The 57,671-nt window shown below is 42.1% G+C and carries 36 protein-coding genes (1 of these 36 running past the window's edge); 21 read left to right on the forward strand and 15 right to left on the reverse strand.

Annotated features, from left to right (window positions below):
* The 8 genes from DXA54_RS28585 to DXA54_RS18745 form a co-directional block, all read left to right on the forward strand.
* Positions 1-234 (forward strand): glutaminase domain-containing protein (locus tag DXA54_RS28585; RefSeq protein WP_243647665.1); only part of this gene is annotated, 234 nt, incomplete at its 5' end.
* A gap of 33 nt (positions 235-267) precedes the next feature.
* Positions 268-3,075 (forward strand): SusC/RagA family TonB-linked outer membrane protein, encoded by a 2,808-nt coding sequence (locus tag DXA54_RS18715; RefSeq protein ID WP_120080355.1) that lies wholly within the window; start codon positions 268-270, stop codon positions 3,073-3,075.
* Between the two features lie 4 nt (positions 3,076-3,079).
* On the forward strand, positions 3,080-4,834 hold the full coding sequence (locus DXA54_RS18720) for a RagB/SusD family nutrient uptake outer membrane protein (RefSeq protein WP_032845077.1): 1,755 nt from the start codon (positions 3,080-3,082) through the stop codon (positions 4,832-4,834).
* A gap of 32 nt (positions 4,835-4,866) precedes the next feature.
* Positions 4,867-7,983: a SusC/RagA family TonB-linked outer membrane protein gene (locus DXA54_RS18725; RefSeq protein ID WP_032845076.1), complete on the forward strand. Its 3,117-nt coding sequence runs from the start codon at positions 4,867-4,869 to the stop codon at positions 7,981-7,983.
* 19 nt (positions 7,984-8,002) lie between these two features.
* Positions 8,003-9,712 (forward strand): RagB/SusD family nutrient uptake outer membrane protein, encoded by a 1,710-nt coding sequence (locus DXA54_RS18730; protein WP_032845075.1) that lies wholly within the window; start codon positions 8,003-8,005, stop codon positions 9,710-9,712.
* Positions 9,713-9,746: 34 nt separating this feature from the next.
* On the forward strand, positions 9,747-10,688 hold the full coding sequence (locus DXA54_RS18735; protein ID WP_120080357.1) for a hypothetical protein: 942 nt from the start codon (positions 9,747-9,749) through the stop codon (positions 10,686-10,688).
* A gap of 240 nt (positions 10,689-10,928) precedes the next feature.
* A complete protein-coding gene (locus DXA54_RS18740; protein WP_120080359.1) occupies positions 10,929-12,281 on the forward strand; it encodes a sulfatase-like hydrolase/transferase in 1,353 nt (450 codons plus the stop codon).
* A gap of 37 nt (positions 12,282-12,318) precedes the next feature.
* Positions 12,319-14,004, forward strand: a complete 1,686-nt coding sequence (locus DXA54_RS18745) for an arylsulfatase (RefSeq protein WP_120080361.1) — start codon at positions 12,319-12,321, stop codon at positions 14,002-14,004.
* Between the two features lie 120 nt (positions 14,005-14,124).
* On the opposite strand, the gene DXA54_RS18750 is transcribed toward DXA54_RS18745, so the two are convergent.
* The 12 genes from DXA54_RS18750 to DXA54_RS18805 form a co-directional block, all read right to left on the reverse strand.
* Positions 14,125-18,141, reverse strand: coding sequence for a two-component regulator propeller domain-containing protein (locus DXA54_RS18750; RefSeq protein WP_120080363.1), 4,017 nt, complete (start codon positions 18,139-18,141; stop codon positions 14,125-14,127).
* A gap of 20 nt (positions 18,142-18,161) precedes the next feature.
* Complete coding sequence (locus DXA54_RS18755) at positions 18,162-19,463, reverse strand: murein hydrolase activator EnvC family protein (RefSeq protein WP_004309528.1); 1,302 nt, start codon at positions 19,461-19,463, stop codon at positions 18,162-18,164.
* Positions 19,460-20,038, reverse strand: a complete 579-nt coding sequence (locus DXA54_RS18760) for a DUF4292 domain-containing protein (RefSeq protein ID WP_004298193.1) — start codon at positions 20,036-20,038, stop codon at positions 19,460-19,462. Before DXA54_RS18760 ends, DXA54_RS18755 begins: the two co-directional genes overlap by 4 nt.
* Positions 20,035-21,807 carry a tetratricopeptide repeat protein gene (locus DXA54_RS18765; RefSeq protein ID WP_115485232.1) on the reverse strand — a complete coding sequence of 591 codons (1,773 nt, stop codon included), beginning with the start codon at positions 21,805-21,807 and terminating at the stop codon, positions 20,035-20,037. The genes DXA54_RS18760 and DXA54_RS18765 overlap by 4 nt, the downstream gene beginning before the upstream one ends.
* Before the next feature lie 24 nt (positions 21,808-21,831).
* The gene (gene dut, locus DXA54_RS18770; protein ID WP_004309527.1) at positions 21,832-22,263 is read right to left on the reverse strand and encodes a dUTP diphosphatase; all 432 of its coding nucleotides are present in this window, start codon (positions 22,261-22,263) and stop codon (positions 21,832-21,834) included.
* A gap of 294 nt (positions 22,264-22,557) precedes the next feature.
* Entirely contained in the window at positions 22,558-24,837 is a 2,280-nt protein-coding gene (gene bglX / locus DXA54_RS18775; RefSeq protein ID WP_004309526.1) for a beta-glucosidase BglX, read from the reverse strand.
* Positions 24,838-24,882: 45 nt separating this feature from the next.
* Positions 24,883-26,451: a hypothetical protein gene (locus tag DXA54_RS18780; RefSeq protein WP_032845068.1), complete on the reverse strand. Its 1,569-nt coding sequence runs from the start codon at positions 26,449-26,451 to the stop codon at positions 24,883-24,885.
* A 19-nt stretch (positions 26,452-26,470) separates the two neighbouring features.
* Entirely contained in the window at positions 26,471-28,372 is a 1,902-nt protein-coding gene (locus DXA54_RS18785; protein ID WP_080706918.1) for a sialate O-acetylesterase, read from the reverse strand.
* 42 nt (positions 28,373-28,414) lie between these two features.
* Positions 28,415-29,401, reverse strand: a complete 987-nt coding sequence (locus DXA54_RS18790) for a DUF4973 domain-containing protein (protein WP_070782556.1) — start codon at positions 29,399-29,401, stop codon at positions 28,415-28,417.
* A 20-nt stretch (positions 29,402-29,421) separates the two neighbouring features.
* Entirely contained in the window at positions 29,422-31,518 is a 2,097-nt protein-coding gene (locus DXA54_RS18795) for a RagB/SusD family nutrient uptake outer membrane protein (RefSeq protein WP_120080375.1), read from the reverse strand.
* A 12-nt stretch (positions 31,519-31,530) separates the two neighbouring features.
* A complete protein-coding gene (locus tag DXA54_RS18800) occupies positions 31,531-34,710 on the reverse strand; it encodes a SusC/RagA family TonB-linked outer membrane protein (protein ID WP_120080365.1) in 3,180 nt (1,059 codons plus the stop codon).
* A gap of 8 nt (positions 34,711-34,718) precedes the next feature.
* Positions 34,719-36,110: an IPT/TIG domain-containing protein gene (locus tag DXA54_RS18805; RefSeq protein WP_032845065.1), complete on the reverse strand. Its 1,392-nt coding sequence runs from the start codon at positions 36,108-36,110 to the stop codon at positions 34,719-34,721.
* Positions 36,111-36,298: 188 nt separating this feature from the next.
* Here DXA54_RS18805 and DXA54_RS18810 point away from each other — a divergent pair, with 188 nt between their 5' ends.
* Positions 36,299-37,402: a family 43 glycosylhydrolase gene (locus tag DXA54_RS18810; RefSeq protein ID WP_008776043.1), complete on the forward strand. Its 1,104-nt coding sequence runs from the start codon at positions 36,299-36,301 to the stop codon at positions 37,400-37,402.
* Positions 37,403-37,405: 3 nt separating this feature from the next.
* Here the strand turns inward: DXA54_RS18810 and DXA54_RS18815 are convergent, their stop codons facing one another.
* On the reverse strand, positions 37,406-41,389 hold the full coding sequence (locus DXA54_RS18815; protein WP_120080367.1) for a hybrid sensor histidine kinase/response regulator transcription factor: 3,984 nt from the start codon (positions 41,387-41,389) through the stop codon (positions 37,406-37,408).
* Between the two features lie 258 nt (positions 41,390-41,647).
* On the opposite strand from DXA54_RS18815, the gene DXA54_RS18820 reads away from it, so the two are divergent.
* Positions 41,648-42,994, forward strand: a complete 1,347-nt coding sequence (locus DXA54_RS18820; protein ID WP_032846546.1) for a deoxyguanosinetriphosphate triphosphohydrolase — start codon at positions 41,648-41,650, stop codon at positions 42,992-42,994.
* Here the strand turns inward: DXA54_RS18820 and DXA54_RS18825 are convergent.
* Entirely contained in the window at positions 42,966-43,982 is a 1,017-nt protein-coding gene (locus DXA54_RS18825) for a GNAT family N-acetyltransferase (protein WP_004309515.1), read from the reverse strand. The genes DXA54_RS18820 and DXA54_RS18825 overlap by 29 nt on opposite strands.
* A gap of 26 nt (positions 43,983-44,008) precedes the next feature.
* Entirely contained in the window at positions 44,009-44,827 is an 819-nt protein-coding gene (locus tag DXA54_RS18830; RefSeq protein WP_004324396.1) for a 1-acyl-sn-glycerol-3-phosphate acyltransferase, read from the reverse strand.
* A gap of 253 nt (positions 44,828-45,080) precedes the next feature.
* Here DXA54_RS18830 and DXA54_RS18835 point away from each other — a divergent pair, with 253 nt between their 5' ends.
* The 11 genes from DXA54_RS18835 to murC all read left to right on the forward strand — a co-directional run.
* Entirely contained in the window at positions 45,081-45,584 is a 504-nt protein-coding gene (locus DXA54_RS18835; protein WP_004298201.1) for an RNA polymerase sigma factor, read from the forward strand.
* A 464-nt stretch (positions 45,585-46,048) separates the two neighbouring features.
* The gene (gene mraZ, locus DXA54_RS18840; RefSeq protein WP_004307337.1) at positions 46,049-46,519 is read left to right on the forward strand and encodes a division/cell wall cluster transcriptional repressor MraZ; all 471 of its coding nucleotides are present in this window, start codon (positions 46,049-46,051) and stop codon (positions 46,517-46,519) included.
* Positions 46,506-47,420, forward strand: a complete 915-nt coding sequence (gene rsmH / locus DXA54_RS18845) for a 16S rRNA (cytosine(1402)-N(4))-methyltransferase RsmH (protein ID WP_004309512.1) — start codon at positions 46,506-46,508, stop codon at positions 47,418-47,420. The genes mraZ and rsmH overlap by 14 nt, the downstream gene beginning before the upstream one ends.
* Positions 47,421-47,426: 6 nt before the next feature.
* Positions 47,427-47,783 (forward strand): FtsL-like putative cell division protein, encoded by a 357-nt coding sequence (locus tag DXA54_RS18850; RefSeq protein WP_008649240.1) that lies wholly within the window; start codon positions 47,427-47,429, stop codon positions 47,781-47,783.
* Between the two features lie 76 nt (positions 47,784-47,859).
* The gene (locus DXA54_RS18855) at positions 47,860-49,986 is read left to right on the forward strand and encodes a penicillin-binding protein (RefSeq protein ID WP_004307341.1); all 2,127 of its coding nucleotides are present in this window, start codon (positions 47,860-47,862) and stop codon (positions 49,984-49,986) included.
* A gap of 29 nt (positions 49,987-50,015) precedes the next feature.
* On the forward strand, positions 50,016-51,464 hold the full coding sequence (locus tag DXA54_RS18860) for a UDP-N-acetylmuramoyl-L-alanyl-D-glutamate--2,6-diaminopimelate ligase (protein ID WP_120080369.1): 1,449 nt from the start codon (positions 50,016-50,018) through the stop codon (positions 51,462-51,464).
* A gap of 90 nt (positions 51,465-51,554) precedes the next feature.
* Positions 51,555-52,823 carry a phospho-N-acetylmuramoyl-pentapeptide-transferase gene (locus tag DXA54_RS18865; protein WP_004307345.1) on the forward strand — a complete coding sequence of 423 codons (1,269 nt, stop codon included), beginning with the start codon at positions 51,555-51,557 and terminating at the stop codon, positions 52,821-52,823.
* 141 nt (positions 52,824-52,964) lie between these two features.
* The gene (gene murD, locus DXA54_RS18870) at positions 52,965-54,299 is read left to right on the forward strand and encodes a UDP-N-acetylmuramoyl-L-alanine--D-glutamate ligase (protein ID WP_004307347.1); all 1,335 of its coding nucleotides are present in this window, start codon (positions 52,965-52,967) and stop codon (positions 54,297-54,299) included.
* Positions 54,300-54,331: 32 nt separating this feature from the next.
* Positions 54,332-55,660 carry an FtsW/RodA/SpoVE family cell cycle protein gene (locus DXA54_RS18875; protein ID WP_004298209.1) on the forward strand — a complete coding sequence of 443 codons (1,329 nt, stop codon included), beginning with the start codon at positions 54,332-54,334 and terminating at the stop codon, positions 55,658-55,660.
* 31 nt (positions 55,661-55,691) lie between these two features.
* A complete protein-coding gene (gene murG, locus DXA54_RS18880; RefSeq protein ID WP_120080377.1) occupies positions 55,692-56,813 on the forward strand; it encodes an undecaprenyldiphospho-muramoylpentapeptide beta-N-acetylglucosaminyltransferase in 1,122 nt (373 codons plus the stop codon).
* Positions 56,814-56,901: 88 nt separating this feature from the next.
* Positions 56,902-57,671 carry the 5' portion of a UDP-N-acetylmuramate--L-alanine ligase gene (gene murC / locus DXA54_RS18885; protein ID WP_008649232.1) on the forward strand. The gene runs 607 nt beyond the window's last position, so only the first 770 of its 1,377 coding nucleotides appear in the window; the start codon lies at positions 56,902-56,904; the stop codon falls past the right edge of the window.

Raw genomic sequence — 57,671 nt, forward strand, 5'->3', positions numbered from 1 at the left:
GAATACACAAAATCCGACTGGATCATGTGGACGGCGGCTATGTCATCAGATAAGGAAACTTTCCAGAAATTCTCTGATCCTGTCTATAAATATATCAATGAAACAGTCTCTCGTGTACCTATCAGCGACTGGCACCATACAGACAGCGGTAGATGGGTAGGCTTCAGAGCCCGTTCGGTGATCGGAGGATACTGGATGAAGGTGTTAATGGATAAAGTTCAAAATAATCAATAAAATTACTATGACGTTAACTTAAAAATTGTACATATGAAGTTCTTAAAGAAAATGTTGTTGGTTGGGCTACTTCCTGGCTATTTGATATGCCAGGCACAAAATGTCCAAAACAAAGAAGATGTACCCTTGGATTTAGGATATCGTGTACTCCCTATGGGAGATTATAACGGTTCAGCCTACACAATCTCGGGTAAACAGTTACGCAATCTACCTGTTACAAATCTTTCGGCAGTATTAGCCGGACTGGTACCTGGTTATTTTGCCCGACAAGTGCAAGGTGGTGGATTAGTGAATGAACAGAATTCATTCTGGATAAGAGGACAAAGAAGTAATTCGCCCGATGTATTAGTACTGGTTGATGGACAGGAACGGGATTTTGCTGTTTTGTCATCACACGAAGTAGAATCAATTACCGTATTGAAAGATGCTGCAGCAACAGCCTTATATGGAATGCGTGCAGGCAGTGGAGCTATTCTGGTTACAACTCGTAAGGGAGCAAAGGGAAAACCGCAGGTTGAATTGACAGCTCAAATTATAGCTCAACAACCACTTAAAGAGTTAAAGTCATTAAACGCAGCCGATTATGCAAGACAGCACAACATAGCCCGTCATAATGACAATATGGATCCCCTGTATTCGAACTATGATATAATGAATTATGCAAAGAATGACCCTAATTCCATATTATACCCCAATGTAGATTGGGCTGATAAATATTTGAAGGATATCCGATGGAGTCAACGCTATAATCTTAATATTCAAGGAGGAACAGAAAAAAGTACATATTTCGTGAATGCAATGTATACTCGTAACAATGGCTACTTCAATACAGATAATTCACATGATTATAATACCAATCACTCTGCTGAACGGTTTAATATCCGTTCCAATATCGATTTTGCCGTAACTCGCACTACCCAACTGGATGTAAATCTGTATGGCTGGTATCAAAGTCAGAATGGCCCTGGCAGCGGAGCCGAAAATATCTATAAAAATCTAGTCACATTACCGCAAGGAATCTTCCCAAAATGGTACAATGACCAAGGATATACAGATCAATACGGCAATGTTATCAATGCAGAAGATGGGAAAATTGTAGCAGGAAATGCATTCCGTGAAAATCCATGGGCAATGCTAAATCGCTCCGGCTACTTCCAGGACAAACAATTGTATGGTTCTTTCCGTACAAAACTCTCACAGGATCTTTCCTTCATAACAGAGGGATTAAAAGCTTCTGTTGCTCTATCCATGGATTCACGTACAATTTCTTCTATCAGACGTACAATAACTTTCGCATATTACGAAAAGGATGCGACGAATGAGAATGTTCTCCGCCGGACCCGTGAAGATGACTCAATGATAAACAAGGTAGATAATACCAGTTCTTTCCGCCGGACCGGTATCGTGGCTCAATTAGATTATAACCGTACCTTTGGAAAACATGGAGTTTCGGCTTTAGCTTTCTATGAACAATATGAAAGCAATGATGAAATGGTATTGCCAACCCGATTCCAAAGCGTAAATGGTTGGTTCGGCTATAATTATGATAAAAAATATGGCATCGATGTTATCGGAGCTTATCAGGGATCTCACAAATTTGGTCCGGGACACAAATTCGGTTTCTTCCCTACAATATCTGCCGGATGGACTGTTTCTAACGAATCTTTCTGGAAAGATGCAAAAAAAATAGTGCCCTACCTGAAGCTAAAAGCATCTTATGGACAAGTCGGCAACTCATCCGGCGTAGACGCCTTTTATTACAGGGGACGTATGTGGCCGCAAAACGAAGTCTATATCACAGGGGTAAACATGGGAACAAAGCTTGGAGGATACATTCAGGATATACTTCCAAATCCCGGATTGACTTGGGAGAAAGCTAGAATTCTGAATATCGGAATAGATACCCGACTATTTTCAGACCGGTTATCTGTTACAGCAGAATTTTTTAAAGACAACCGTCATGATATGTATGTAGTAAATAACAAAATCAGTTCTCTTGTCGGCAATGTAAAGGAATTTAAGCAGAATATAGGCAAAATCAATAGCCATGGAGTAGACTTATCTGCCATGTGGAATTCAAATATTGCAGACTGGAGCTATTTCATAGGTGGTACATTCTCTTATTCTACGAATGAACTGATTGCAAACGGTGAAGTAGATCAGCCATACGAATGGTTGAAGAATCAGGGACGGCCTTTAGGAGAAAATCGAGGATACATCGCAAAAGGCTTTTTCAATTCTTGGGAAGAAATAGCAGCCTCTCCTGTACAAACATTCTCTGATGTCCAACCAGGTGATGTACGTTATGAAGATATAAACAAAGACGGACAGATTGATGTAAACGATATGGTACCTATCGGTTACGGAGACATTCCCAGAATCATGTATGGTATTAACTTAGGAGTCGGCTACAAAGGATTTTCGATCACCGCATTATTTCAGGGAGCCGCAAAAGTCTCTCGTCAATATTCGGACATTGTGATGAATCCTTTCACAGATAACGGAACCATATTTGAGCATCAACTTGATTACTGGACACCCGAACACCAGAATGCAACATTCCCACGTTTAACAACACTGGACAATGCCAATCTTAATAACAGGCAGATAAGTACATTAAATGTGAAAGATGCTGATTTCTTAAGATTAAAAACACTGGAAGTTGCCTATGACTTTCCTACAAAAATGATACAGAAAATCCATCTTAAGGGATTGAGACTTTTCCTTAGCGGAACGAATCTGATTACCTGGACAAAATATAAATGGGTTGATCCTGAAGCTCCTTCACTGGCAGCTCCTTTGACGAGAAACATGAGTATAGGTTGTTCCTTAAAATTCTGATAGCATGAAAAAATCGATAATTTATTTGGCAATAAGCGCAACACTAACATTTTCCGGTTGTGATTATCTGGATGACATGCCCTATGACTGGGCCCAGCCTGATGATATTTTTACGAATGAACAGAACTATCTGAAACCGATTAATCAGGTGTATGCATATATTCCCGAAGGCTTCAACCACGTAGGAAATGCCTTTTTAGATGCAGCCACCAATGATGGAATAAGTACAATCATAGATTCGGATATTCATAAGTTGTCTCGTGGGTATGTCACTTCTTCAAATCCGATTGAAGAATGTTGGAATAAGTCATACAAGGGAATTCAACAGGCCATTTTTGCCCGCAAATATTTACGTGAGGCTGACTTGGTGTTACAAAATAAGACAGAAGAAGACATCCAGACATTTAAAGATACCTATTGTGCGGAAACTGAATGTTTACAAGCCTTATTCGAGTTTAACCTGTTAAGACACTACGGAGGCTTTCCTATTGTCGATCGTATTTACGAAGTCGACGATCCTGAACTGCAGACAAAGGCAAGAGACTCTTTCAAAGACTGCGTCAATCACATCGTACAGTTATGTGAGAGTGCTGCCGCTGTGTTGAAAGTTGATCCGGAAGGTGGAAATGGTTCTTATGGCCGTATGACTAAAGGAATGGCACTTGCTATTAAAGCCAAGACATTACTCTATGCCGCAAGCCCACTCTACAACAGAACGGATAATAACGATCCACTACTAGGCTATACTGACGGCTCGGATGTGACGGAACGTTGGAAACTTGCAGCCAAAGCTTGTGCAGATGTAATCAATCTAAATGCAGACGGAACAATATCTCCGAATGGAAATAAAAAATATAATCTGATAGCTCTTACTGCTGCTAAAACGTACGACAAGATCTTTATCAATGCCAATCCTAATCCGGAATATATCCTATTCTATACGGCTGCTAAGGACAATGGTCTGGAAAACAGACATTATCCCCCTACAATCTCAAAAGATCAGGGAGGAGGTACAGTACCTTCACAGCAATTGATCGATGCATTTACCATGAAAGATGGAAGCGATTATACCCATTCTTCTGACGGTGCAAGCATGTATACTAACAGAGACCCGCGTTTGGCAGCAATTATCGGATATGACGGTTCGGTTTATGGAAAGAATACCATTTATACGCGAATTAGTGATAACACAACCATAGACGGACTCAACCAAGTGAAGAACCGTTCGACCAATACGGGATATTATTTAGCTAAATTCCTGGACAAAACACTGAACTTCGGACAGGCCAATGTGGGTACCGTTTTCCACTTATTCCCGATGATTCGCTTATCTGATATCCTACTTTCCTACGCAGAAGCCATGCATCACGCTTACGGCATGAGTGCGGATCCAGAAGGCTATGGTTTGACAGCAATAGAAGCCGTACAAAAAATACGTACCAGAGCAGGATTCGGAACAAATGATAAATTTCTTAATGGGGTGACAGATAACAACTTTATGGAAAAAGTGAAGCAAGAACGCCGTATCGAACTCTGTTTTGAAGAACATCGTTACTTCGATTTGCGACGTTGGATGGATGGCAATCAACTTAGAGAACCTATTATCGGAATGAAAGTAGAAGAAAATGCTTCCGGGCTTCATTATACACGCATTACAGTAGATGAAGCACGCAATTTTAAAGATTACATGTATTATCATCCTATTCCTCTGAAAGTAATCAAGGAAAGCCCTTCCATCCAACAGAATCCAGGTTGGTAACGGGCATCAAAACTATTTAATAGATAGAAAACATGAAAAAGATAATAATATTATTCATATGCTTAACCTCCTCCATCTGGCATGTCTGTGCCCAAACCAAAGTTAGCGGAATTGTTAAAGATGCCCAAGGAATGGAGATGATTGGCGCTACTGTCCTTCAGAAAGGGACTAATAATGGAATAGTGACTGGTTTGGATGGCAAATTTACTCTTACATTGTCCAACAAAGCAGAGCAAACACTTCTTATCTCAATGATCGGCTTTATAGAACAATCTATTGCCATAAAAAAGAATCATCCTTTTATCAATATCACTTTGGAAGAAGACATTGCACAATTAGATGAAGTTGTTGTGGTGGGATATGGAACACAGAAAAAAGTATCTCTGACCGGTTCTATTTCTAATGTCGGGACCGAAGATTTGAAAAGCATGCCTGTATCAAGTGTCACAAACGCTTTAGGTGGCCGCATCCCGGGACTAGTAACCCGACAAGAGAGCGGACGTCCCGGCGGTGATCAGGCTACGATGTTCGTTCGTGGTCGTGCTTCATTGAACGACTCTAGCCCTTTAGTATTGATTGACGGGGTAGAACGACCTATGGCGCAAATCGACCCTGATGACATTGAAACCATTTCTGTATTAAAAGACGCTTCTGCAACTGCCGTATACGGTGTACGAGGAGCAAATGGTGTGATATTGGTAACTACCCGCCGAGGTCGTGAAGGAGAGACTCGAATATCCTTCTCATCTGAATTCGGTGTCACTTCCTTCAATCGTATATCTCAAACCCTAAGTGCAGAATCCGTTTCAAGATTCATGCGTGAAGGTGCTATCAATGATGGCTTTGACCCTTCCGATACCGGTAATACTCGCGGGCTTTTCCTGTCAGAATATGACAACTATCTCTATCGTACCCAGAAAAGCCCGTTTACACACCCGGACAATGACTTTGTAGATATGTTTACGAAAAATGGTCTCCAACAGAAATACAATGTAAACCTATCCGGCGGAAATAAAACAGTACGTTACTTCGTTTCCGTTGGATACTTCACTCAAACCGGTATGTTTGAGACAGACGTAGACAAAATTAAAGAACATGAGACAATACAAGCTCTTTTAGCAGCCTCACCCGATGTAGCAAAAGGCTTATACAAAGAAGGTTATAATTCGGAATATAAGTACAGTAGGCTCACCACTCGTTCGAATATCGATATCAACCTAACTGAAGATTTCAAGGTATCCGTGAATCTTGCTTATCGTTTCGGAAGTCAGAACCGCCCCTATGGCTATGATGCTGACGGACAGGAAGCACTGCGTCTGTTCGGCATGTTCTATCGCAATTCTCCTCAAGCATTCCCAATCTTAAATGCGAATGGAACTTATGCCGCCGCCGATGGTATATGGAGACAGAATCCACTCGTGACATTATGCTATTCAGGATTTTTTCTTAATTTCAATAACAAACTTGAGACAGATTTTGCTTTTAAATATAACCTAAGGAAACTGTTAAAAGGATTAAGTATAGACGGAAAATTCTCTTACGATGCAGGCTGGAGCAATAACCGAAGCATACAGCAGCGTCCCAATATCTATCAATATAATCCTGTAAACGGGACTTATAAACAAGGACTTGAAATGGTGTTGCCAACAAAAGCCACCAATAAAACGGCAGCTACACATCGCAAGTATGCTGAAGCGGCAGTTCGTTATAAGCAATCCTTCTCCGGACATAATATATCTGGATTGGTACTTTATAATATGAGTTACACTTCCACTCCCGGTGGACGCTATTCTTATGTACCTCATATCTATCAGGCTTTAGTAGGACGTGTTAACTATGATTATGAGAATCGCTATCTATTCGAAGTTAACGCAGGCTATAACGGCTCAAACCGTTTCGCGGAAGGACACCGTTATCAGCTCTTTCCTGCAGCATCAGTGGGATGGGTACTGACTAACGAACCTTTCTTTAAAGAAAACCCTATCTTAAGTTTTACTAAACTACGCTTCTCTTATGGTGAAGTTGGTAATGACAAGCTGGGAGGTTTCTCTTACTATTATCGTTCAGGATACGATGAAGGACTAGGCTACACTTTTGGAGAGACACATAATCCTGCGATTAAAGGTCTGATTCAAGGAAAAAGCGCCAATGAAAATATCACATGGGAAGTTGCACGGAAATACAACTTAGGACTTGAGACCAAATGGTTGAAAGACAAAATATCTGCCAGTATCGACTTTTTTAAAGAACGTCGTAGTAATATCCTATGTGAACCGGAAAGATATTCTCAAGCAGCCGGTTCAAACGGATTGGCTCCCATAAACTATGGTGTCGTAACAAATCAGGGATATGATCTGGAAATAGGCTATCAAGATCAAAAAGGAGATTTTGGATATTCCATAAAAGGGATTTATGGATATGCACACAATGAAATTGTAGAGAAAAGTGAATCTGTAAAGCCCTATGCCTATATGTCACAAACGGGAAATCCTATCGGACAGTTTATCGGCTATATTTCCGACGGTTTCTTTAGCTCTTATGAAGATATAGCAAGTTCTCCCGTTCAATTCGGACAAGTAAGCCGACCTGGAGATATTAAATATAAAGACTTGAATCATGATGGAGTGATCGATTCTAACGACCAAGCTCCTATCGGCTATAATCCGGTACCCGAAATGACTTTCTCTCTTGCTGCCGGTTTGAACTGGAAAGGAATTGATTTTAGTATATTGCTTCAGGGAGCAGCCCGTTCATCCATCTATCTGCAACAGGATATTGCATGGGATAATTTCTGGGGTAATTATTACGAAGAGCATATCGGAAGATGGACACCGGAAACAGCAGCAACAGCAACGTACCCACGTTTCACTAAGGCAGCCACTGCCGCGCATCCTAATTATTATAAATCTGACTATTGGTTGAAAGACTCCAAATACTTACGTCTGAAAAACATTCAGTTAGGTTACACTATACCTCGCAAACTATTGAAAAAATTCGGAGTACGTTCACTTAGAGTATATGCGAATGCCTACAATCTCTTTACATGGGATAACGTAAAGAAGGTAGACCCTGAATCATCGAACAATAGTAATGGACAATTCTATCCACAACAAAAAGTAATAAATTTTGGTATCAACCTGAATTTCTAATGTTTGAAATGAATAATTTATGAGAAAACTATTTATATCCTTTGTAACGGCTGTCCTGCTTGCCAGTTGTAGTGCAGATAGCCTGATGAAAGAAACCGAACTGGATCTGACGGATACAGAGAAAGTTTATTCGGACATTACATTGACCCGCAAAGTTGCATACGACTTGTATGCACGTATGCGCATGGGAAGAGACCGCCTTGGCAGTTTTGGTTTTTTGGCAAACATTGGTGGTTCGCCTTGTATGCTTGACAACGCAACAGACGATGGAGCCGGAAATACAACCCGTGCCGGAGGGGCAGTTATTCCCGAACTCGAGAAATTTATCAAAGGGGGAATTGATGCTTCCAAAGGTTTGATTGGCGGTGACCATCCATGGATATTCTACTATAAGGCCATCCGTTCCGCAAACACATTCCTGAACAACGTAGACCGTTCACCATTGGAGGATGCAGAGAAGATTTCCCTGAAAAACCAAGTACGCTTTCTGCGTGCATTGTATCACCACGAACTGTTTCGTTTCTACGGAGCATTAGTAATCGGAGACAAAGAACTCGATCCGTTACTTTATGACGAAATCAAACGTGAATCGTTAGAAACCACAGTCCGTTGGATTGCTAATGAATTCAAAGAACTTGCAGAGCCGGGAGTATTGCCCGACAAATACGATGCAGCAGATTACGGAAGAGCTACCCGGGGAGCAGCCCTAGGCTATCTGGCACGCACATTACTTTATGCAGCAAGTCCCTTACACAATGCGTCCGGAGTAACTTGGAGAGAAGCGGCTGATGCTGCCTACGATATGATTGAATATGCTGACAATGGAGATTTCTATCGTTTATATGAAGATCCGACCACTCCCGAAAAGAGCTACACACGATTATTCAATACCCGTGCCAATGGTGAGGTAATCATGGGATTTCTCCGTGCACCGGCAAATGACCTTTACGGAATGATGCCTGCCTTTGACCCCTGGAATGTAAATAAAGAACTACTGACTTGTCCGAACCAATGGTTGGTAGACTGTTATGATATGCTCGACGGCTCACAACCCATTCTCGGTTACGAATCAAATACGAAAGCCATCATCAACCCAAACTCCGGTTACAATGTAAATTCTCCTTATGCTAACAGGGATCCTCGTTTGGCACAGAGTATTCTATGTGATGGTGCTACCTGGCCTTTAGTCAACGGTAAGCCAGCTGCAATAGACCTGTCAAAATCATATAGATGGGGAAGCGGATACTTCCTGACAAAGTTCCTGGATGACCGTATCGATCATCGAAAAGGTGGTACCACTTACATGGACTTTCCAATGATGAGATATGCAGAAATCCTGCTCGATTATGCAGAAGCCGAGAATGAGGCTGAAGATACGAATACAGCCAGAGAAAAAGCAATAGCCCAGCTTAACAGGATACGTCGTCGTGCCGGTATCACGACAAACTTACTGGCCGCAGATTATAATCAGGCAACCCTTCGGGAACGCATACGCAAAGAACGCCGTGTAGAACTTTGTTTTGAAGATCATCGATTCTTTGACATAAGAAGATGGCTGATAGCAAAAGATGTAATGAGGTTACCGGCTGTCGGAATAAAGAAAATTAACGGTGAATATCAACGGGTAACTTTAGACACACGTAATTATAACGAGCGCATGAACTTGGCTCCAATACCACAGGATGAAGTTAATAACTGCCCGAATATCTACCAGAATCCAGGATACTAATCTAAATAGAATGTTTACTTAAAAAAATAAAGTCATGAAAACAAATAGTATAATTGCATTAATTCTGTCAATCAGTTTATTTGGATTATTCGGTTGTGCAGATAAATATGAAGTTGATTATGAAGCACCTGTCAAAATCGAATTTGCGGGTGTCGATCAGAATAATAGAGTATCATTAACGAAAGGGATTGCTGAATACACAGCAACCGTCAAAGTACAGGGAGAAATCATGAGTTTTGAAATTTATCAGGCAGACTCCAAAACCGGAATGCAGGGAAGTCTGATAGAAGAAACTGCCCAGTCATTTGCAGACGGAACGACTAATTACGAAACAACTTACAAATTTACTTCTTTAAAAGAGAATGCCTGTATTACAGTAGTCGTTCTAGGTACCGACGGCCATACGTACCAACGTAACTTATTGGTAGAGATTACTCCTTCTGTTTTATTCTCCGATCCGGATTATGGAAAAGATGGAGAAATAGTAGAGACAGCTTCAGCTTATTATGGTTGTTATTATGCAACATGGCTTCTCGGACGCACCTATATGGCTGCTGATGCCATGAAATATACAAACGAAGTCGATTTCTCACTCGGAGATATTATCTTGCCTTCAGGAAGCGAAGCTGTACCAGTTCTTGTTTCACCTGCTAAAAGAAGTGATTATGGCTTGATGACAATTAATGGTTTACAACACACATTATTTGCTGAAACCTCTTTATCACAAGCAGAATTTAATGCAATCTCCCAAGTAGATGCAACTCCGATAGAAAATCTGGCAGATCCAACCTCCGAAGTCTTAGCTATTCAGGCAGATAAAGTTTACCTGTTCAAAACTGCCAATGGAAAGAAAGGATTGATTTGCATACAAAAAATAACAGCAAAAACTGGTACTATCGAAGTCTCACCGGATAATTGGGTAGAAAACACTAAATACTCATGGGTACAATTACTGACTAAAACCGTGGCGAAGTAAAGCTCCCATTCAAGATACCTTCTCCAATGATCGTATCATAGAATAATTAGAAGAATAGAGAAGTTCTCGGTTTCTACGAGCTTCTCTATTCCTGTTTTCTCAATAGAAGAAAGAAGAAATCTATCATTCTACCATTTTTTTTCCTTTATTGATTAGTATTTTTCCTTCCTTCTCTGATATCTTCCCTACTTTTGCGAAAAGTCATCATGAAAAACTGAAGTTAATTAAATCACAATAATTATGAATCTGAAAAAACATTTACCCTGGCTGGGAGCCCTACTCCCCATTGCTAATACACAAGCAGAAACAAAACCTAATGTAGTAATTATTTATATCGATGATATGGGTATCGGTGACATAGGTTGTTATGGAGGTAAATTCGTTCCTACCCCCAATATTGACAAGTTGGCACAGGACGGACTATTATTCAACCAATATTACTCTTCTGCGCCGGTTAGCTCTCCATCCCGCTGTGGATTAACCACAGGTCTCTTTCCTCTTGAAGTGGGAATCAACACTTTTCTGAATGACAAAGCTGCTAATAAGAGATGCGAACAACGTAATTTCCTGGATGATAAGTTGCCTTCAATGGTGCGTGCTTTCCAAAATGCAGGTTACTCAACAGGACACATCGGAAAATGGCACATGGGAGGCGGACGTGACGTACATAACGCTCCTTCTATTAAGAATTACGGTTTTGACGAATACATATCAACCTACGAAAGTCCGGATCCGGATCCAACAATCACTGCAACCAAGTGGATATGGTCGGATAAAGACAGTGTAAAACGTTGGAGACGTACCGAATACTTTGTAGATAAAAGTATTGAGTTTGTAAAAAAGCATAAAGACGAACCCTTTTTCCTGAATCTATGGCCGGATGATATGCATACCCCTTGGGTACCGGAATTCAAACAAAAGGAAAGAAAAAGCTGGGAAACACAAGAAGCATTTGCTCCTGTACTAGCGGAGATGGACAAACAACTCGGACGTTTCATCAAAACCCTGGATGAGTTGGGAGTGGGAGAAAATACAATCATTATTTTCACTAGCGACAATGGTCCTGCACCCAGCTTTAAATCTGTACGTTCCGCTTATTTGAGAGGAACTAAAAATAGTCTTTATGAAGGGGGAATCCGCATGCCGTTCATCGTTAGATATCCAAAGAAAATTAAAGCCGGACAAGTAAATAACGAGTCTGTATTATGCGCAGTAGATTTATATCCGACTTTGTGTTCTATAGCCGGAATCAAAACAGAAAAAGGTTACAAAGGCGATGGACAGAACTATTCAAAAGTTCTTCTCGGTAAATCGGAAGCCAAACGCAAGACCGATTTAATGTGGGACTTCGGACGAAACAAACATTTTGGCTTTCCAGGGAACCCTTATGACAGAAGCCCCCATTTAGCTATACGCAGTGGAAAATGGAAATTATTAGTGAACGGTGACGGAAGCGATGCGCAATTATATGATATGGAAAAGGATAAGTTCGAAAAGAATAATATCGCAAATGAGCATCCTGATTTGGTTGCCAAGTTGAGCAAGAAAGTATGTAAATGGTATGAGGAAAACAAAGACAAAGGAAAAGAGTAATACAGTGAAAAACAAATTATAAACCAACATTAAACTTATGAATTCTAATTTTTTACTATTACCAACCGCCTTGATGGTTGCAGGACATTCTGCAGCAGAGCCCAAAGGAAAAAAGTCCGATCAAAGACCCAATATCCTGGTAATTCTTGCAGATGACCTAGGCTATTCCGACCTGGGATGCTACGGTAGTGAAATTCACACACCTAATCTGGACAAACTGGCAAAACAAGGAGTACGTTTCAATCATTTCTATAACACCAGCCGGAGTTGTCCGACGCGTGCTTCCCTGTTGACAGGACTTTATCAACATCAGGCAGGAATCGGACGTATGACCTTCGATGACCACCTGCCGGGTTACCGGGGAACACTCTCACGCAATGCCGTTACTATCGCAGAGGTATTGAAAGAATCAGGATATGCTACCAGCATGGTAGGTAAATGGCACATCGCAGAAACTCCACTACGCAAAGACCAACGCGAATGGCTCGCACATCACGTATACCACGAAACCTATTCTGATCTTTGTCATTATCCGGTGAATCGCGGATTTGATACCCACTATGGTACTATCTACGGAGTAGTAGACTATTTTGACCCATTCAGTCTGGTAGAAGGTGAAGTACCCGTGAAAGAAGTACCCGACGGATATTACATCACACAGGCGCTTTCAGACCGTGCAGTGAAAGAAGTGAAAGAGTATGCCAAAGACGATAAACCATTCTTTATGTACCTGGCTTACACAGCACCACACTGGCCGTTGCATGCACTGCCGGAAGATATTGAAAAATACAAGGATACCTATAAAGTAGGTTGGGAAGCCATTCGTAATGCACGTTACGAACGTCAGAAACAACTGGGTATATTCCCTAACATGGATAATTTCCTGTCTGATAGACAGTTCAAAGATAAATGGGAAGATAACCCACATGCTGAATGGGATGCTCGTGCCATGGCTGTTCATGCTGCCATGATCGACCGTATGGACCAGGGAATAGGACAAGTAATCGATGCTCTGGAAAAGACAGGACAACTTGAAAATACACTGATTTTATTCCTTTCCGACAATGGATGCAGCAATGAAGATTGTCAGAACTACTCTCCCGGAGAAAATGACCGTCCTGATATGACACGTAAAGGGGAGAAAATGGTTTATCCTCATAACAAAGAAGTGCTGCCTGGCCCGGAAACAACTTATGCTTCACTGGGAGCACGCTGGGCAAACGTAGCCAACACACCGTTCCGTTTTTGGAAAGCCAAATCTTATGAAGGAGGAATCTGTACTCCAATGATTGCCCACTGGCCAAAAGGTATCAAGAAGAATGTCGGCAAAACGACTCCCGAAATCGGACATGTGATGGACATCATGGCTACTTGTATCGATATGGCAGGCGCCACTTATCCTACCAAATATAAAGGAAATGACATCATCCCATTGGAGGGTAAAAGCCTGGTTCCTATCTTCAAGACCGGACATCGTGAAGGACATGACTACCTTGGATTTGAGCATTTCAATGAACGTGCATTCCTTTCTAAGGATGGTTGGAAGCTAGTTCGTCCGGGAGAAAACGCTAAATGGGAATTATACAACCTGAATGAGGACCGGAGCGAAATGCATAATCTGGCAGCACAATACCCTGAAAAAGTAGCTGAAATGACAAAGGCTTACGAAGCATGGGCTAAACGTTGCATGGTAGAACCTTACCCGGGACAGAAAAAGAAATAAAGCCTACTCAATTAATTAGAAAGAGTACTCGATTAATTATTTTATATTTGACTCCTGTCGGAAAATATCCAATGATATTGTACGACAGGAGTTTTTTTATATGCTTTTATCCCTTCTTTATCAAGCCTCACCTGAAATCGGAGGCTGACCTGTATATTCCTTAGGCAGTACACCATATTGCGCTTTAAAACATTTCGCAAAATAAGAAGAAGAAGTAAATCCTACCTGCGCTGCCACTTCAGAAATCCGGGTACCGCTCACAATCAGTTCAGCAGCTCTATTCATACGAAGTGTCTTCAAATAATCATTAGGAGACATTCCGGACAAAGCCTTTATCTTCCGATAGAAATTAGAACGGCTCATATTCATCTGTTCCGCCAAAGTATCTATCGAAAAGTTCTCATCCGCCAACTGTTCGGCTATTACTCCCTGTATCTTAGCTATAAACTCACAATCCTTTTGAGACATCGCAAAATCCGTTGTCGAAACAGCAACCGTATCTCCTGCCAAGCTCACCATCAATTTATGAAAAGACTGCCTCAACTTCAACAGATTCTCGATCTGCATATGGAGCTGTTTAACAGAGAATGGTTTCTCCACATATACATCCGCTCCACATTCAAGTCCTTCGACTTTAGACTCCAAAGTGGTTCTCGCCGTCAACAAAATAACCGGAATATGTGAATAAGAGATTTCAGACTTCACCTTAGTGCAAAGTTCCAGCCCATCCATCTCCGGCATCATAACGTCACTCACTATTACATCCACGTTTTCCTGCGCAAGCACTTCAAGCGCTTCACGACCGTTGGAAGCCCTCAACACACGAAACCACTCTGCCAATGACTCACGAGTCAGATTCAGCAAATCAACATTATCCTCAACCAACAGAACTGTGAACTTCTTTCCTGAATACTCCGAAGAGATCGTTTCAGAAGCATCCGCATGCTCCGGGGATATTTCTACAATATCGCTCATTTTTTCCGTCTCCCACTCTTTGAACGGAAGAGACAGTATAAACGAAGAACCACCTCCAATATTATCTTCCAGACGCAAATCTCCCTGATGAGCTTCTGCCAAAGACTTCGCAAAAGCCAATCCGATGCCAGTGCCTACTGCTGTGGCCACCTTATCGTCAGGCAGTTGATAGAAAGCCTCAAATATCTTTTGTTTCTGTTCATTTGGTATTCCGGGACCATCATCGTTCACTTGTATCTCATATCCCCCATCAGTGACAAGCAGCTTCAAGTCAATATGCGCATGCGCATATTTGATGGCATTTCCCATCAGATTGACAAGAATCTTACTTAATTTGTCCCTATCCACCGTAGACACCAGCTCTTGTTCAGGCACAGTCAGTTGCAAATCAATTCCTTTTAATTCAGCAGGACTTGTAAACTGATTATAAACGTCACTGACAAGCTCTTTAATATCACTCTTTTTCAGATTCAGATGCAGCGTACCACTCTCCATTTTCTGAAAATCAAGCAATTCATTAGTAATCCCCAGCAGATAATTTACATTCTTATCTATCACAGACAAATACTTGAGATCTTTTCCTTCACGTTCTTTCTCCAATAATTTTTCCAAAGGAAGCCGTATCAAACTAAGCGGAGTACGTATTTCATGCACCAAATTGATGAAGAAGCTAATTTTCGACTTGTAAACTTCCTGTTCCTTGGCAATCTGATATTTTTCCATCCGCCGCTTATATTTGCGTTTAACACGGAGATTCCATCGCCAAGCCATCCAACCGATCCATCCCAACAGCATGAGGACATAAACGAAGTAAGCAAAGGTACTACGCCACCAGGGAGGAGTAATCACCACCTTTAAAGTGGTAGTATTCTCATTCCACTGGCGATCATTATTAGAGCCTCTGACTTCGAACAAATACTCACCGGGAGGCAAATTGGTGTAAGAAGCCATATTGTTATCGGTATTCAGAATCCATTCCTTGTCCACTCCCCGAAGTATGTAAGAATACCGGTTCTTCCCCGGATCTTCAAAACTAAGAGCGACAAAACGAATAGAGAAGCTATTGTTTTCGTAAGATAAAGTCACCTTATCAGCCATATAAAGCGGCTTATCCAACTGAAGCAGTTTCTTCACCTCCTGCTCATCGGTTTGATAAGGCAACCGGATATCGGTCACATAAACCGGAGGAATATATTTGTTATCTACAAACTGTTCCGGCTGGAATACATTAAAGCCATTGATCCCACCAAAATACAATTTTCCTTCGGATGATTTCAATGAAGATCGAGCTATAAACTGATTTCCTTGCAAGCCGTCATTAATCGTAAACTGGCGGAAATGATCTTTGGTAACAGGATTAATCTTAAAAATTCCGGCATTGCTGGATACCCAGAAATCACCTCCCTGATCTTGCTCAATCGCATAAATAACCTTGTTAGGTAATAAAGTATTATGCGGGTCAAATTCAATGAATCTTTTCTCCTTAGCATCAAAAGAACACAGTCCTCCCCCATTCGTTCCAAACCACATGGTTCCTTTCACATCTTCAAATAAAGTAATGATCGAATTACTGGTGATCGTAGTTGAGTCTTCCCGTTCGTGCTGATAATTTTTATAATGACCATTTATCGTGTTGTAAGTGAACACGCCACTACTGGAAGTAGCGATCCAGAGATGATTGTACATATCTTCATGCATATCGGTAATAGAGATCATAGAACCAATATTTATGATGGGCATAAAGTTATCTTTAGCGGCATCATAACGACATAAACCCCAGCTCGTTCCTACGTAAATTTCTCCGTTCCTCCCTCTATAAAAGCATAATACGTCGTTACTACAAATCGTATAGGGAATCCCGCGAGAATGAGTATAAACTTTCACAGCTCCGGTACGCAAATTGACAACCCGTATCCCTTTCGCATAAGTACCGATCCATAAATGGTCTCCATCCAACAATAAGGAACGAATGTCATACTTTTGATTATCATGTCCTCCGATTGGATAAGGAGAAAGTTCGCGGGTAGCAGCATGGAAGAAATATAAACCGCTTTGAGTTCCAATCCAGATATTCCCATCTTTATTCTCACAGAAAGGAGCAACAACCTTTCCCGCTCCGGACACTCCGGCCAGATAGGCAGGCGAATAATAATCAAAATGTTTGGTCTGCTTGGACATATAGTTGACTCCCCCCAAATTGGTCAACACCCAGAGAGCTCCTTCTGCATCCCACATCATGCCATTGATAGTCTGATCGCTCAAGCTTCTCGGATCGGTCGGATTATCCGTCCGCTGGAATGTATTTGTATTTTGATTGAACAGATAAAGCCCGTTATCCGTACCTACCAACAGCTCTTTATCCGTATACTTCAGCAAACAATGAACAGCTCCGAAATTAAACGCCGAACCACTGTAATTATCCATAGCATCGGTTCGTTCGTCCAAACGACTCAGCAGATTGTTTCCCGCACCAATCCAAATATCTCCATCGATATTCTGAATACAGTTTACTTTATAACTATCAGAAGCATTTATATCTAATGAAATTTCATACGTCCGGAGAAACTTGCCGTTTTCGTCAAAGCACAAAAGTCCTTCCTGTAAGGAAGATATATAGACCCTCTTCCGATCAGCACTCTGACAGAGGTCCCATACAAAAGATGTCTGAACACTATTTTGAGTCAGCACCTCTGTTTTCGGATCATAAATAAAAAATCCCTGTCCCAAAGTCGCAATCCAGATAAGACCATTTTCCGTCTTAATAATCTTTTTTATCTCACTGCTGATATACACATTATACTGCGTCGTTTTATCAAAGCAAGAGAAACGATCGGTATCCCGGTCATAAATATAAAGTCCGGAGTTTGTTCCAACCCAAATATTCTTGTCCACCTCTATCAAGGCTTCTACGAAATTATTTTCTAATGAAAATTTGTCGTTGAGAACATTCCGGTACACTTTATTGCCCCGCCCGTCATAACGGTTCAATCCGTCACTCGTACCCAGCCAGATAAAACCATAACTATCTTGAAGGGCGCACCACACGGTATTATGAGACAATCCATCTTCTACCTGATATTTCTTGAACGAAAAATAAGGAGACGCGGATAGTGTTCCGGTCCAGAAGATCAGCAAGCATATTAGTATTTTAGTTAACTTCATTCTACGTGTTTTTTATTCAATTATCGGTTCAGCCAAGGTTCAGGATTCAACTTTTCTTTCTCCCTACGCAACTGGAAGTGCAATACCGTCCGTCCATTATCCGTGCCGTCAGAAAAAACCTGACCGATAGATTGCTTCGTCTTCACCGTATCACCGGCTTTGACGGATGCAGAAGAAAGATTGCAATAAACAGAAATATAATTGCCATGACGAATGAGGACATTAAATAATCCGTTCAATTGGAACACAGCCGCCACCTTCCCATCAAAAATGGCACGCGCCTGTGCACCTGGTTTTCCCTGAATATCAATACCCTTGTTATCCAGTTTCACGTTGCGCAACCCCTCTACGGCATATTGTCCGTAACGGCTGGTGATAATATAAGCACCGGATATAGGCATTGGCAATTTCCCGCGATTCGCGGCAAAGTTACCTGATAATTCCCGATCCGCCTTACTCATGGTATAAGCCTCAAGAGGTTTCGATTTAGCGGCCGTTTCCGTTGCAGCAGATTTTCCCTCCTTGCTTTCCTCTTTCTTACGGGCAGCCGCTTCACGACGAGCTTCTTCCTGCGCACGCTTACGGGCACGCTCTATTTCTTCCGCAATTAATTTATCGATGCGAGCATTCAGCAGATTGGCTTCCCTGCGTTTTTTATTTATCTCATTCTGCAATCCTTTCTGCTTCTTTTGCAGATTAGTCACTAACGTACGTTTCTCTTTTTCCTGCTCTTCCAACTTCACCTTTTCGCTCTCACGTTCTTGCAGCAGGTTCTCTTTGGCGGCTTTCACTTGCTGACGTTCCGCTTTCTTCTTGCGTATCTGCTCCTGTTTCTTTAGGATTTCTTCCCCTTGCAGACGTTGATAAGTGGCATATTCACGAACATATCGCATACGCCGATAAGTCTGCCCCAGATTCTTTGCCGAAAAAATAAACATGAGCTTCTCCTCTATCGACTTATTCTTATACAAGTACTGGACAGAAGCTTCATATTTCTTCTTTTTATCTTTCAAATCCTTCTCCAGCCCGTGCAACTGGCGCTCCAATGAAGCCAACTCACGCTGGATAGCCTCCACATCATTGTTGATAGCCATGATATAGCGTTTCCGCTCTTCAATCTGTCCGGTCAACACAGCCAGACTATTCAACTGGCTTCCCACATCTTTCTTTGTATCCTTCAATATAGATTCCGATTCGGCAATCTGTTTTTGCAGCGCACCGCGTTTACTTTCCAGCTCACGAATCAACTTGTTCGATTGAGCGAAAAGAGGAACTGCCAACCAAAGGCAACTGATTAGAATAACAAAGAAACGTTTCATCATAATAAAGCTACCAGCATTTTTACTAATTCTTCCAAGGGAATCTGGTTGTATTTGGACGTCAGTTCCGTCGGAGTTATCGAAAACTCTTGTGTGGAGAACTCATAAAGTTGGACTTTTGCCTTTTCTAATGAAGGAATTCCTATATCTTTTCCTGTCAGCTCTGTCTTTCCACCAGGAAGAGAGGCATCCATCAATATCTTTTCCAAACGGGAAAACTCCACATTCTTCGACAATACATTTTTCAATTCAGCTTTAGTGGCACGAACAAAGCGTTTATTCATCCTGTCTACCAATAAAACTTCGTCGGGAGTAACTTCTATACGTGCCACTTCCGTACGCAGAATAGGCATCAATAAGGAGATTTGTACCCGCTCATGAGTTTTCATCTTCATGGTTCCCCCTACAGACATGCTTCCCTTCTTGCCGGGAATAGTCAACTGAAGCTTGGAAGCCAGGTAACTAGATGTCGGAGCCTTTGTTGAAGTCTTAGTTTCCGAAGTTGCCAAGTGTTTCGAACTCTTACAGCCGGCCAACACCACTACCACCAACAACAGTAGATAAATGATTCTTTTCATTCCGCAATATATTTCTTCTTCTCTATTTTCTGTTTCAACGTTTTCGACTCGCTACCCATTTCCAGTGCCTTCTTCCAATATTTCAACGCACCTTCCACATCGCCGGTCATAAAATAAATATCTCCGCAATGCTCCACAATCACATCACTCTTCTCGCCGTCGTTCTTCATTGCATTGTCAATATAGATACGGGCTTCGGCATAGTTTCCCTTTTCAAAAAGAATCCATGCATAAGTATCGAGATAGGTCGAATTATTAGGTTCGGCTTTCACCGTTTTGTAACTCATCTCCTCCGCCTTGTCCAAGTCACGACGTTCCACAGACAGATAATAAGCATAATTATTTAATGCGCCAATATTGGAAGGATTATATACCAAAGCCGAATCGTAAGCAGCATAAGCCTCCGTCATTTGTTTCTTGGTATGATAAATATCCCCCATGATAGAATAAAAATCTGAAATGACTTCTTTTCTGGTATCGGGAGTTATATGTTCCAATGCTCTATTACAAACACTCAATACACTATCTCCCTGTTCTGCCTGATGATAAGCGATAGCCAGATAATAATAAAGTTCCAACGCATCCGGAGTAGCTTCAACGCCCGGTTCGCAGACCTTGATAATTTGCTTGTAATCTTCCTTTTTCACCGCCGCGCTAACCAGCATCAGACGGGCAGCCTTATTGGTAGGATCCAGATCAACCACCTGCTCCAATACCGGCACAGCCTCCTGTTCCATATTCTTCGACAACAGGTATTGAGAATAAAGCATCGGTATCTGCGGATCATCCATATCCTGCTTCATCATCCGGTCAAACAAGGCAATCACCTGAGTGCTATCTTTAGCGGACGACTGTTCATTTTCCGCAATCACCTGTCTCATGACACTGATTTTAGTATCAGAAGTCACCTTTTTGTTCAATAACAACGTATCCAGTTGCTGTTGATACAATTCTTTCTGCCCGGTCTGTTCATAGTAAGAAGCCATCGAGAAGAGAGCCATCGGATTATCAGGCTCTACAGCCAGTACCTTCTGGTATGCATCATAAGCTTCCTGCTTTTTCCCGTTCTGAAGATATACATCTCCCAGTATCACCTGATAACGCATATCCATCGGATATTCCTGTACCAGACTTTCTATTTCCTGAAATGCCTTCTTATCATCTTTCATCTGAAGATAAATCCGGAATTTCTCCATAGACAGCTGCTCATTCTTACCCAAACGTTTCTCTAAACGATTCAATGTAGAAATGACATCATTATACTTCTCCTGGCGACTGTAAATATCAAGAAGGCTGAACAAAGGGTCCTGTTTCGACGGGAAACGGGTCACCATCTTCTCAAGCAAAGCCGCAGCCTTATCCAATTCATTTTGTTGCTGGTACAAACTGACCAATCCCTGACTATACCAATAGTTATCAGGCGCAAAAGCCACTGCCTGCTCCAAAGCAACCTGACCTTGCGGCACCTGGCGAAGGAACATATAATATTGCGATATTTCATAAAGCGCAGAAGAAGCAGTGGGGTTGATATCCAGACAATGCTGTAGCAATCCAAATGCCGCATCATACTCATTCTTTCCTTTCATCCGCATGGCTTCCAAGAAGAAGTAGTCATATTTACGCTGTTGTTCAGCAGAAAGCAATGTTTCCTTCATTAAAGAAGCTCCATCTGCTTTCGCTGTTGTTTTTGCTGTACGCACAGACTGGATTCCCCCACATGAAGTGAGCATCAATACCGTCACGAACAGCCATCCTATTTTTATCTTCATTCTATTTTCTCCATTAAGCATTCATCATACTCCGGTATGTCCGAAACCACCGGCTCCCCGTTCTGTTTCATCCAGCACCTCCACTTCCTGCCATACAGGCTGTTCGTGCTTTGCTATCACCATCTGCGCGATACGTTCGCCATCTTCAATAACAAAAGCCTCGGACGAGAGATTAACCAAAATGACACAAACTTCTCCACGATAATCCGCATCAATCGTACCCGGAGAATTAAGTACCGTGATACCTTTCTTTATCGCCAGCCCGCTACGTGGACGAACTTGCGCCTCAAATCCCTTCGGCAGAGCGATATACAATCCTGTCGGCACCAGACAACGTTGCAACGGTTCCAGTGTGATAGGTTCAGAAAGATTAGCACGGATATCCATTCCTGCGGACAATTCGGTGGCATAAGCCGGAAGCGGATGCTTCGATTTATTGATAACTTGAATATTCATAAATGCATGTTTACTATTTAACGGGCGAAAATACACATTTTGAACTGAAAAATAGTTAAGTTTGCAGTTAAATAATGTACCTGCAACCAAATTGCGAATGGTAAACAACTAAATCCTAAATAAAAAGATAAGTCAAGCATCTTTAAGTTCAAATGATAAACGGAACTTCCAATCACAACGTTGCCGCCTTTAGCTACAACCGAAAGTTTCTGTTTTGTAGTCCAAAGCGGCAACCATAATTTAGTTATAATCAAAAGAATATTTACATCTTAGAAAAAGAAAGTTTATATACGATCAATCTGCCCTAAAACGTTCAGTCTGCACATCACGAGAGTTTGCTCCTACCATGACATCAAATTCTCCCGGTTCATAAACGTATTGTAATCCTGAATTATAAAATCTCAAATCGTCTTCCGTGATAACAAACTTAACTTCACGACTCTCTCCTTTTTTCAAGAAGATACGTTCAAAGCCTTTCAGCTCTTTCACTGGACGAGATATTTCAGCGTAAATATCATGCAGATACATTTGTACGATCTCATATCCGTCAAAATCTCCGTCATTGGTTACAGTCACAGACACTGTCAACTCCCCATTTCTGGACAGTACATCCGAACTAAGTTGTAAATTCCCATAAGAGAAATTTGTATAACTCAAACCGTACCCAAAAGGATAAAGAGGTTCGTTACTCATATCCAGATAGTTACTGGAGTAACGGTTAAAAGAATGACTGTCAGGATCGGGACGACCTGTATTCAAATGATTATAGTACAGAGGAAGCTGTCCCACTGAACGGGGAAAAGTCGTAGTCAGCTTGCCGCCCGGAGTCACTTTACCGAACAATACATCAGCAATAGCATCGCCTGTTTCACTTCCACCGAACCAGACATTCAAGATAGAATGAACATTGGCATCCTCCCAGTTCAGAACTAACGGACGCCCTGTAAAAAGAAGCAACACTACGGGTTTACCCGTCTTCACCAGCGCCTTCAACAAATCCTGTTGAGCATCAGGAATCCCTAGTTCCGTACGTGAAGCCGATTCACCACTCATTTCAGCACATTCTCCCAAAGCCGCAACAATCACATCTGCACGGGCAGCCGTATGCAAAGCTTCATCCAACAATTGCAGTTCATTGCCGCGTTCTAACGGACGGATACCAGCTCCTCCTTTTTCAAGTTCCGCATCATGATATATATTACTACCTCTCGCATACAGTATTTCAGCCTTATCACCTGCTGCCGAACGAATTCCCTCCAATAATGTCCCGTGACAGGAAGGAGTACACGTCATACTCCACATCCCACACATATTATTACGGGCATCAGCCATAGGACCAATTAAAGCAATCTTACCTTTCCGTTCGAGCGGAAGCAGATGATCCTCATTCTTCAACAGAACAAATGTTTCAGCTGCGATTTCACGCGCCACCGCGCGATGAGCAGTCGTATAAAGTTCTTTTTCCACACGCAGGGTATCACAGTATTTATACGGGTCAGAGAACAAGCCCAATTTATATTTTGCTTCCAATACACGGCGACAAGCGGCATTAATCTGTTCTTCCGTAACTTTCCCTTCTTTCAGAGATTCTTCCAATGTATTCAGAAAACCGCAAGAAACCATATCCATATCCGTACCCGCCTGTAAAGCACGTACAGAAGCCTCTTTCAAAGGAGCAACCCCATGTGAGGACATTTCGGCGATAGAATTATAATCCGTCACTAACAACCCACAAAAGCCCCATTCATTCCGGAGCAAATCGGTCAGTAACCATTTATTAGCCGTAGCCGGAATGCCGTCCACCAAATTGAAAGAACTCATCACACTACCCACACCTGCCTCAACAGCTGCCTTGTATGGGGCAAGATATTCATTATACATACGTTGGCGACTCATATCAACCACATTATAGTCCTTCCCTGATTCGGATGCGCCATATAATGCAAAGTGTTTTACACAGGAAAGAATTTCGTTTTTTCCCTGCATATTATTTCCCTGATAACCGCGTACATAGGCTTTTGCTAACAGGGAACCCAAATAAGGGTCTTCACCACTACCTTCTGCAATACGCCCCCAACGACTGTCACGACAAATGTCAACCATCGGGCTGAATGTCCAGCAAATACCATCCGCACTGGCTTCTACAGCAGAAATGCGTGCCATACGTTCAACAGCTAGTGTGTCCCAGCTACAAGAAAGCGCTAAAGGAATCGGGAAAATGGTTTCATAACCGTGGATAACATCAGCTCCTACCAGCAAAGGAATTCCCAAACGGGTAGAATCAATGGCTATACGCTGCAAATCAACAATTTTTCTTATTCCTTTCACATTAAAAAATCCTCCAATCTCCTGGTTACGAACCATTTTCGTAAGTTCGGCACTATTTACATTACCAGTAACCAAATCACCCCCGGAAGGAAGATTCAATTGGCCCAACTTCTCGTGCAGTGTCATCTTTCCCATCAGATTGGCAATATATCGATCCATCTCTTTATCTCCTTCTTCAGCCGACAATGAACAGGAAGACAATAACAACCCATATAGAACGCCTAATAACAAGTATTGATATTTCATGTTTATTACTTATTATATAATCACTTCATTATTTAGATACTTACATTAATGAGATAAAATCTTAATATCCGAATCACTTAACCCATAATCAACAAGCGTATATTTTTTGCCTTTATACGGAGTCGGCATAAACCGCCCGGAACCTAATGTATCGTAAATGATTGGATTGAAAGAAGCATTCCTTTTTGCCCTGAACAGCAACACACAGAACTGACCGGAAACAGCATATCCAAATTCAATATCCTCTACTCCTTCTCCCAGCACTTCATAACCTTGCAAGAGAGGTTCAACGCCTTTAAACATAAAATTAAGTTTTACAGTCAAATTATCGGCTAAATCTATCTCAAGGGTATTCCGCATTGGAGAAGAAATGACAGCCCCTAATACATTCCAATTCATATCATAATTAGCTAAAGTTGTCCATATTATCCCGTCAGAACTTACCCCTCTAAGCTTCTGCATCAAAGTCGTTTCGTAAGGATACAAACGCTGTGAATTAGCAACTACACAATTCAGGAAAGAAAACTTATCCGCAATATCCCATCCCACCAAATCAACAGGACAATCTAGAATCTTAAAATTATCATTTAATACAGTAAAAGTAGAATTGGACAACTTCACTTTCAAATTGGGGTTATTCCCTTCTGCCTGAATAAAGCTGGTTCCAAAATTATTCAAATATGAAAAAGAAATCTGTTGGTCCAGCATCAAATCCGGACTATAACCCTCATTCACGACGATTCCTCTATCAATCGTATCATAATAGACTTGATTGAAAACAAAAAATCCGCCACTAGCTATACGTATTCCGACTGTTGAACGGTAATTCTTACCATCCTCAAGATGGGTCCCTCCGGTAGTATCCCAAGAAAGAATATGTACATTGTTCAATATATGACCGGCAGATTTCGTAACTAAAGCTTCTTTTGTACAATAAATAAAAGTGTCAGATATCTTACAATCACAACAAGATTCATCTATATAGATACCGTATACATTATCATTCGAAGAGATGCCTTGAATTGTTACATTATCTATCTTTGTATCCGAGCTACCCGTTCCACCAGTTCCAATACCTTCAGGAACGTGTATGCGGATATGTGTATTACGTCCTCGCACCAGACTCATCGTACGTATCTGCACCAACTGCTTCCTTCCGTTTACTAGAATTCCATTATCTGCATTATAACAGTCTAGTATTCCTCCTTCGATATAAGAGAATCGCCGATGTGAAACATCGGTAAAATAGGTTTCTGAATAACCTACTTTAATCAATGCTTCCAAATGGACATCACTTTTAACCGTTGCATTCTTATCAAAAATAAGGTTTACATTTTTGGTATATTCCAATGGCAGAACGATAGGCTCCGTCAAGTTATAAGTTCCGGCAGGAAAATAAAGCGTTTTCCCATAAGACTGACCGACCAAATTATTAAGTTGAGAACCAATCAGTGTTCCATCATTCTTAATATCATAATCAATGACTGATACAATATCTTCATTATGCCCTTCCTTGACTTCAACAACAGCCTCCGGTAATGAATCATCATCGTTACATCCCCAGATTGGCATAAAAGATAATAAGCCTAAAAATAAAAAGTTAAGTTTCTTCATTTTTCTTGTTTTTTTAAGTTTAACGTAAAGTTTGAAATGAAGAGGCCGGTAATCCTGCACCGTTAATTAAGTTACATGTAGGATTATCTCCCCATCCATAGCGAACAGTCAAAGGATGTTTTACCATTTCCGATGATACAATGATTTCATTTCCACAGATTTCAGCTTCCGCCCAATGATATTTTCCGTCTATCCCTGCTATGGCAAACCCTGTCAATTTTTTCCCATCAGACGTTTTTAATCCTCCGTCTGCACACTCAAAAGAGAGAATAACCCTGTCTCCTTTCACACGGTAAGTCTGATAAACCGGACCACTACAAACAATCCGCTCACCATAGGTATCGGCACGTGCTAATAAGGCAAGTCTACGCCCTACTTCCTGTTTGTTTTTGGGATGAATATCATTCATATCGCCGATGTCTATGGTAACGGCCATACCCACATTGTCATAATACAAAGCTGTCTGGCGCTGCGCTTCTCGTAATTCAGCCCACTGTGAGTCTCCCGGTTCATCTGCTCTCTCTAAATAATTAGCCAATTGCACAAGGTAGAAAGGAAAATCATTCCCCCATTCCTCACGCCAGCTCTGAATAAGTAATGGAAGCAATATCCTATATTGTGTAGCACGCCCTACATTATTCTCTCCCTGATACCAAATAACCCCACGAAATTTGTAAGGTGCCAATGGATGAATCATCCCATTATAAAGCACAGTTTGCACATTCGGATTCATCTCAAACACTGGGTCAATATGAGATTGAGCGGCAACTTTACACTTCCATTCACCAGATATAAGAATCCAGTCTCCGACATCTTTGCTTAACTTCATTTCACCTCCGATGCCACACCCTCCTCCAGTATCCACGATACGAACAGTAATTACAGCTTTGCCCGCTTTTACTAAATTACCCGGTATTTCATAAGTACGGGAACGAGTATATCCTTTCGTGCTCCCTATCTCGATTCCGTTAAAATAAGTAATATCCTCGTCATCCACATACCCCATGTGTAAACTCAACGTTTTTCCCTCCCATTGTTCTGGAATATCCACCGTCTTTCGCCCCCAAACAATACCATCAAAATCAGGAAAAGTCTTTTCGATATTTCCGGGGAAAGAATGAGATATCCATCCTTCATCATTATAAGAAAGAGTATTCCAAAAAGGCTTTCCATTTCTCATTCCTTTATCTAACGACAAAATCTTTGCCTGCCTTTGTTCTTCCTCCGCCTGTAAATCACAATCCTTGTTTCCCAACCTTCGGATAAGCTTCAATTGCTCAACAAAATCGGGAACTTCGCCCAATGCTTGAGCACTTATCCACGACTCTATATTAGTACCGCCCCAATGAGCACAGATAAGTCCTACCGGTACCTGCTGCGTGCGTGCTATTTCCCTACCGAAAAAATAGGCTGTTGCTGAAAACTCCCGGATAGTAACCGATGAACACACTTGCCATCCTCCTCCGACAGCAGTAAACTCCTGCGACGGACTTAGACTAATAGTATTACTCACAGTCATCAAACGTATATCCGGGTAATTGGCCTGTGCCACCTCTTGTTGATAGTTTTTCACTTTGCCCCATCCTTCTACTGGCATTTGCATATTCGACTGACCGGAACAAAGCCATACTTCACCAATCATTACATTCTCCAATCTTACTTTTTCTCCATCCGTTATTTCTAAATGATAAGGTCCCCCGGCTTTTGGGGTTTTGATGTTTACTTTCCAATTACCCGTCCTGTCAGCTATATTCTCATATTTCTCCCCACTCCATGAAGGAATCACTATAACTCGCATTTCTGGAGATGCTTTTCCCCAAACAGGTACTTCAGCCTCTTGCTGAAGTACCATATTATCGGAAAATAAAGGAGACAACTTAACTTTGGCACAAGCGGTCAGTGACGCAAATAATCCCGACATTAATATAATCCATTTATACATATCACTCCGACTTACAAATTATTACCATTCGATTGCTTGATCTTCATCCGGAATCTGAATATTAATTTTACGTTCCATATTCACAGTCCCTTCAACCGTATAACTTATAGGAGTGCCCGGGACAGAAGTGACATCATCAAACTCATATTTGAAATTCTCAATAGTAATCGTTTTATGTTTTAGATATGGCAACGAAACGTCCATTTTTTCCGTCACTTTCCATGTCGGATTTTTTATCAGTTTGAAATGAATGTCCGGATCGGGAGCAAAAAGAGTAACTGTCCCGTCGGCATTGAGCGTGAAAATAATCTTGTACTTTCTGCGTTCCAATTCCTCTTCGTTTATCAAGCCTGCATAGAAGAATATGGAATGCTCGTCTACCACAAATGCAGTACGTTCATTAGTAGTCATTTTATTACCGGCATTCTTAAAGCCTACTTGCATAGTTGTGGTAGAATAGGTACCTGAGTAATCATTGAAAGGAATCACACGCAATAATGCTTTCTTGTAGTTCTTCCTTGGATGAGGCTCATAACTGCCGGTCGGACTTTCTGCAATTGTGAGCGGCAATACCCATTTGTCGACCAAATCAATTCCACTCAGTTTAAAATTGATGTCCAAAATCCCCATGCAATCGCCTGCTGGAATCATTACTTTCATGTCATCCAACTCATAATAACCGGAGGTAAGCTCTCTGTAATACAAATCCTTTCTATTATGAAAATACTCCCAGTTGATACTTTTCAAGGTGTCTGAATCTATCGCTACCTGTACCTCCGTATCACTCCCGGCCATTGTAGAGCCACTCATAATGAGAGGTAACTGATAGGTTACCATACCATTCGACTTGTATTTTACATAAATATCAGTCACTCCTTTTGCATAATTCATCGGCGCCTTAAATGAAACATAGCGTTCATATTGTTCGTCAGTCCATTCTTCATTACAAGCTGTGCAAAACAATACCATCAAAACAGCAAGTAACGGATAATATATTCTTTCTTTCATATTCATTTTATTATATAAGGTTAATCATAGTAAGTCCATCCGGGGTTTTGAGTCAGCCGCTTATTGCGCTGTAACTGTCCGTGACTAAAGGGCCAGAAATAGCTTTTTTCTACAAAGCGGACAGGCAACGACATAATTGCCACCGGCGTATGAAACAAATCGCGGCGAGCTTCATCCATCAGCATATTGCATCCGTAAATCAATGTTTCTTCCTCCTGAGGAGCATCTTTCCAACGTCTTAAATCGTAATAGCGGTGATTCTCGCCCATAAACTCTATCTGACGTTCGCGCTTGAGTTTCTTCCGGAACATTTCTTTATTCTGATACTCGGAAGAGGTATAATCAGGCACACCTGCACGAATACGAACCGGCTGGATACCTTTTTTCAGTTCATTCACATCACGTCTTAATGTGTACATTGCCGAGCCATCCCAGGATGGGATGTCATAACTTCCATCCAGTTCATTTAATGCTTCGGCATAAATCAATAGGATTTCCGCATAGCGAATAGCAGTCTCTGTTTTTTGCCTGTAATAAAAACTGTTTTGGTATTTAGCATCATAAGGGTTCACATATTTTTTGATACCGATACCTGTAAATATACGATTGCCGCCATTGTATCCTTCGGAAGTCCCACGATAAAACCAGACTTGCTGGTTAGGACTGGCAGCTCCATCCTTTCCATTCAATGAAGACATATTCCACACACTGCCATTGAAAGCGACTGATGCATAGAAACGGGGTTCACGATTGGCATATTGTAAAGAAACTCCGGCGCGCAAAGGTTTGTAGCGACCGGCATCTACATCTTCACTGGTCACATAACCGCTTAATCGGGCACTTCCATCTCCCCGCCCTATCTCTTTATCTTTACCTGGACAATCAGTACCGTCGGCCATGTAGTAGGAGTCACATTGTTTCTGTGTCATTCCATGCATACTCCATCCTCCGGCCACCGTCGGCAACTGATGCAATACCATGTTTGCAATGCCATCCGGTGAGGTAGTTCCTTCTCCAGTATGATCGACCGTTATGTTATCCACACGTGAAAAAATAAGTTCCGGATTTGCATAAGCAGAGAGTTCGCCATTAAAAACAGAACGATATGACTCAAAAGGATCAATGTCGGCATATCCGTCCGGCCAACTTTTTTTGGAGAAGTTATTATCATCAAACGGCTCGATGGTCTCCGGATAATCGTCCGTACCGCCACCTCTTATACGATTCTTGACGTACAATTGATAGCGATGACCATTATTATTTCCCGGTAACTCCATCACATCTCTTGCAGCAGCAGCTGCCCTTGCCCATTTCGATTCATCGTATTCGGCAGAAAGCAAACGATTTCCTTCGTCATCTACCATTTGTTGTGCATAAGAATCGGTATTGCCATTCATCAACGGGCTGGCGGCATATAAAAGGACTTTGGCACGGGTGGCTAAAGCAGCTCCACGGGTAGGACGCGCTATATTGTTGGCTCCTCGCTCCAAAGGAAGATCCTTGGCTGCCAACACCATCTCGGATGTGATATATTCCACGCATTCGTCATACGTATTACGCGGACGGGCTAATGCATCATAATCCTGTGTATAATCTTCTCCGGCATCCGGAATCAAAGGAATGGGACCATACTTACGCAAAAGCAACCAGTAATAGTAAGCTCGCACAAAGCGTGCCTGTGCTGCATAATCAAGCCTTTCTTCCTCTGTCAGCTGCGTATTCATGTGGATATACTTCAAAAAAACACATGCTTTATTGATACCCAAATAGCAATTAGTATAAGTCTCTTGCATCCAATCCTCATTATACTCCACATTTCGGAAATAAGAATAATAACCACCTGCTATATGCTTATTCCCCAAATCATTCCAATCTGCCCAATAAATATCATCGGCAAAATTAGTCGGCACACTCTCTTTTCCACCAATATCCTGATTTTGGTTTCTGAGATATGAATAAGTGTTGGAAAGCCACGAATCCATATAATCCCTGTTCGTAAACACTTTCTCAATCGTCAGGCGGTCCTTGAAATTATGTTCCACCTCCAAATAATCGCTACACGATGCCAGATAGCAGACCATAAATAGTATAGCACCAGTATTATATAACCATTTCATACTTTTCATTTTTTATAAGTTTACATTTAATCCCACTGTGATAGATTTAGATAACGGATAAGCTGCTCCATTCGAACTGTTCATCTCCGGATCCCACATCTTGAACTTTGACCAAGTAAGCAAATTGGTACCAATTAAATAAATGCGTACATTATTGAAATGCATCTTGTTGACGAGAGGCTTAGGCAAGGTATAGCCTATTTCCAAAGTCTTCAAACGCACATAAGAGCCATCACGCAACCAGAAAGAGGATTCTTGATAGTTGTTGTTACTTCCGCCATAACTTAACCGGGGATATTCTGCCCGCACATTTTCTGTGGATTCAGTGCCCGATTCATCTCTTGAAATCCAACGGCCGGCTACGACGTCTTTTAATATATTGCCTTTGCTACCGTTGACGAAAGGACGGACACCGCTTCCATTGATAAAGAAAGAAGACTTACCTGCTCCTTGAAAATGCAGATTAACATCTAGCCCTTTCCACTGAGCGGAAATACCCATACCATAAATCAAATTGGGGACGGTAGTCGCTCCAATGGCTACCCTATCCATATCAGAAATAATTCCATCACCATTGACATCCTTATACTTGATGTCACCCGGTTGGTAGGCACCGAAAGTTTGCTGCGGACTATTACGAATGTCTGTATAATCCTTGAACAATCCCAACGCTATAAGACCTTTCGCCTGATTCACACGGTATCCCTGTTCCATTAAATAAGGATAAACATTGTTCTGTTCATCTTTATCTTTCACTTCATTTTTCGATAGAGTCATGTTTCCCCGCATGGTGAGTTGGACACTCCCAACCTGCTGCTTATATGCAAGGTTTCCATCCACTCCTTTTGAGAGAACTTTCCCCACATTAGCTTGCGGAAGTGTCATCCCATTTTCTACACCTGCTGTGGCAGGAAGATATCTACGGTACATGAAGATGCCCTTACGGTCTTCATGGAAGTAGTCTATTGTCAAGGTGAATTTATCGTCAAACAAACTCATATCTAATCCGATGTCATGCTTGGTGGCGATTTCCCATGTCACACCGTCATTAGCATAAGACGTATAACGTAATCCCTGAAAAAGAGTGGTTCCATACTTTTCATAACCATAATCCGCCCAGTTATATCCTCCGAAGGCAGAATAATAACCGGCATTGTCTCCCCAAATATTGGGAGCACCCCCATAACCGATTGTATATAAATAAGGAAAACGTATCAGTGTAGTACCATTAGCTTCATACATTTTATCGTTACCGACCTTACCCCAAGAATAACGTACTTTAAACATATTTACCCACTTCAGGTTCTTCTTGACAAAGGGTTCTTCTGCTATATTCCATGCCACAGAATAGGCCGGGAAGAAACCAAATTGATGACCCGCAGCAAAATTCTCAGAACCGGTATATCCGAAATTGAAATTCAGAAAATAGCGATAATTCCAATTATAGGCAATTCTTCCAGCCAACCCTTGATGGCGCATAGGGAGCGAATTCTTGATATCATTACCAATCTCCTGGGTTTTCACCTTTGAATCCTGTGTATATTTCAATGTTCCGCTAAGAATATGGGATTTAAAATTCCGGTTATACTGGAGTTCGGCTTCAAAGTACTCTTTTCGTTCACCCGTATTGCCGGAAGTCTGGGTCATTTCTTGTTCTGCCCGCTTTCGCATAAAATTGATAGTACCATCATCTTTTCTAAAGCGATCCGCACTCCATAAAGCCGGACATTTATAACGCTTGATAAAATTATAGTTATCTGTGTCAAAACCAAAACGCCCTATAAAATTCAATCCTTTCGTAATGAAATCTAATTTTTGATTCAAAGTAATATTAGTCTGAATATTATTCCACCACTGTTCATTATACCCACATTGAGTGGAAGCTACCCATGGGTTAATATCGCCGTCCGAATTGGTAGGAGTATATCCATTGGAGTACATAATGGGCATGCTAGTAGGAGTTTGATTTAAAATGCTATTCCAGATCTCATGTGAAGTCATACCCGATTCATTCATTTTTTTTAGCGAACCACCGATACCCACTTGCAACAAAGTAGTACGTGTTACATCAATATCCGCATTCATACGGTAGTTCCAACGCTTATTGTTACTATTGGTGTTATAGTCCTCATTCAGTGATTTGTCTACTTTATACATACCACCTTCGTCAAGATAACTGCCCGAAACGAAATAACGTGCATTCTGTCCACCGCCACTCAAATTCAATGTTGCCCGATAACTCATAGCTCCATTTTTTAACAAGGTGTCCATCCAGTCCACATTCGGTAATAAATCGGGGTCTAGTCCTTGTGTGAGAATTTTTAGTTCATTTCCACTATAAATAGGTTCGAGATTACGGGTTCTGCGCGCCTCATTAGCCAGATTAGCATAAGTAATACCGTCTACAAAATCAGGAGTAAATGTACGTGTATTGTAAATTGTCTCCACTTTCGCATCAACAGTTATTTTATTGATCTTACCACGACGGGTAGTAATCAAGACTACACCATTAGCACCACGCGATCCATAAATAGCCGTTTCCGAAGCATCTTTCAATACGGTGAAGGATTCGATATCTTCATAATTCAATTCATTCATATCACGTTCAAAACCATCGACCAGCACTAATGCACTTGACCCCGCTCCAAACGTAGAGATACCACGAATCCAAAATTCAGAAACATTTTTTCCCGGCTGCCCGCTAGTCTGACGTGCTATTATACCTGCAACATTCCCTGCCAAAGAGTTGGAAATACTACCTGTAGGAGAGGTTCTTAATTGTTCTACATTGATAGTAGACACGGCTCCGGTCACCGTTAGTTTCTTCTGTGCACCTGTAGCAGTAATCACTACTTCATCCAATGCCGTTTCGGTTTTTTCTTTCATTACTACGTTCACTGTGCGCTCTTCTCTCACAAGGATCTCTTGTGTCTCATAACCAATGTAAGAGAAAATTAAACGATTATATGGTTGCATTTTAATGCTGAATTTACCATTTATGTTCGTGATAGAACCCAACCCCGGTACGTCTTTAACGGACACATTAGCCCCGATGAGCGGTTCTTGATTTTCATCCGTAACCACTCCAGTCACAACAATCTGCCTATGGGTGGACTGCTGAGCCGAAATTCCTGCCGCAAAACAACATAGAGCGGCTATTATAACTAAGAATTGTTGTTTCATGTTTTTCATACTATTTTTTATTCCACAATAATCTGACGGATACGGCGATTATACTCATCACCAATATAAAATATCTTATTCACTTCATCAAAGGCAATACTGTGCGGTCCGTTGAAACGGGCTTCCTGAAGCAAATCGCCGTCAACGTATCCGAAATGGCTATTATCCATTGCCACGCTTCCACGCCCTGCGTATCGGATGGCCTCGGCATTAGGAGTGACCTTCCATATCAGATCTCCAGGGTGGTTACCCCACAATTCTCCATCTGCCACATAAAAGTCATAGATATCGTCTTTATGCTGCTCTATGTATTTCTCATTTTTCACAAAAGTGCCCTGCCACATCACCCCCATACGGACATTCGTTCCTATACCTTCATTGTATCCCTGATTCCAATTTCCAACATAGATACTCGGCAGTTCCAGCCAGTTTGTCGTCTTGTTAAACTGGCATTTGAAGATAGTTCCTTCACGCGGACGCATGACATAGGCAAAGTCACCGGAAGGATGAAAGTAAACATACATCCATACCCAGCTTCCACCCACAGAAAACATTGTTTCCACTTCTTTTGTTGCCATATTATAGCGTTTGATAGTGGCATCCGATTCCTGAGCAAAATAGATGTCACCCGTCTGTGGATGAATAGTTGCCGAAATAACCCATTTATAACCGGAAAAAAGCGGATGAGCTTTCTTAAATTCTTCGCTACGCAAAAGCATAGTGACAACAATCGGAGAATCACCCTCGGAATAATTACTCACAAATAGAGTATCACCAGTCAGACTCCAGCATAAAGAACGCGGATCTTGAATATTCAACTGCCCCACCGTTGCCACTGTAGTCAGTTCTTGTACCTCCATGTCGATCAAACGAATACTACTTTTATTCTCAATCATATAAATATGATTCGGGTTCTTAGGATCAATGCTCAGCCATGTAGGCGAATTCAAACCACAATCACTGAATGGGCCATCCTTCACTTCATATCGCCCAGTCTCATCCACATAGCCACATAACGTAGTAACCTGCGTATTGGCTATATAAGTAAATCTGTCAGGAGCTATAGCAGCTTGATCACCAATAGAAATTTCTATAGTCCCTTTACCGGCATTGCGAGGTACCATACAATATATGCACTCATTGTTACAGTTTACGACTCTAGTCTCCACGCCTCCCAACTTCAAGTTAATCAAGGAAGGATCATTACCGAAGTTTTTTCCATAAATAAGTAACTGTGTTCTTGGAGTGACTTCCCTGGGCTCGAAGCCCACAATTTCAATAGGCAAACTGTTATCAAAAGCTTGCTCCTTTCTCTTTTCATCGTCTTTACAACCGATGAAACAACCAAGCAAAGCAAGTAAACAAAATGCCTTAACAACATTCATTCTTTTTCCTGTCCTGTTCATCATAATAATAAATTTAGTTAATAATAAGATTTAATAGTCAATGGGCCCAAAGATTTATTAATTGCAAATATAGAAAGGAGGGTATTAATTATAGGCTAATTCCTAACTAACAAACAATAAAAACTAATCAAACAGCTCCAGAATTAAATAATTTGTGCTTTCTTTGCAAGTATCTTAGCAAAGAAAGCACTATGAAATTTCAAAATTGCTTATTTTTAATATTGCTTATCGTTTGTCTATCATGCCAAAGCAAAAAGACTGATAAACAAACAGGCATTGACTCTACACTTTTCTACACAAATCCTGTCATAGGTGGAGGATCCGAGCCATGGGCCATCTTTCATGAAGGAAAATATTACTATACTCAAAGTTTAGCAGACTGTATCATATTATGGGAAACTGATGATATTACACAACTGGCAGAAGCAGCAAAAAAAAACGTATATTCGCCCCAAAATGGCTCGGGTATATCTCATCTTTGGGGACCAGAGATACACTATATGGACAATAAATGGTATATCTATTGCGCTGCTGATGATGGTAATATAGACAATCGTCAGATATATGTGCTAGAAAATGAATCTCCCGATCCCATGAAAGGAGAGTTTGTCATGAAAGGAAGAATATCGACCGATAAAAATAATAACTTGGCTATTCATGCTAATCCTTTCGAGCATAATGGCAAACGTTATCTAATCTGGTGCGGATGGGAAACCAGAAGAATTTATCAAGAAACCCAATGTATCTATATCGCTGAAATGAAAAATCCATGGACACTAGCCTCAGACCGTATATTAATATCCAAACCTGAATACGAATGGGAATGTCAATGGATCAGTGTAGATGGCAATAAAACCGGTTATCCTATTCATGTGAATGAAGCTCCACAATTTTTCCGTTCCAAAAACAAAGACAAATTATTAATATATTACTCTGCAAGCGGTAACTGGACACCTTATTATTGTGTAGGGTTATTAACAGCTGATGCTAACAGCGATCTTCTCAACCCGAATTCATGGAAGAAATCTCTGGAACCTGTATTCAAACAAGCACCAGAGAATCATGTGTATGGCCCCGGTAGCCTGTGTTTCATACCTTCACCCGACAAGAAAGAATGGTATATACTTTACCACGCTCGAAACGCCCTTCGTGACATGTTCGTTTTGGACGGTCGGACAACACGCATACAAAAGATAGAATGGGATGAAAATGGAATTCCCATTTTAGGAATCCCCCAAAAGGAAAGCACCCTGCTTCAAAAGCCGTCTGGCACCCCCACGAGTGATAGGAACTAGCTGTTATCCTTTATAATCTTTCGGTAATACCCCAAACTTTTCTTTAAAACACTTTGCAAAATACGAAGAAGTAGTAAACCCTAACTGTTCGGCAACTTCAGCTATTCGTATACCACTCATGATTAGTTCAGTCGACTTATTCAACCGAAAGTTCTTTATATAATCATGAGGCGGCATACCAGACAGAGCCTTTATCTTCCGGGAAAAATTAGAACGACTCATATTCATCTGCTCTGCTAACAAATCTATCGAGCAACTCTCATCAGCAAGCAGTTCCGACAAAATCGTATTTACCCTCTCTATAAATTCTACATCTTTTTGTGAAAGAGCAAAATCCGCCAATGAAGAAGCCGGACTTCCAGAAAGATTAATCATCAACTTATGGAAGGCCAGTCGCAGTTTTAATAAGTTTTCGATTTGTTTATGGAGCTGCTTAATAGAGAATGGTTTCTCAATATATGCATCAGCACCATTTTCAAAACCTTCCGCTTTTGAGTCTAACGTTGTCTTCGCTGTCAACAAGATAACGGGAATATGAGAGTAAACTAGATCTGATTTTATATAGTTGCATAATTCAAGACCATTCATTTCGGGCATCATAATATCACTTACAATGACATCAATACTCTCACGTGAAAGTATTTCCAGTGCTTCTTTTCCATTGCAGGCAGAAAAAACTTTAAACCAATCACTTAGAGATTCTCTGGTCAAATTTAATAACTCGACATTATCTTCCACCAACAAAACAATGAATCTCTTATTTCCAAACTCCGAATCCGGCATTTTTTTTCCTTCCACATCTATCATCTGCATTTCAGCAAATTCATTCGGAATACTTTCCGTTACTACTGTTTCCAACGGCAAAGACAATATAAATGAGGAACCACCTTCCATCCTATTTTCTAATGATAAAGTTCCATGATGAGCTTCTGCCAAAGATTTGGCAAATGCCAAACCAATCCCTGTACCTGTAGACGTTGCCACCGGATCATCCGGCAATTGATAGAAAGCCTGAAATATCTTATTTTGCTGACCTTCAGGGACTCCGGGGCCATCATCACTCACTATTATATTTACCCTATCGCCCAATAATATTAGCCGCATCTCGACTTGAGATTTTGCATATTTAATAGCATTTCCTACCAAGTTTACCAAAATTTTACTAACTTTCTCCGAATCAATCATCACACTAATTTCTTCAGGAGGTAAACTAAGACAGATTGTTAACCCTTGCAAATCTACAGAACCATTGAACTGATTGAATATATCACTCATCAACGCATTAATACTACACTCCTTCATGCTAAGTTGCAATGCTCCACTCTCCATCTTCTGAAAATCAAGTAACTGATTCGTTATTCCCAACAGATAATTTACATTCTTATCCATCACCGAAAGGTATTTTTCTTTTCTTTCTTCTTTTTCCTCTTCCCTCAACTTTTCCAGAGGGAGCCGAATCAGACTAAGAGGAGTACGTATTTCATGTACCAGATTGATAAAAAAATTGATTTTCGATTTATACATCTCTTTTTCCTTGGCAACCTGATAATCCTCCATACGACGTTTATATTTACGCTTGACATAGAGATTCCAACGCCAACCAATATAGCAAGCTGTACACAGAAATAATAGTATATACATAAAATAAGCGACACTAGTCCGCCACCAGGGCGGAGTTATCACAATCCATAAGGAAGCCGCTTTCTCATTCCAGTGATGGTCATTGTTAGAGCCACAAACTAAAAACTCATATTCCCCAGCTGGAAGATTGGTGTATGAGGCCGTATTATTAGATGAATGTATCCACTCCTTATCAATACCTTTCAACATATAAGTATAACGATTTCTGTGTGGATCTTCATAACTAAGTGCTACAAAACGTACTGTAAAACTATTATTTGTATAGGGTAATTGGATCTTATCCGCTTTATAGAAGGGCTTATCTAAACGAAGCAGCCGTTTCACTTCTTGTTCATCTGTCAAATAAGGGAAACTAATATCAGTAACATAAACAGGGGGAAGATAGGTATTATCCGTAAACTGCCCCGGTTCAAATACATTGAAACCATTGATTCCTCCAAAATAGAACTTCCCTGTGGACGATCTCAATGAAGACTGTGCGGTAAACTGATTACCTTGCAAACCATCATTTACGGTAAATAAATGAAAGTTCTTTTGAGACACGGGATTAATGCGGCATAATCCGGCATTACAGGAAATCCAAAAATCACCGGTCCGATCCTGTTCTATAGAGAAAATTACCTTATTAGGCAACAATGTATTTTCCGGGTCGAAGTCAATGAAAGTCTCCGTATCTTTGGAGAATGAGCATAATCCTCCTCCATTGGTTCCAAACCACATTGTTCCTTTCATATCTTCAAACAATGTAATCACAGAATTACTGGTAATAGTTGTTGTATCTTCACGTATATGTTCAAAATGTTCCCAACGATCGTTCACTGTATTATAACGAAAGACACCACTATTTGAGGTCGCAACCCAAAGACTATTGTACATATCCTCATAAATATCAGTTACAGAAGCCATAGAGCCGACATGAATGATTGTCACAAAATTATCCAATTGCGAATTGTAACGACATAACCCCCAACTTGTTCCAACAAAAACATCTCCTTTTCGGTCTTTAAAGAGACTCAAGACATCATTACTACAAATTGTATAGGGAATATCGCGAGAATGGACATAACTCTTTACTGCTCCAGTTTTCAGGTTTAGCACATGCAACCCTTCCGCATAGGTTCCTATCCAAAGGCGGTCGCCATCTAGCAGCAAGCTACGAATGTCATATCTCGCATCCACATTCTTTAAAGTATACTCCGAAAGTGAATGAATTTGTGTATTGAAAAAACATAACCCGTACCGGGTTCCCACCCAGATATTTCCATTCTGGTCTTCACAAAGAGGGCCGATCTCCCTGCCAAGCTCTAATGTACCTGATAATGAGATAAGGGAATAGTAATCAAAACGCTTCAATTGCTTAGTCATGTAACTCACTCCGCCGGAGTTAGTCATCACCCAAAGTGTACCTTCGGCATCCCACATCATTGCATTAACAGTTGGATCGCCCAATGCCCGCAAGCCAAAGGGAGAATCGCCTCTACGAAATGTTTTAAGGTCGCGATTGAACAGATACAGTCCATTATCCGTACCAACTAACAATTCTTTTTCGTTATAATCCATCAAACAGAGAATAGCACCGAAATTCTGTGCAGACGCATCATAAATTTTCAAATCCGGGCTTCCTTCCTGATAACAACCTAATAAATTAGTACCCACGCCAAACCATATTTCATTCTTAATACTATAGAGACAATTGATTCTCTGACTGCCTATGTTTGAATCTGACAGAACCGGATAATTTTGCAGAAAGGTTCCCTTCTCATCAAAACAAAATAGTCCTTCCTGCATTGAAGAAACATAAATACGGGAATCTGCACTCTGACAGATATCCCAAACAAAAGAAGTATGAATACTATTCTGTGTCAGCACACCTGTCACTGGTTCATAAATAAACACACCTTGCCCCAACGTAGCAATCCAAATCAAACCGCTTTGAGTTTTTATGATTTTCTTCACCTCACTACTGACAAATACGCCATACCGTGTTGTTTCATTAAAATAAGAAAAGCGGTCAGTAGAACGGTCATAGATATAAAGTCCCGAATTTGTTCCTACCCAGATATTTTCCCCTTCTTCCAAAAGGGAACTGACGAAATTATTACCCAAAGAATATTTATTATTCAAAGCATTCCGATACACCCTGTTGCCACAACCATCATAACAATTCAGTCCATCACTTGTGCCAATCCACAAAAAGCCATAGCTATCTTGAATCGAACACCAAGTCGTATTGTGCGAAAGTCCGTCTTCCACCTGATACCTTTTAAAAGAGAAATCAGTAGAAGCGAATATGGCTTCAAAATTGAAAACGATTATACAGATAAAGGCTGTAACCTGTTTTTTCATATAAATAAGAAGTAAAAAGATTAATCCAGATCAAGTCTACCGCCGATTCAGTCAAAACCCCGAATCTATTTTATCTTTAACGACAAATATCTCGGACAGCAGATTTAACAAGCGAAAATACACATTTTGAACTGAAAAATAGTTAAGTTTGCAGTTAAATAATAAATAATGTGCTAATAAGGCAAGGTGCTAATGTACCAACTGTCAATTGACACATTCATCAATCATCAAATCGCAAATCGTTAAATCGTAAATAAAATGATGAATTGGAAACAACTAATATCAGCGAAACGTTTCGGGATGGAAGAATTCCACGAAGAACGACAGGAAAACCGATCCGAATTCCAACGGGACTATGACCGTCTCATTTTTTCGGCTCCTTTCCGCAGATTACAGAACAAGACGCAAGTATTCCCTCTTCCGGGCAGCGTTTTTGTACATAACCGACTTACGCACAGTCTCGAAGTAGCCAGCGTTGGCCGTTCACTCGGGGACGATGTTGCCAAAGCACTTCTGGAACGTCATCCGGAACTTCAAGATTCTTTTCTGCCGGAGATTGGTTCTATCGTCTCGGCCGCTTGCCTGGCACACGATTTGGGTAATCCGCCCTTCGGTCATTCAGGTGAAAAGGCTATTTCTACCTTTTTCTCTGAAGGAAAAGGAGTTCGTCTGAAAGAAAAGCAGCCGAACGGCGAGCAACTGTCTCCGATGGAATGGGAAGATTTGACACATTTTGAAGGAAATGCAAATGCGTTCCGAATACTGACACATCAGTTTGAAGGACGTCGCAAAGGCGGATTCGTCCTGACATACACCACTCTGGCTTCTATCGTAAAATATCCCTTTTCATCGAGCCTTGCAAGAACCAAATCGAAGTTTGGATTCTTCGTCAGCGAAGAAGAAAGTTTCCAAAAAATAGCAACTGAATTAGGACTGACCTTGCTCAACGAGCATCCTTTGAAGTATGCACGCCACCCACTAGTCTATTTAGTGGAAGCGGCAGACGATATTTGCTATCAGATGATGGATATTGAGGATGCATATAAACTGAAGATTCTCACCACTGAAGAAACCAAAGAACTATTAATGACCTATTTCAGCGAAGAGCGACAAGAACATCTCCGGAAAACATTCCTGATTGTCAATGATGTCAACGAGCAAATCGCCTACCTGCGTTCTTCCGTCATCGGTTTATTGATCCGGGAGTGTACCCGTGTCTTTTTAGATCATGAACAAGAAATACTGTCCGGCACGTTCGAAGGATCACTAATCAAGCGCATAGCCGAGCGTCCGGCAGCAGCCTATAAACACAGCGTCGAAGTATCTATCAATAAAATCTACCGTTCACGGGACGTACTGGATGTTGAACTGGCGGGATTCCGCATCATCAGCACCCTGCTCGAATTGATGATAGATGCCGTAACCTCACCCGAAAAGACTTATTCCAAACTCCTGATCGACCGGGTTTCCAGTCAATACAATATAAAAGCGCCCGTACTCTATGAAAGAATACAGGCGGTACTTGACTATATATCGGGAATGACCGACGTCTTTGCTCTTGATCTTTATCGTAAAATTAACGGGAACAGTCTGCCTGCGGTGTAACCACTTTAGGAGTAAACACTTCTTCCCCTTCACAAGAAGACAATCTCAACGCATCCGGATGGCTTTCAATAAACGTCTGGATGTGTCGAATTCGTTTATCTTCAAGAATTTCGTCTACAGCAATCAGGATACCGGTTTCTTCCACATCACCGAACTCGTAATTGACAGCTGTTCCGAACATACGCATCGTAGGGCTTAAGCTCATATACGCATTTACCAACGGAGGAATATTATAGCCCAACTTACGGATTTCACAATTCAATATCTTATAGTCCTCTTTAAAAGTATTCTTGCAGAACAATGCGTTCAACTCTTCTTCGGAAGTCTCAAGTTGCAGAGGTTCAATCGGAGTAACAAGCTTCTCTTGGTCATAAAAATGTTTCTTGAGGAAATGAAGAATCATATCACGGCCACGACGATGGTAGCTAGGATACATGGTCACCTTGCCAAAGAAATACTTCACATTCGGCATAACCACGGTCAACGCTCCCAACCCATCCCACAGATTATCCAAAGCGAACAATCCTTTGCTTCCGGCACGGGTAGACTGATATTCAAGCGTAACAAACGAACGCCCCAGCTCAATTGTCTGCGGCAGGTATTCTTTAATAAAAGCATCAGAAAAATGAAACATGTGGGAAGTAGCCAGAATTGGCGCGCCTTTTTCATCAAAACGCACGTCCGTACCAAGCAGATACCGATAACCGCCCAGAATTTCTTCCGCTTCCGGATTCCATACGATCAACTGCTTGTAGGGGTGCTCCATCGTGTCGTATTCATCAATATCCATTGACAGACCTGTACCTCCACCAGCAGCACGGAAAGCTATTTCACGCAAACGACCAATCTCTCTCATCACATTAGGAGCATTCTGATGAGTAATAATATAAATCTGATTATTACTCTTATTCGTCATTCGTAAGCGTCTGTCTTCCGTCAATTCTGCCTTTAGCAGTTCTTTGCTTACCGGTTTAATAATCTCTTCCATATTCCTTGTTATAGTTGTTCTATCAGTTACAGTTTATAAACAATATCCTTTACGTATTCAGCCCACTGCGCAGGAGTTTTCGATTTATCAAAAGTCTGCCAGGGTATAGGTTTGCCAAAAGTGACAGTAAAAGTTTTGTGGCGATTCTTAAACATTTCATCCGCAAGATACAACATAGCAATGTTAAACTTAATGCCCAGTGCCTTGCAAACATTTGCCAGATTGTAAAAGAAGTCAGAATTCCTGCCCCCAAAATGCACGGGTATTACATCACGTTTTGCTTGTATGCTCTTTACTACAAATGTCTTTTTCCATTCCAGGTCGCGAATCACTCCATTCTGACGGCGCGAGCACAGTCCGGCAGGAAACATAATCAGCTGATCGTCGGACTGGAATCCGGCTTCCACCATCTTCGGAAAGTCCTTTGCCTGCTTGCCGGTTTTATTAATAGGTATGCAAAGGGGAGCCAACCCGCGTAGATTCATCAATAGATCATTCACCAGGTATTTCACCTTCCCCTCATAGTGCTTTCCTAACACATAACCAAGCGCAACACCATCCTGTCCACCTAACGGATGATTGGACACAAAAGTATACAATCCATCCTTAGGCAAATTCTCAATGCCTTTTATGTCCACTTTCGCATCCAAAAAGCCCATACATGCCTCCAGAAAGTCCACACCCAATCTATCCTTCGACTCATTCAGGAATACATTAATTTCATCCTGATGAACAATTTTCTTCAGATAAGAAACCACGAATTTAGGGATGTACTTATAATGCTTCGGAGCCTTTGTCCGAAGTATCTTATCGACATCAATCAAAAATAAAGAGTCATCAGTCATTCTTTTCAAATAAAAATGATGGCACAAAATTAACGGTTCTTTTTTATTAATCGCAATAATTTGGTAGAAAATGCAGGATTTAAGTTCAGAACATAAAAAAACACCACCCAAAAACTATCAAAAATGACCTAAAAACTATCCGCGGATAGTTTTCGGGTAAAAAAACGTCAGTTTTTCCCCTACCGGGTTTCAAAAATTCATGTAAACTTGCAACAATAACAAACGAATATTCACCTTTAAAAAGCAACACATTATGAAAAGTTTAAGCTTCAGAAAAGACTTAGTAGGAGTACAAGATGAATTACTACGCTTCGCTTATAAACTGACAACTGACCGTGAAGAAGCAAACGATTTGTTGCAGGAGACATCATTAAAAGCATTAGATAATGAAGATAAATATACCCCTGATACAAATTTCAAAGGATGGATGTATACCATCATGCGCAATATATTCATAAACAACTACCGCAAGGTAGTCCGCGACCAGACATTCATCGACCAGACTGATAATCTTTATCATCTGAATTTGCCACAGGATGGAAGTTCTGAAAATACAGAAAGAGCATACGACCTGAAAGAGATGCACCGTGTAGTTAACAAACTCCCCAAAGAATACAGAGTTCCGTTTGCGATGCACGTTTCAGGATTCAAATACCGTGAAATTGCGGAAAAACTGAACCTCCCGTTGGGTACAGTGAAAAGCCGTATTTTCTTCACGCGCCAGAAATTACAGGAAGAGTTGAAAGACTTCCGCTAAACCTTAACTATATAAAACTTAGTGATTTTGAATCACATATTTCTTTAATGCAGATTTTTAGTTTTGATAATGATTAAAAGGCAGAAATACTCCGGTATATTCTGCCTTTTCTTTTATTGCGAAGATTAGTTGTCCGACACCCGGGTGTCAGCACATACAACACCCGGGTCTCAACCTATCTGACACCCGGGTGTCGGGTGCACTGAGACCCGGGTGTCAGATAAACCTCTATTGCATGAAAAAGAATCTCTCCCACCACATTATTTAAATTTTACCTATACAGACATTTTTTCCATTCTACGCCCACGGGCTCCCCACCAGTAAAGCATTCTCGAAGGCATATCATTTTCAAGCAAATAGACATTTAACATTCTGTTGAAAACTTCTCTGAAAGTTTTTTATGGAAAGTTGTGGGGAATTGTGGGGAATTTCATACTTTTACGGTCGCTTATTATAATAAGGTAATGATACGTTTTTTAGGAAATATTGAAGCCAGGGCGGACGCCAAAGGAAGGGTGTTCATACCCGCCACCTTCAGGAAGCAATTACAAGCCGCTTCCGAAGAGAGGCTTATTATGCGTAAAGACGTATTTCAAGACTGTTTAACCCTATACCCCGAGAGCGTGTGGAACGAGGAGTTGAACGAGCTACGTAGTAGACTTAACAAATGGAATAGCAAACACCAACTTATTTTCAGGCAATTCGTGAGCGACGTTGAAATAGTGACACCTGATAGCAACGGGCGCATATTAATTCCGAAACGGTATTTACAGATTTGCAGTATCCATGGGGATATTCGCTTTATCGGCATCGATAACAAGATAGAGATCTGGGCGAAAGAACGGGCAGAACAGCCTTTCATGTCACCCGAAGAGTTCGGTGCAGCATTAGAAGAAATTATGAACGATGATAATAGACAAGATGGAGAAAGATGAATTGACATATCACGTACCTGTATTGCTGAAAGAAAGCGTTGACGGTATGAATATCCAACCGGATGGAACGTATGTAGACGTTACATTCGGAGGAGCGGGACATTCGCGCGAGATCCTTTCACGGCTCGGAGAAGGCGGACGTTTGCTAGGATTCGACCAGGACGAGGACGCTGAACGGAACATTGTCAACGATACTCATTTCATCTTCGTGCGCAGTAACTTCCGCTATCTGCACAACTTCCTGCGTTATCACGACATCGAACAGGTAGACGCGATCCTGGCCGACCTCGGCGTATCTTCCCATCATTTCGATGATAGCGAACGTGGCTTCTCCTTCCGTTTTGACGGGGCACTGGATATGCGTATGAACAAGCGTGCCGGTATGACAGCAGCAGATATCGTGAATACTTATGATGAAGAACGTCTTGCAAACATCCTCTACCTGTACGGGGAACTAAAGAATAGCCGCAAACTGGCTTCTGTCATCGTTAAAGCCAGAAGCGGACAGAATATCCGGACCATCGGTGAGTTTTTGGAAATCATCAAACCGCTTTTCGGTCGTGAACGCGAAAAGAAAGAGCTGGCAAAGGTGTTCCAGGCACTACGAATTGAAGTAAACCAAGAGATGGAGGCGTTGAAGGAGATGTTGCTGGCTGCTACGGAGGCATTAAAGCCGGGCGGCAGACTGGTAGTTATCACCTATCATTCGCTGGAAGACCGAATGGTGAAAAACATCATGAAGACAGGCAATGTAGAAGGAAAAGCGGAAACCGACTTCTTCGGCAATCTGCAAACGCCTTTCCGCCTTGTCAACAATAAGGTAATCGTTCCCGACGAGGCAGAAATAGAACGAAACCCGCGGTCGAGAAGTGCCAAATTACGAATTGCAGAAAAGAAATAAAAAGATATGGAAGAAGAAGTAGTAAACAAGAAAGCAGAAGAGGACAAGAAGAAAAAACGTACCTCACTGAAGAGTATTCTGGGTGGAGACATTCTGGCTACCGATTTTTTCCGCCGTCAAACGAAGTTGCTGGTACTTATCATGGTATTCATCATCTTCTACATTCACAATCGTTATGCCAGTCAACAACAACAGATCGAAATAGACCGGCTGAAACAAGAATTGATAGACATTAAATACGATGCACTGACTCGCAGCTCAGAGCTGATGGAAAAGAGCCGCCAGTCACGCATTGAAGATTATATATCGAGTAAGGAAAGCGATTTGCAAACATCAACCAATCCTCCTTACCTTATTAAATAGATGATAGTGGATAGTTGATAAATGATAGTTAAGCGTTTAAAAGACAAATACTGTGGCAGTTAATAAAAAGAACATAATGACCCGTTACTTCTTCGTCATCCTGTTGATGGCGTTGATAGGAGTAGCTATTGTTGTAAAAGCAGGCATCACCATGTTTGCCGAACGACAATACTGGCAGGATGTGGCTGACCGTTTCGTAAAAGAGAATGTGACGGTAAAACCTAATCGTGGAAACATTATTTCTTCTGACGGTAAACTGATGGCCAGCTCTCTGCCCGAGTACAGAATATATATGGACTTTATGTCCGGTGAAAAGGATGAAAAACGCAGGCAGAAAGATCAGGCACGCCGGGATTCCATCCTCAATGCCAATATGGATTCAATCTGTATCGGACTTCACAAGATATTCCCGGACAAGAGTGCGGCTCAATTCAAGGCACACCTCAAAAAAGGACGCCAGGCAAAAAGCCGCAATTATCTGATTTATCCGAAACGTATCTCCTATATACAATATAAAGAGGTAAAGAGACTGCCTGTATTCTGCTTGAACCGGTATAAAGGCGGATTCAAGGAACAAGCTTACAATCAGCGTAAGAAACCGTTCGGTTCACTGGCTGCCCGTACACTGGGAGATGTGTATGCAGACACAGCCAAAGGAGCGAGAAATGGTATCGAACTTGCTTTCGACACCATCCTGAAAGGGCGGGACGGATTGACACACCGTCAGAAGGTGATGAACAAATACCTGAACATTGTCGATGTGCCACCAGTTGATGGTTGCGATCTGATTAGTACTATCGATGTAGGTATGCAGGATATTTGCGAGAAGGCGTTGGTGGATAAGCTGAAAGAGCTGAATGCGAGCGTGGGTGTGGTGGTATTGATGGAGGTAAGTACCGGAGAAGTGAAAGCCATCGTCAACATGATGCAAGGCAAAGACGGTGAGTACTACGAAATGCGCAACAATGCTATTAGTGATATGCTCGAACCGGGGTCTACTTTCAAAACGGCCTCTATCATGGTAGCTCTTGAAGACGGAAAGATCACGCCGGACTATGTGGTAGATACCGGCAACGGCCAGATGCCGATGTATGGACGTGTCATGAAAGACCATAACTGGCATCGCGGAGGATATGGAAAGCTGACTGTTACGGAAATTCTAGGGGTTTCGTCCAATGTGGGTACCTCTTATATTATAGACCATTTCTACGGCAGCAACCCGCAGAAATTTGTAGACGGGTTGAAACGGATGAGCATCGACCAGCCGTTACACCTGCAGATTGCGGGAGAAGGAAAACCGAATATACGCGGCCCGAAAGAACGTTATTTTGCAAAGACAACATTGCCGTGGATGAGTATCGGCTACGAGACACAGGTTCCACCGATCAATATTCTCACATTCTATAATGGGATAGCCAACAACGGAGTCACCGTGCGTCCGAAGTTTGTCAAAGCTGCCATGAAGGACGGGGAAGTAGTGAAAGAATATCCGACAGAGGTAATCAATCCCAAGATTTGTTCGGATAAGACTTTGGCACAGATCCGTGAGATTCTCCGAAAAGTGGTTGGTGAAGGACTTGCCAAACCTGCGGGAAGCAAGCAGTTCCACGTTTCAGGAAAAACAGGAACGGCGCAGATTTCACAGGGAGCAGCCGGATACAAAACGGGAAGAACAAATTATCTGGTTAGTTTCTGCGGGTATTTCCCGTCAGAAGCACCTAAATATAGCATGATTGTCTCTATCCAGAAACCGGGATTACCGGCTTCGGGAGGTTTAATGGCAGGTAGTGTGTTCAGCAAGATTGCAGAAAGGGTGTATGCCAAAGACTTGCGGTTACCGCTGACCAATGCGATTGATACTAATTCCGTAGTCATTCCGAATGTAAAAGCCGGAGAGATGCGCGAAGCGCAACGAGTATTGGAAGAGCTGCAGATTAACGTACAAGGCAAAATCGCTGATTCGGGCAAAGAGGTTTGGGGAAATACCCATTCTGCCCCACAAGCTGTGGTTCTTGAGAGCCGGAGCAATATGCAGAATTTTGTACCGAGTGTGATAGGTATGGGAGCGAAAGACGCTGTGTACTTGTTGGAAAGCAAAGGATTGAAAGTCAATCTGGTCGGCGTAGGCAAAGTAAAAAGCCAGTCGATAGCCAACGGAACGATTGTTAAGAAGGGACAGACAGTGACGCTTACGCTTAATTAAAAATTAAAGATTAAAAATTGAATAGAGTGATGTTATTAAATGAGTTACTGAAAGCAATCCAACCGGTAGAGGTAGCCGGAGATTCAAACATAGAAATCACCGGTGTCAACATAGACTCCCGTCTAGTGGAAGCCGGACAGCTATTCATGGCAATGCGTGGCACACAAGCCGACGGCCATGCTTATATACCTGCTGCCATCGCAAAAGGAGCAATCGCCATCCTTTGCGAGGATATGCCGGAAGAACCTGTAGCGGGGATCACCTATGTACGAGTAAAAGACAGCGAAGATGCGGTAGGAAAGATTGCCACTACCTTCTACGGAGACCCGACTTCCAAGTTGGAACTGGTCGGCGTTACCGGGACGAACGGAAAAACAACGATCGCTACCTTATTATATAATACATTCCGTTATTTCGGCTATAAGGTGGGATTGATTTCTACCGTTTGCAATTACATCGATGATGAATCAATTCCGACAGAACATACTACTCCTGATCCAATCACGTTGAACTGTTTGTTGGGACGGATGGCAGATGAAGGATGCAAATATGCTTTCATGGAAGTCAGCTCCCACTCGATTGCACAGAAACGTATCAGTGGACTAAAGTTTGCAGGAGGGATCTTTACCAATCTGACCCGCGACCATCTCGACTATCATAAAACAGTAGAGAACTATCTGAAAGCGAAGAAGAAATTCTTTGACGATCTGCCGAAAAATGCATTCAGCCTGACCAATCTGGACGATAAAAACGGACTGGTAATGACGCAGAACACACGTTCGAAGGTCTATACTTATTCATTGAGAAGTCTTAGCGACTTTAAAGGACGGGTATTAGAGTCTCATTTCGAAGGGATGCTGCTCGACTTCAACAATCATGAACTGGCAGTTCAGTTTATCGGAAAGTTCAATGCTTCCAATTTATTGGCGGTATTCGGGGCGGCAGTTCTGTTAGGTAAGAAAGAGGAAGAGGTGCTTGTAGCTCTTAGCACACTTCATCCGGTAGCCGGACGCTTCGATGCGGTCCGCTCACCGCAGGGAATTACGGCGATTGTTGATTATGCACATACCCCGGATGCTCTCATTAATGTACTGAACGCTATTCATGGAGTGCTTGAAGGAAAAGGAAAAGTGATTACCGTGGTAGGCGCCGGCGGTAACCGCGACAAGGGCAAACGCCCCATCATGGCAAAGGAAGCTGCCAAAGCGAGTGACCGCGTCATCATCACTTCCGACAATCCGCGCTTTGAAGAGCCGCAAGACATCATCAATGACATGCTTGCCGGACTGGATGCGGAAGATATGAAGAAAACACTAAGCATTGCCGACCGTAAAGAAGCAATTCGCACGGCTTGTATGCTGGCAGAGAAAGGAGATGTAATTCTCGTTGCCGGAAAAGGACATGAGAATTACCAGGAGATAAAAGGAGTGAAACATCATTTTGATGACAAAGAAGTACTTAAAGAAATTTTTAAATAATGAATAGACTGTGCTAATATGCCGACCGGCTTCGTTATCTATCCGACAGCAACCGGCATAACAACACATCAATAAATTGGCAAATTATTTATGTTATACTATCTATTTGAATGGCTACATAAGCTCAATTTTCCAGGAGCGGGAATGTTCGGATATACTTCATTCCGTGCTTTGATGGCGGTTATCCTCGCATTACTTATTTCAAGTATCTGGGGAGATAAGTTCATCAACCTACTCAAAAGGAAACAAATCACAGAAACGCAGCGTGATGCTAAAACCGACCCGTTTGGCGTCAATAAAGTAGGCGTGCCGAGCATGGGTGGCGTTATCATCATTGTAGCCATCCTGATACCTTGTTTATTGTTAGGTAAACTGCATAATATATATATGATACTGATGCTAATCACTACTATATGGTTGGGATCACTCGGATTTGCAGACGACTATATCAAAATCTTCAAAAGAGACAAGGAAGGTTTGCATGGTAAATTCAAAATCATCGGGCAGGTTGGTTTAGGTTTAATTGTCGGCATGACTTTGTACCTAAGTCCGGACGTAGTGATCCGTGAAAATATCGAAGTGCATAATCCGGGAAGGGAGATGGAAGTGATACACGGAACGAATGACCTGAAATCTACCCAGACAACGATTCCTTTTTTCAAGAGCAACAACCTTGATTATGCCGATCTGGTTTCGTTCATGGGAGAACATGCGCAAACAGCCGGATGGATATTGTTCGTCATTGTCACAATCATTGTGGTTACCGCCGTATCAAACGGCGCCAATCTGAATGACGGTATGGACGGAATGGCAGCCGGGAACTCGGCAATTATCGGTGCAACGTTGGGGGTACTGGCCTATGTATCATCGCATATCGAATTTGCAGGCTACCTGAACATCATGTATATTCCGGGCTCGGAAGAACTCGTAATCTATATCTGCGCCTTTATCGGTGCACTGATAGGTTTCTTATGGTACAACGCCTATCCGGCACAAGTATTTATGGGAGATACAGGCAGTCTTACTATTGGCGGTATTATCGCAGTGTTTGCCATCATCATCCACAAAGAGTTGCTGATACCGATTCTTTGCGGTGTATTCCTGGTAGAAAACCTGTCGGTAATCCTGCAACGGGCTTATTATAAGGCGGGAAAACGAAAAGGTGTGAAACAGCGATTGTTCAAGCGTACACCGATTCACGATCACTTCCGCACTTCGATGAGCCTGATTGAACCGGGATGCACGGTGAAATTCACCAAACCCGACCAACTGTTTCATGAATCAAAGATTACCGTCCGGTTCTGGATTGTAACGATTGTATTGGCAGCAATAACGATTATAACGCTTAAAATAAGATAACCGGCAAGGTGCCGGAGCCAAGTTTCCATACGGAAAACAAGTTTTATAGATAGAGAGTATTAACCCGATTATTAACCTTTAAAGATGTGCACAGCTAATAGATAAATCAATCAATTAGAAAATAAGGGCACATTATTGTAGATGAAAAGAATAGTAATTTTAGGAGCTGGCGAAAGCGGCGCAGGTGCAGCCGTACTCGCTAAAGTCAAAGGATTTGAGACGTTTGTTTCGGACATGTCCGCTATCAAGGACAAGTATAAGGAACTTCTCGACAGCCATCAGATTGCCTGGGAAGAAGGACACCATACCGAAGAACTCATTCTGAATGCCGACGAGGTTATCAAAAGCCCCGGTATCCCGAATGATGCCCCGATCATCCTGAAACTGAAAGCTCAAGGCACACCGGTGATCTCCGAGATAGAGTTTGCCGGACGCTATACTGATGCCAAAATGATCTGTATTACAGGTTCTAACGGGAAGACCACAACGACTTCCCTGATCTACCATATTTTCAAAAGCGCAGGTCTGAACGTAGGTTTGGCAGGCAACATCGGCAAAAGCCTTGCTTTGCAGGTAGCCGAAGATTACCACGATTACTATATTATCGAACTTAGCTCTTTCCAGCTGGATAATATGTATAACTTCCGTGCGAACATCGCCGTATTGATGAACATCACTCCAGACCATCTTGATCGCTACGACCATTGTATGCAGAATTACATCGACGCTAAATTCCGCATCACCCAAAACCAAACACCGGACGATGCTTTCATCTTCTGGAACGATGACCCTATCATCAGACAGGAACTGGCAAAACATGGTCTGAAAGCTCACTTGTATCCTTTTGCCGCTGTAAAAGAGGATGGAGCGATTGCATACGTAGAAGATCACGAAGTGAAAATCACCGAACCGATTGCCTTCAACATGGAGCAAGAGGAACTGGCCCTGACAGGACAACACAACCTGTACAACTCTTTAGCCGCCGGTATCTCGGCAAACCTTGCCGGCATTGCCAAAGAAAACATCCGCAAAGCCCTCTCCGATTTCAAGGGAGTGGAACATCGGTTGGAAAAGGTGGCACGTGTGCGCGGAATTGATTTTATTAACGACTCTAAAGCCACGAATGTCAACTCCTGCTGGTATGCCCTGCAAAGCATGACTACCAAAACGGTATTGATTCTCGGTGGTAAAGATAAAGGAAACGACTATACTGAAATTGAAGACCTGGTACGCGAAAAATGTTCAGCACTGGTATATCTGGGACTTCATAACGAAAAGCTTCACGAATTCTTCGACCGTTTCGGTCTGCCGGTAGCCGATGTGCAAACCGGAATGAAAGATGCCGTAGAAGCAGCCTATGAACTGGCAAAGAAAGGTGAAACGGTATTATTAAGTCCTTGCTGCGCTTCTTTCGACCTCTTCAAGAGTTACGAAGACCGTGGCGACCAATTTAAAGAATGTGTCCGTGCCCTTTAATTTCTAATTATTAATTTTTAAATTCTGCAAGATTGGATTTATTAAAGAACATATTCAAAGGTGACAAGGTAATCTGGATTATCTTCCTCTGTCTCTGCCTCATCTCGATCATCGAGGTGTTTTCGGCAGCGTCGACGCTGACTTACAAAAGTGGCGACCATTGGGGGCCGATTACGCAACACTCCATCATCCTGATGGTGGGAGCTGTGGTAGTCGTATTTCTGCATAATGTTCCCTACAAATGGTTCCAGGTATTTCCGGTCTTTCTATATCCGGTATCTCTGGTTCTACTGGCATTTGTCACGCTGATGGGCATCATCACAGGCGACCGTGTCAACGGGGCCGCCCGTTGGATGACCTTTATGGGATTGCAATTCCAGCCATCGGAATTGGCAAAGATGGCGGTAATCATTGCCGTCTCATTCATCCTGTCCAAAAGGCAGGACGAATATGGGGCCAATCCGAATGCCTTTAAATATATCATGATCCTCACCGGACTGGTATTCCTGCTCATCGCACCGGAAAACCTTTCGACAGCAATGCTGCTGTTCGGAGTGGTATGTATGATGATGTTCATCGGACGGGTATCTTCCAAGAAACTGTTCGGGATGTTGGGGATATTGGGGCTTGTAGGCGGTGTTGCCGTAGGCATACTGATGGCTATTCCCGCCAAAACACTGCACAACACTCCGGGACTTCACCGTTTCGAAACGTGGCAGAATCGTGTTTCCGGTTTCTTTGAGAAAGAAGAAGTGCCGGCAGCCAAATTTGATATTGACAAAGACGCACAGATTGCACACGCGCGAATCGCTATTGCTACCAGCCATGTAGTAGGCAAAGGTCCGGGAAACTCGATACAACGTGACTTCCTTAGCCAGGCATTCTCCGATTTTATCTTCGCGATTGTGATTGAAGAAATGGGATTGGTAGGAGGAATATTTGTGGTGTTCCTCTATTTATGGCTGCTGATGCGAGCCGGACGAATTGCCCAGAAGTGCGAGCGAACCTTCCCCGCCTTTCTCGTCATGGGTATTGCGCTGTTGTTGGTATCACAGGCAATACTGAATATGATGGTTGCCGTCGGGTTATTCCCTGTCACAGGACAGCCCCTGCCTCTGGTCAGCAAAGGAGGTACAAGTACGTTAATCAACTGCGCTTATATCGGAATGATATTAAGCGTAAGCCGATATACCGCTCATCTGGAAGAACAGAAAGCGCACGATGCACAGATCCAACTGCAAATAGAGGCGGATGCCGCAGCCAATTCGGAAGCACAGGCCGCAGCCGAACCGACAGCGCAGATTCTGAACAGCGACGCCAAATTTGAAGATGAGCATGATAGCAGAAACAATGAACGGTAAATGTTGAGAAAGGACAGAAGAAAACAGAATGATGGAAAAAGAACTTAGAATTATCATCAGCGGTGGAGGAACAGGAGGACATATCTTTCCTGCCGTCTCTATCGCAAACGCTATAATAGAGCTACGCCCCGACGCAGAAATTCTCTTTGTAGGCGCTGAAGGACGTATGGAAATGCAACGGGTTCCCGATGCAGGCTACCGGATTATCGGACTTCCGATAGCCGGATTCGACCGCAAACATTTATGGAAAAATGTATCCGTATTGATTAAACTGATGCGCAGCCAATGGAAAGCGCGCAAAGTAATCAAAAACTTCCGCCCGCAAGTGGCGGTAGGTGTAGGCGGATATGCAAGCGGGCCAACACTAAAGACTGCCGGAATGATGGGAGTCCCCACATTAATCCAGGAGCAAAACTCGTATGCCGGAGTAACTAATAAACTCCTGGCACAGAAAGCTCGTAAGATTTGTGTAGCTTATGACGGAATGGAAAAGTTCTTCCCCGCCGACAAGATCATCATGACGGGTAATCCCGTCCGCCAGAACCTGACAAAGGATATGCCGTCAAAAGAAGAAGCGCTAGGTTCTTTCCACTTACAGTCCGGCAAAAAGACAATCCTGATTGTAGGTGGCAGCTTGGGTGCACGCACCATCAACAACACGCTGACAGCCAGTCTGACAACCATCAAGGAAAACACGGACGTGCAGTTTATCTGGCAAACGGGCAAATACTATTACCCGCAAGTAACAGAAGCCGTAAAAGCGGCAGGAGCACTTCCGAATTTATATGTAACGGATTTCATCAAAGATATGGCAGCCGCTTATGCAGCAGCCGATCTGGTTATCTCCCGTGCGGGAGCAGGTTCCATTTCTGAATTCTGCCTGCTACACAAACCTGTTATCTTAGTGCCCTCGCCCAACGTGGCAGAAGATCACCAGACGAAGAACGCCTTAGCGTTGGTGAACAAACAGGCAGCTATCTACGTCAAAGACAGTGAAGCGGAAACCACTTTGATGGACGTAGCCCTGTCCACCGTCAACGACGAGCAGAAACAGAAAGAACTAACAGAGAATATCGCTAAACTGGCTTTACCCGATTCAGCGAGAATCATCGCACAAGAGGTCATTAAGCTGGCGGAAGCAAAGAACAGATAAATGGACGATCGGATTACGCAGATTGAAGTAACGGCACAATGCCCGTATCAAACAACGTAATCTGCACTAAAATAAAAAGACAGAAGAAATGAATATAGAAACGATAAAATCAGTCTATTTCGTAGGTGCCGGCGGCATCGGTATGAGCGCACTTGTACGCTACTTCCTTTTCAAAGGAAAGGTAGTGGCAGGATATGACCGTACTCCTACTCCATTGACTGAAACGCTAATCTCCGAAGGCGCACAAATACATTATGAAGAAAACGTCGACCTGATTCCCGAAGCCTGCAAAGACAAGGAAAGTACGTTAGTCATATACACTCCGGCCGTTCCGCAGGAACACGAAGAACTCGTTTATTTCCGTAACAACGGATTCGAAATACAGAAACGCGCCCAAGTATTGGGAACAATTACCCACTCGAGCAAAGGTCTGTGTGTGGCAGGCACTCACGGGAAAACAACCACATCGACTATGACAGCTCATCTGTTCCACCAGTCGCACGTGGAATGTACCGCTTTTCTCGGAGGAATCTCAAAGAATTACGGCACCAACCTACTGCTCTCTCAAGCAAGCCCTTACACAGTGATTGAAGCGGATGAATTCGACCGTTCTTTCCATTGGCTGTCACCCTATATGACCGTAATCACGTCTACCGACCCCGATCATCTGGACATCTACGGAACAGAGCAAGCCTACCTGGAAAGTTTCGAACATTACACCACGCTAATCCAACCGGGTGGCGCACTGATTATCCGCAAAGGCATCTCTCTGCAACCCAAAGTGCAGCCGGGCGTTCGTGTCTACACTTACTCACGTGACGAAGGCGACTTCCATGCAGAAAACATCCGTATCGGAAA

It is taken from the genome of Bacteroides sp. OF03-11BH (assembly GCF_003604005.1).
Taxonomy (GTDB): domain Bacteria; phylum Bacteroidota; class Bacteroidia; order Bacteroidales; family Bacteroidaceae; genus Bacteroides; species Bacteroides ovatus.

Excerpts from the sequence above, each read along its gene's own strand:
- DXA54_RS18715 (WP_120080355.1), top strand. The coding sequence starts at position 268 with ATGAAGTTCTTAAAGAAAATGTTGTTGGTTGGGCTACTTCCTGGCTAT.
- DXA54_RS18720 (WP_032845077.1), top strand. The coding sequence starts at position 3,080 with ATGAAAAAATCGATAATTTATTTGGCAATAAGCGCAACACTAACATTT.
- DXA54_RS18725 (WP_032845076.1), top strand. The coding sequence starts at position 4,867 with ATGAAAAAGATAATAATATTATTCATATGCTTAACCTCCTCCATCTGG.
- DXA54_RS18730 (WP_032845075.1), top strand. The coding sequence starts at position 8,003 with ATGAGAAAACTATTTATATCCTTTGTAACGGCTGTCCTGCTTGCCAGT.
- DXA54_RS18735 (WP_120080357.1), top strand. The coding sequence starts at position 9,747 with ATGAAAACAAATAGTATAATTGCATTAATTCTGTCAATCAGTTTATTT.
- DXA54_RS18740 (WP_120080359.1), top strand. The coding sequence starts at position 10,929 with ATGAATCTGAAAAAACATTTACCCTGGCTGGGAGCCCTACTCCCCATT.
- DXA54_RS18745 (WP_120080361.1), top strand. The coding sequence starts at position 12,319 with ATGAATTCTAATTTTTTACTATTACCAACCGCCTTGATGGTTGCAGGA.
- DXA54_RS18750 (WP_120080363.1), bottom strand. The coding sequence starts at position 18,141 with ATGAAGTTAACTAAAATACTAATATGCTTGCTGATCTTCTGGACCGGA.
- DXA54_RS18755 (WP_004309528.1), bottom strand. The coding sequence starts at position 19,463 with ATGATGAAACGTTTCTTTGTTATTCTAATCAGTTGCCTTTGGTTGGCA.
- DXA54_RS18760 (WP_004298193.1), bottom strand. The coding sequence starts at position 20,038 with ATGAAAAGAATCATTTATCTACTGTTGTTGGTGGTAGTGGTGTTGGCC.
- DXA54_RS18765 (WP_115485232.1), bottom strand. The coding sequence starts at position 21,807 with ATGAAGATAAAAATAGGATGGCTGTTCGTGACGGTATTGATGCTCACT.
- dut (WP_004309527.1), bottom strand. The coding sequence starts at position 22,263 with ATGAATATTCAAGTTATCAATAAATCGAAGCATCCGCTTCCGGCTTAT.
- bglX (WP_004309526.1), bottom strand. The coding sequence starts at position 24,837 with ATGAAATATCAATACTTGTTATTAGGCGTTCTATATGGGTTGTTATTG.
- DXA54_RS18780 (WP_032845068.1), bottom strand. The coding sequence starts at position 26,451 with ATGAAGAAACTTAACTTTTTATTTTTAGGCTTATTATCTTTTATGCCA.
- DXA54_RS18785 (WP_080706918.1), bottom strand. The coding sequence starts at position 28,372 with ATGTCGGGATTATTTGCGTCACTGACCGCTTGTGCCAAAGTTAAGTTG.
- DXA54_RS18790 (WP_070782556.1), bottom strand. The coding sequence starts at position 29,401 with ATGAAAGAAAGAATATATTATCCGTTACTTGCTGTTTTGATGGTATTG.
- DXA54_RS18795 (WP_120080375.1), bottom strand. The coding sequence starts at position 31,518 with ATGAAATGGTTATATAATACTGGTGCTATACTATTTATGGTCTGCTAT.
- DXA54_RS18800 (WP_120080365.1), bottom strand. The coding sequence starts at position 34,710 with ATGAAAAACATGAAACAACAATTCTTAGTTATAATAGCCGCTCTATGT.
- DXA54_RS18805 (WP_032845065.1), bottom strand. The coding sequence starts at position 36,110 with ATGATGAACAGGACAGGAAAAAGAATGAATGTTGTTAAGGCATTTTGT.
- DXA54_RS18810 (WP_008776043.1), top strand. The coding sequence starts at position 36,299 with ATGAAATTTCAAAATTGCTTATTTTTAATATTGCTTATCGTTTGTCTA.
- DXA54_RS18815 (WP_120080367.1), bottom strand. The coding sequence starts at position 41,389 with ATGAAAAAACAGGTTACAGCCTTTATCTGTATAATCGTTTTCAATTTT.
- DXA54_RS18820 (WP_032846546.1), top strand. The coding sequence starts at position 41,648 with ATGATGAATTGGAAACAACTAATATCAGCGAAACGTTTCGGGATGGAA.
- DXA54_RS18825 (WP_004309515.1), bottom strand. The coding sequence starts at position 43,982 with ATGGAAGAGATTATTAAACCGGTAAGCAAAGAACTGCTAAAGGCAGAA.
- DXA54_RS18830 (WP_004324396.1), bottom strand. The coding sequence starts at position 44,827 with ATGACTGATGACTCTTTATTTTTGATTGATGTCGATAAGATACTTCGG.
- DXA54_RS18835 (WP_004298201.1), top strand. The coding sequence starts at position 45,081 with ATGAAAAGTTTAAGCTTCAGAAAAGACTTAGTAGGAGTACAAGATGAA.
- mraZ (WP_004307337.1), top strand. The coding sequence starts at position 46,049 with ATGATACGTTTTTTAGGAAATATTGAAGCCAGGGCGGACGCCAAAGGA.
- rsmH (WP_004309512.1), top strand. The coding sequence starts at position 46,506 with ATGGAGAAAGATGAATTGACATATCACGTACCTGTATTGCTGAAAGAA.
- DXA54_RS18850 (WP_008649240.1), top strand. The coding sequence starts at position 47,427 with ATGGAAGAAGAAGTAGTAAACAAGAAAGCAGAAGAGGACAAGAAGAAA.
- DXA54_RS18855 (WP_004307341.1), top strand. The coding sequence starts at position 47,860 with ATGACCCGTTACTTCTTCGTCATCCTGTTGATGGCGTTGATAGGAGTA.
- DXA54_RS18860 (WP_120080369.1), top strand. The coding sequence starts at position 50,016 with ATGTTATTAAATGAGTTACTGAAAGCAATCCAACCGGTAGAGGTAGCC.
- DXA54_RS18865 (WP_004307345.1), top strand. The coding sequence starts at position 51,555 with ATGTTATACTATCTATTTGAATGGCTACATAAGCTCAATTTTCCAGGA.
- murD (WP_004307347.1), top strand. The coding sequence starts at position 52,965 with ATGAAAAGAATAGTAATTTTAGGAGCTGGCGAAAGCGGCGCAGGTGCA.
- murG (WP_120080377.1), top strand. The coding sequence starts at position 55,692 with ATGGAAAAAGAACTTAGAATTATCATCAGCGGTGGAGGAACAGGAGGA.